This is a genomic window from Pseudomonas sp. zfem005, from assembly GCF_032621735.1.
GTDB lineage: Bacteria > Pseudomonadota > Gammaproteobacteria > Pseudomonadales > Pseudomonadaceae > Metapseudomonas > Metapseudomonas solani.
The window spans coordinates 222,592-274,358 of record NZ_JAVYJE010000010.1 but is presented as its reverse complement, the minus strand read 5'-3'; the positions used below and the strand labels follow the sequence as shown (position 1 = coordinate 274,358).

The following is a 51,767-nucleotide window of genomic DNA, read 5'->3' as shown; positions in this document are numbered from 1 at the left end:
GGAGCACGGCGAAGGGCCCGAGGTGTTCGAGTGGTTCCGCGTCGGCGTGGCCGCGAACAACGCCCGCAATGACGGCCCGCAGATCCTCACCCCAGAAACGACAAAAGGCCCGGGGCCTGCATAGCAGATCCCCGGGCCTAGACCGCCTATCAACTCGCACACACCACACTCCGCAAATACTGTACATATAAACAGTATTTCGGAGTGACCACCATGCCACGCTACTACCTATCCATCCATGCCCTCATTTCCGTCAGCGGCCGACAGTACGACCAGGTATTCAAGCCCAACACCATCCAGGACCTGGCCACCATCGCACTAGAGCTGCTGGTGGACGAGCTAGGGACAGAAGGCGCACGCCAACATTTGCGCACCGAGTTCGCCAAGTATCGGCGCGATTACCGGGGCGTCCAACGAGACAACAGACCGGCAAAGCTCGACCAGAAGCCGCTACCGAGCGGCGCCTCCGAGACCTGGGGCAGGATGCCACCGGGCAACTGATCAAGGCGCCTGCACCTTCTGCCGCTCGATGCAGCCCATCACCTGTAGGGCGCACGAACTCAACGCCGCATCAGTGGCGTCCAGCGCCTGCCGCCACTGGTCATTGACCAGCACCGCCGGCCGCGCCGGCAGCACGCACGGCACCAGGGAGCACGCCATTCGGGGCGTGCCAGGCAGCGGGGTCTGTGGTCTCGGGTCGTTCATACAACCGGCCAAGAGCCCCAGGGACAGGGCCAGCCAGGTACGCGGCAATCTCGCGGTCATTTCGTTTCAGCTCCTCAAATGCCGCCGACTGGACGGACGTGTTGCGGTTTACGGTCTGGCCGAGCTGCTGCAGCCGGCGCTCAATCTCTGCCAACTGGTCGAGCGTCGCCTGCTGGCGGACGAGCTGCTGGGAAAGCCGCTCCACGCTCGCCATCGCCTCCAGCAGCTGACGCTCGGCCGCATCGGCCCGGGCCTCCTGCAGGTCGATGCGAGGCGCGATCACCCACCAGGCCAAGCCGGCGCCGGCAGCGACCAGCGCCACCAGCACGAACACCCGCAGAGGCGCGGGCACAACGTCGAATAGGGACATGGCCACCTCCTAGACGCCGAGCACGAGGCGGGCCCGCTGCCAGATCTGCAGGCGATCCTGTGCGCCGTTCTGGCCACCGTTGATGCGCTGGGTTATTTGGGTGAACTGGCCACGATCAGCCAGGCCGTTCAGCTCACGTACCCACCAGAACCAGGCAGCCGACTGAGCCGCGTGCTCGGGCAACTCCAGCAGCTGGGGCTCAGCGACCAGGCGCTGGTCGTTGAACAGTGCCGCGCTGACCTTGGCGTAGTTGGCCTTCCCGGTGATCTGCAGGAGGCCACGCCCCATGTAAAGGCGCCCGTCGCCATCCCGCTCCAGGGTGTTGCCAAGATCCGGCCGCACGTCGTAGCGCGACTGCGCATCGGTCGGGCCCCAGATCTCTTTGACGTACCGCAGATGGCCCGACTCGTGGCCGATCTGAGCCAGGAACGCCGCCAGCCTTTTCGGGGTGTTGATCTGCCAACGCTCGGCGGCAGCGTTGATATGTGGAACGAAAACGCCGGCTTGGCGGCCGGCGTTGGGGAGTATCTGCAGCAGTTGCGGCTCAGTGAGCGTCATGCATTTCTCCAGGAAAAAGAAATGCCCGCACGAGGCGGGCAACGGTTAGGAGCTTTAAGCCATCATTGCGATGGCTGACTTATGGACCTAGGATCCAGTAGCTGAAACAGGTTGGCATTGCAAAAGGAGTCCAACGGATGGATTGGCTGATCACCTATTCCCTAGCCGGGGAGAGGCGATACACGCGCATTGCTACCCGCGCCTTACCGAACCTGAAGGCCGTCGCCTTCACGGTCTACACGCTCGAATTCCCCGACCAACCAAAGCCGTCCCGCTCATCTGCTGCGGTGGAGGACTGGTTGAAAGGCTGCGGAATAGAAATCCTCGATGTGAGCCCCCTTCAAAGAAAAGGTTCATCCCAGACCTAGGCGATGCTCTTGTAAGGGTTCACTTCGAAGGTGATGCCCTTCCACTGCCGCGACAGGTCGCCGCTGTAGTCCTCGGTCCAGTCGCTGGGCTCACCCTTGAAGCCCAACTGCACGACCAGGGCGCGGCTGTCGTTCCACTGGCGGACCCAATACAGCCCGTAGTAACGGCGCCCTGTGGCCTTGCGGGTGGCCAGCAGGAACCGCCAGCCACCCTGGCCAGGCTTGTCCTTGACGACCTCCTGCCCCCAGTAGCGGTAGTCGCACTCCGTCACCGGGCAGCCGAATAGCCGCGTAAACCGCGCGTTGTTCGCCGGGTTGCGGATCGCCAGCCACCAGAACATCGACAACCAGTGATAGGCGCCAAGGCCGAACGGCGCGTTGACGTGCCACCAGCCGCGCTTGTCGCCGGCGGCGCCGTCGCGGTCGTTGCTCCACAGCCAGGCCCAGCCCGGCAGGGTGATCAGCAGCCAGTCGCCCACGGCCTCGGTGAAAGGGCGGGGCGGGCCTTGCGTGACGCGTAGCGGCAGCGCGAACGGCACGACGATCAGCCCGACCAGGATCAGCAGGACACGCAGAAACAGCAGGCCGACCAGCTGAAGGCCGGCCACCAGTACATGGGCAATCATGGGTTGATTCCTCGACTCAGAAAAAAGAAAGCCCCGCGATGTGCGGGGCCTGGCGGGACGCGCATGCGGCCTAGATGCCAGGCCAGGGGTTCTCCGCTTGGATTTCGGCGTAACGGGCCAGGCCCTGGGCCTTCGCAGCCTCGGCCGCCTCGGTGTTGCCCAGCAGCGTTTCGCGCTGCGCCTCGGAGAAGTAGCGGTCACTGCCGATCAGCGGATCGGCATAGGCACGCAGGCGGTCCGCCTCGATCTCTGCGCGGGTCACCGGGACCGGCCCCCAGTTGTCGCCGAGCCAGGGCTGCCGCGCATCGTCAGGCGCGGACGGAACCACGGTGGCGCCCTCGGGCACCTCGGAGAAACCGCCCAGGTAGCGGCCGGAAGCGTCAATGCAATAGTTCATGCCCAAGCCCTCAGGACCACTTCAAAGTTAGTGTTGCTGGCGTCGATGTAGCCGCCATCGGAAGCAATGATCGGAATAGCGGTGTTGTAACCGAACTGGACCAGCAGGTTGGTGGCGTTGGCCGACACCATCGCGCCCCGGGTCGTGTTGGCGGCGTTGCTGTCCATGAAACCGGCGTCCATCTTGATTTCATCGCCTATCGCGATGTTGCTGATTGCCGCCTTGCAGCGCACCACGGCTTCAAAGAGGGACGGCTTCGCGCCCAGCCCATGGGCGACAGTCAGGCGGCCCGCGTTGGTGATCGCCAGACCGGTCGATTCGAAGTCGGGTTTCTGACGGAAGCGACCGCGCGTGTAGCCCACCACCTCCACCACGTTGGCGGCCGTGGCAATCAGCCAACAGGAATCGCCAGCCGCCGCGACGATATCCGCGCCGGTGCTCGTGATGATGGCGGCGCCGTTGACCAGGCGCGCGGCACCATTGAACCGGGCGAGGTAGCAGCGGCCTTTCAGCACCGTAAAGCCGGTGATCGTGCCGCTACCGGCCAGCAGGATATGCCGGGTATCGGGCGCATCGGTCGTCAGGTTGATCGCCGCCGATGACGAGAAGTTGACCTGCACCGTATCCAGCGGCGCCAGGGTCGGCGAGAACGCCAGCACCTCGACCACATCAGCGGCCGTCGCCCGGATGATGCAGGTATCGCCATTGGCGGCGTTGATGCTGTAGCCGGTGTTTGTGCTGATGTTCGCGCCTACGGTCAGGCGAATTGAGCCGTCGAAGCGCACGAAGTAGCAGCGCCCCACCGCGACCGTAAATTTCGTGATCGCCGTAGAGCCGGTCAGGTTGATATGGCGAGAGTCGCCGGCCGCCGTGGTCAGGTTGACCGTCGCGGCCGAGGCCACGTCGACGCGGGTCGTGTTGAGCGGGTCTTTGGTGTTCTGCCCGACCAGGCGCACGATGGCGGCGGACAGCTGATTGAACTTGGTTTCGTCAGGCGCGAGGCCTGACGCAATGATGGTGTTCAGTATCTCATCGGTGATGGCGTTGCCCCACGCCGCCGACATCAGCGACCCCGGGGTGCCGGTGGCGGTGTTCTCATCGACAAAACGGCCAGCCACCAGGCCAGCCCCCGGGACAGTCTTGGGGTAATCCATCTATGGCGCCTCTTCATAAACGATGTGTTCAACGGTGTGTGCAGGCGCTGCGCGCCGCACGAGACATTCCAGCGACTCCGCTGGGTTGCGGCCGAAGCGCTCGCCGAAATAGGCGGCGCCGAAGCGCCGGCCCTGGGTCAGCCGCTGGCCGGTGTAGAGCGTCCACATGAATTGCGACGCCCAGGTGCCGAAGTGGTCGCGGCCGAAGCGCGCCCGGCCGAAGCGCGGCGCCTTGTGCTCGACGATCTTGGCATTGGGGAAACCCTGGCTCGCCGCCAGCTGCAGGTAATAGGCCGGCGTTTGCCCGCCCAGGCCGGTGCGGCGCTGGTGAACCGCCTTCTTGCGCTCTTCAGCGGTCGGCTCAGCGCTGATACAGGCGTCAGGGAGGCCCGTGACGCGCTCCCAGTCTGGAAGCAACTCATGCTCGCCCAGGGGCGCGCCTTCGCTCAGCAGGTCGCCGGAGCGCTGATCCGCCGTCGCCATCGCCGGGGCCAGGCCCTGCAGCACCTCGTCAAGCTCGGGGTGCAGCGCGGCATCCCAAGCCGGCCCGGGCGGCAGCATCGCGCGCAACTGGGCGTAGTAGTCGGCCGGCGTTCTTACAGCCATTGCACACCCCCATACACCAGCAGTTGGTTACCCGCCGGCGTCACGTTGGCCACCGGCTCCACGATCTCGTGGTCACGCTCACCGGCGGCGCCGCTGATTGCCTCGCTGATGTGTGTCCGCAGCAACGTGGTACCCAGGGCGCCGTCACGCAGGTGCAACGCCTTCAGCTCCGCTTCAACAGCGGCGCGAACGGCCGGCGTGTCGGGCGTTACCCGAAGCCTGTACTGAACAGCCACCGGCGCAGGCGCTAAAACATGCAGCTCCGCAGTGATGGGGCGCTGCGCCTCGATGTAGGCTTTGATCACCGCAAGCGCGGCCTCATCCGGGAACGGCGAGGGGTCGCCGTCACGCATCACGAACACCCCCACGGTGCCGGGGCCGACCCAGTGCCGGCGCACCCAGACCCGCGTCACCCCGGGCACTTCCAGGGCCCAGGTCTGGTAGTCGTCGGTGTTGCCGCCATGGGGCAACGCCCGATAGGACCGCAGCACCCGGGCACGCAGCGCTTCGATGGTCTCTTCCGCGACGCCACCCTGCAGGCCGTTACCCGTCACGGTGAAGACCCCCTGCACGCCCAGGACGGGCGAGACCAGCGTCAGCTCCGTGCCGGCGGGGGTGTTGCCCAAAATGCCCGGGTCAACCGCCGCCAACTGCACGGCGCCGGTGGCCCCCAGCAGGACGACCGGCGAGACCACCCGGAAGCGCACCCCATCCTTGCGCTGCAGCAACGTGCCGGCATCCACGCCGGCGCCGGCGGCGCCGATGAAGCTGGCAGGGCCCAAGGCCGCCACGGCCGGCAACCGGCCCGGGATGGGCCGTAGATCCGCATGGCGTAGCAGCATGTCCTCATCGCAGGTGTCGGGCAGGATCTGGTCAGCCACCCAGCCGAGGTAGCCATAGAGGCCGTACAGGCCGCCAGCGTGGACGCGGGACAGTACCTGGCCGTCCGAATGGCGCAGGCCATCGGCGCCGGCCAGGTCGTTTTGCGCGGTGCCGATCAGCTCGGCCAAGGTCGGTTTATTGAACGGCATTGATCACCTGCCAAAGGTTGTCGAAGGCGACGGGCACGCGGGCACCGTCAGGGGTGAACAGCTCGACCAGCACGTCGAAGCGGTCGACACGGCGTGACCCGGTGACCACCGCGCGGCCGACGTGGCCGTCGTCGATAAGCCACTGCAGCGCCTCGCGCACGTAGTCCAGCGCGGTGCGCTCGGTATCGGCCGTCAGGGTCCGCCGGCGCAACAGGTACAGGCGCGAGCCGATTCGGTCGTCGGTGACGGTGGGGAAGCTGTCGCCCCACCAGCCGTAGCGCTCGCCATCGTCGAGCGGATCGTCAGGGCCGGCGCGGCGCCAGGTCAGCACGCTGATGACGGCGGCGCGCTCCAGGCCGGTCTTGAGGTCGTCCAGCTGCAGCAGCATGTCAGCCTCCCACCGGCGCCGAGGTCTGACCCGGGCCAGGCTGGACGCTGCCGTGTATGTGCTGCATCTGGCTGATACCGCCAGCGACCTGATCGCCCGTTGACTCAATGCGGCCCGTGGTGCGGATCACCGGCGTGGTGAACTCCACCGCCTCGCTTGCCGTGACGCGTAACGTCATCGTCTCGACCTCGATCACGCGGCCGCGCTTGAAGTGGAGCCGGTCGCCCTCGTCCGTGTAGAGCGCCACCTCCCCCGATTCCAGCCCCTGCAGACGAAACCGCCGGTCGGCCAGGCAGACCACCACCCCATGCGAACGGTCGCCATTGATGAAGGCCACCAGGCCCTCCGCCCCGGGCTGTGGGTTGGATGTGAAGCCGTAGGCTTCGAAATGCTCGAGACCGTCTTTCACCTCGTCAGCCATCAGGCGCATCTGCAGGCTCTGCAGCTTGCGCGAGGCGTTGACCAGGGCGAGGGTTCCTCGTGCCAGAAAGCCCAACTTGCTCATTGCTTCTTCTCCCAATCAGCGGGCAGCAGGTATTCGAAGGCGTCGCCCTTCTTCGCCTTGCGGCGCTTGTGGGGGTCGTTCGGTTCGGGGCTGTAGGCGTCTTGCGGCGCCACGGTGAGGGTGGCCACCGTGCCGCCGTCGTTCAGGCTGTATTCCACTTCGCCGATCAACATGTCGCGGTCCAGGCCGGCGACGGGATCGACCACACGAACAATCATGTTCGGCCGCCAGAGCGCGCCGTTGGACTGCCGCCACCCGCACACCTTGTAGGTGAACGTCATGGCCTTGCCCATGCGGTTGCCGCGCTCCCACTCGACCCGGGCTTTCGCCAGCTCGGGCGTCATCTGGCCGCTCTGCTGGATCAACAGCACCCGCTGCCGGTCCATGCGCGGATCGGTCACCTTTGCCGAAACCTCGGCCGCGTCCGCCCCAAACGTGTCGTCGGTGCCCGAGCGCTGGCCAATACAGCGGTACTCCGAGTACACCCCGGAGAAGTCCAGGCCGGCGCTGCCGCTCAACACGTTCTCCCCCACCTGCAGGCTGTCCACCGCACGCCCGCCGCTACCCGGCTCGACGACCACCAGGCGGCCCAGCTCGTCGTCCGTGGACAGCAGGCGCGAGAGGGTCAGCAGGCGGTCGATGCTCTCGAAAACCTTTTCGCCCGGCTCGATGGTGTGGTCGGACAGCTCGGCGGTTTCCGCCACCTCGCTGACGACCTTCACCCCGTAGGGGCTGGCCAGGGCGGTGACGATCCGCTGCACGCTCTGATTGCTCCATTGCCCGGGCTTGTTCGTCGCCGAGCAGTCCACGAGGTCAGCTGTCAGCGAGCGCCCCGTCACGCCGCGCGATATCTGCCGCGCGTCGTAGCGAATCGGCGTGGCGTCCACGCACCCAGTCAGCACCTTGTCGCGACCAATCCACACCTCGGCCCGCGAGCCGTGGCGGATGGGCCAGGGGTCGCCGGTGTTGTCCCAGCGCCACGTCACGTCAAGGCTGAAATCACGGGCCTGGCGCTCTATGCCGGCGGTGATGCGGACAGATGTCCAGCCGCCATAGTTCAGGCCGTTGACGCTCAGCGTCACAGCATTGGGGTTTTCCATGGGGTGTTACTCCTGAGCGACCTGCAGGGCCGCCGGGGGCAGAAAGCCGGGGTGTCGGATGCGGTTGCGGCTGACGATTTCCGGGGTTCGTGACGCGTCACCGAAATGGCGATACGCGAGCACCAGGGCGGGCACCTCGGCCGCCGGCGTCACCGTCACCAGCTGGACGCTGCCAGCAGCAACGGCCGTAAGGTGGCGGTGCTGCAGGCGGCGCACGTCCTCAAGCCGCCGGAAGTGCTCGGGGGGCGCCGTCAGCGAGGCCGACCACAGCGCATCCCCCAGGGCATCCCGCACGCTCACCACGTCGTCAGCCGCCGGCGGCGCGTCTCGCGTAACGGGGTCGGCCAGCTGCTGCTCCAGGGACGGCGCCACCGGCAACGCCGGCGAGACCGGCACCGGGATAGCCGCCGCCTCGCGGGCGGCCTGTACCAGCACCGCGTCCCGCAACAGCTCTTGCGTCGCCTGGGTCGCAGCGGCCGTACCAGCACCGCCGGCCACACTGGTCCTCGACAGACCGCTGACAGACGAGGCCCGGCTGCTCAGGCGTCGCAGTGACGATCCATAGCCCAGGAAGCTCGGCAGCAGGCCGCTTAGAGTGCTGCCGACCAGCTCCGACAGACTCGTCGGGGCGGACAGCAGCATGTCCGCCAGTCCGTCGAGATTGCCCACGGCCTTGACCAGGGTTGGCAGCTCGATGCCGACCATGCCGAACGCTTGCGCCACGCCGTCGCGCAGAGCACTGCTCTGCAGCCGGGCGCCGTCGAGTAGCCCCATGCTGTCATTGAAGCGGCCAAGCGCCGCCTCTAGCAGGCTGTCGGATGCTGCATCCAGCTGCCGCGCCGTGTTCGGCACTCCAGAGGGGAAGCCACCCCGCTCCGCACCAACCTCCACAAACTGCAGGTCGAAGCGGACCAGAGCGCCTTCCTTGCGGTCATGCGAGAAACCGCACTCGCCGGCGGTGACCGTCATCTTTCCCATCCATGGGTGCACCAGTTCGCCAGGGCCTGGCTTTTCCAGGGCGGCCAACAGCGCGTCGCGCCGCTCGAAGCAGTCGGCGCCGATCACAAAGGCCGTGATCTTGATCGGCCCGATTGCCTTACCCAGGTCTTCCACGTCCGGCAGATCCCGTTGCACGAACTCGTGCACCTGGGTACGGCGGCCGGCCGGGTTCTGCGCGCCGTCCACAAAGAACGGCACCCCGCGAAAGCTCGCGGGCTGCAACTGTTCACGCCATGTCGCCATGGGCTCAACCTCCAGATAGCGAGCGGTAGCCCACCTGCGGCGTGACCAACAGCCCGGGCTGATTGGTCTGCGGTTTCTCGACGCGGGTGCCGGGCGGGGCGTTCTCCAGGCGGACCACGAGGGAGCCTTGCAAGTTGGCGCCCTGCAGGGCCTGGGACTGAGCGGCGAGCGAGGTTGACCCCACTCCACCCATCGGCAGCGGCTGGGAACCGGCGGAGCCCTGCAGGCCGCTGGCGGACTCTTCGCCATCGGCGCCGACCGCCCATTTCGCGGCCGCAAAGATGGGCTCGACGTAAGGGCGCACGCGCTCCCACAAGGCGGCCATCCAAGCCACGATGGGCTCCCAGTTCTCAATAATCATGCCCAGCGGCGAGAAGGAGAAAGCCAGCTTCATCCAGTCCCACAGCGTCGCAGCCGGACCCTTCACGCGGTCCCACAGCTCCGCCAGCCAGCCCACAATGGGCTCCCAGTTATTGACGATCAGGCCCAAGGGCGACCATGACCACGCAAACTTGATCCACTCCCAAAAGACCTTGGCGGGGCCCTCTATGCGTTTCCACAGCGCCTCAACCCATGGGCCTATGGTCGACCAGTTGGCGATCAAGAAGCCCGCTGCCAGCGCGATTCCGCGCACGATCAAACCAATGGGGCTCATGCTGGTAACGGCGTTCATGATCCCCATGGCCACAGAGGCGGCCATGACGGACAGGCGCAGCACGCCGAAGCCCACGGCTGCGCCGAGAATGCCCTTGATCAACCAGGGATTCGCCGCGGCCAACTTGGACACGTCCGTGATCAGCGGGCCAATGGTGGCCATGAAGTCATTGAACGGCGGCAGCAAGGCGGCCCCGACGCTGATACCGAGCCGCGTAACGCGGTTCTGCAGCAGCTGCAAGTTGTTCTCGGTCGTGGCCGCCCGCGCGTCGTACTCGGCCTGCATCGACCCGGCGTACTTGGTCGAGTCCGCCACCTTGGCGAAGTTGCCACGCAACTGCTCCAGGTTCGTGAGCATCGGGGCGATAGCGCCAATACTTTCCTGGCCGAACAACTGCGACAGCGCGGCGGATTGTTTGTCCTTGTCCACCTTGCTAAGGGCCGTCAACACGCGGTCGATGGTCCCGGCCGCGTCCGTCTGCATCCCCTTCGCCAGCTCGGCGGCATCCAGGCGCAGGGCCTTGAACACCTGCGATTGCGCCTTGGTAGCCGACTTGCCCTTGGTTAGGGCAAGCATGAAGTTCTTCAGGCCCGTGGCAGCGACATCATCGGCGATGCCGATGCCAGCCAAGGTTGCGCCCATCGCAGCGATCTGCGCCGAGGTAACGCCTGCTACTTCACCAAGCGGGCCGATGGCGGAGACGATCCCGGATATCTGCCGGGCGTTCGCCGGTCCGGTGTTGCCCAGATAGTTGATCTGGTCCGCCAGCTGGACAACGCCCTGCTGCGTGAGGCGGAAGGCAGTGCGCCACTTCGCCATCTGACCGCCCGCCTGATCGGCAGTCTGATCGAACGCGACCCCCATCTTTACCGCGTCTTCGGCAAACTGGTTCAGCTCGGCCCGGGCGATACCGGACTGGCCACCGGCGGCGACGATCTGCGCGATGCCGTCCGCCGCCATGGGCAGACGTTCGGAGAGATCGAGCACGTCGTCATTCATCTGCGCGAACTGCGCCGGCGTGTCGAAGTTCACCACCTTCTTGACGTCGGCCATGGCCGACTCGAACTTCATGGCGGCCTGCGCGCCCATGACGAACGGCGTCGCGAGCGCACCGCCCTGCAGCACGTCGGAGAACCCGATGCTGCCCAGGCCCGACGAGTTGAGTTGCTTGCGGAACTGTGCGGCGTTCTTACGGACGCCGCTCAGCACCGGAGACAACTTATCGACGCCCGTGATAAGCGCCTTCAGCTGGAACTTATCCGCCATCGTGAGCCTCCCGCGCTTCCTTCAGCTGCCGCTGTGCGTGCTGCCAGGACTCCAGCAGCACATCCAGCGTTCGCCCCATCATGATTTCGGGGTCTACTCGCCAGTATCGAGCGAGGTCATAGACGGCTCGGTCGAGGTCTCCGCCGTCGAACTCACGAAAAAACCCACCACTTCCCAGCACAGGCGGTTGAGGTCGGGCAGATCCAGTTGGTCAACCGAACTCAGCGGGATCGATGCGCACTTGACCAGGTAGCTACTGCACATCGTCACATCCGGGCGGGGCATACCGTCTCGCCCCATGGTGTAAGGAAGGCCGAGAGCGCGAACCTCGTGCGCCGTCGGGCGCCGCAGGTCCAGACTCAACAGCTTGTCGCCGTGGGCATTGATGGGGACGGACAGGGGGAAATTGATTTTCTTGCTCATTGCCAGGTTCCTTTGACGCCGTTCAGCTCCATGCTGACTTTCGCGTCTTCGCTGTTGAGGTTCATGTCACCCACGACGTACGCGCCTTCCAGCACGTACACGGAGCCGTCCTTGAATTCGGCCGTGCCGGTCATGTCCATGGCGCGGGCGATCTTCTGCCAGTCCACGCCCGGGGTTTTCACCGCGTCGAATTTCATGAAGGGGGCTATGTCTTCTTCCTTCGCATAGCCCGGCACGATGGTTTCGCGCTTGGTGTCACTCATCGGCACTTCAACACCGCCGGTGAGTTCGATCTGCTCGCCGTCCAACTTCAGGTAGACGGTGCCAGCGACTTTCTTGCCCATTTCTGTCTCCCAAGAAAAAGCCCGCCAGGTGGCGGGCTTGGGGGTTCACGGCTTACGCCGCTTCGGGGTACTGCAGGCGGAACTGATACAGCAGCGCGAAGACGCGCAGCTGATTCACCAGGTCCGGCGGATACAGCACGTTGAGCCGGTTCGGGCTGCTGCTGTCACGCTCAACGACCAGGTGCTGACTGAACGCCTCGGCGTTCTCCACAAGCCCGTTGCGCTCCAACTCGCCGTAGCCGGCAATCAGCTCGGCGCGGATCGTGTTCGGGGTGACGATGGCCTGGCCCGGGGCGAAGCGCGTGCCGTCGTTGGCCAGCTTGTGGCGTCCGAACTTGCTGGAGATCCGCGAGCGGATGAAGCGCAGCACGTATGCCGACTGGTGCAGCGGCTCGCTGTCCATGTAGGAGTTGTCCGCCTGCCCGTAGGCATTCACCCGGTAGGTGGTGATTGCCCGCTCAATGCGCTGCGCGCCCCCTTCATAGACCAGGGTCGCTATACCGTTCTCCAGCAAGCTCTGTCGCTCTCCCAGGTCGAAGCGGGCCGACTCGGGCGCCGCGTCCATGCCGATCAGGATGCCGGTCTGAGTCGGGCGCGCCGGGTCGGCGCCGATGAACACTGCCGTTCGCGCCAGGTGCGCCGATGCCACCGCCCAGGCCGGGGCCTGCACGGGCGACTCGAACCCACTGATCGTCATGAACGGATCGTTTCGCGAACTGCCCAGCGCCACCAGAGTCCCCAGGGTGCCACGCTTCGCGGTGTAGACCCGCCCGTAGAGCTGCTTCGACCAGGACCAGCGGCCGGCGGTGGTGCCCATGAACTCCGCCCAGGCATCCAGCGTGGTGGCATCGGTCCAGGGCTGCCCAATGAACTCGAAAGGCGCATCGCCGATGGCGGCCAGCACCTCGGCCGGCTCAGGCGCCCCCGCACCGCCCGCCATCGCCGTAACGGCGACGGTCAGGCCCGCCGGCGTGATCTCGCCCTGCAGGGAACCCAGCAGGTTGAGGGTGAGCTGAACATCGTTGCCCAGCACCCCCTTGAACTTCGCCGTCAGGGTAACCACCCCAGCGACGGCAGCGGCCTTGACCGGAACCGAGCCGGCAGCGTTGATCGCGGCAGCCAGCGCCTCAGCAGCAGCTGCAGCGCTTGCGGCACGGGGCACGATGGCCTGTACCCGCTGCCCGGCCACATACAGGTAGAGCAAGCCGGCCGCCGAAGCGGTGCCCGTGATGGTCACGGTAGCCGTCGCGGCGGTGCCCGTGGTCAAACGCAGGGGCAGGCACCAGACAGCGCCGAACGGGTCGTTGCGGCGGAAGGTCTCGTGCATGTTCGCCAGCATGGAACCCGCGCCGCCGATGGCCACCGCCTCGGAGGTGCGCGAGACCAGCGTCAGCTTACCGATGGCCTCGTGCGAGGCGTCATCGTTCACCTGCGCGATCAGCAAGCGGCGCATCACTTCGGTGGCCGTGTTGGCCGCCGAGTTGTCGAGTTCGGCATAGAACAGCGGCACCCGCAGATCGCTGGGGATGCTGTTGAAGGGAACAGTCATCACTCGCCTCCAGTTTCAGAGCCCGGCTTGCCGGCCTTGGGTTTGCCTTCGATCACGTCGCCATCACTCAGACGGCGCACCCAGTAGGGACCGTGGTCCACCTCCTCGCCCTTGGCAGGCAGGTAGGCCCCGCCCTTCGCCGGATTGGGCACGACGCGATCAGGCACCGGCGTCACGTAGATTCGCTTCACGTTGGCTATTCCTCTCTCACTTTGAATTCCACGCGACCATCAGGGCCGCGCGGGGATAGGTTGGGATCGACCATCGGGTCGATGTAGTCGACATCGATGTCGATGCCGTCGAGCGGGGGCAGGCCATCCTCGACCCACTCCTGATAGGTTTCCGCCGGCGCTTGGGGGCCGTTGCGCCCCAGCTGCAGGCCGGTGAAGAAGCGGAACCGGTAAACGGCCTTTGCCCGGTCGAGTAGCAGCAGATCCCGGCCGGCGTATTGGATGGGGTCGTAGTCTTCGCCCGGTTCCCACCCCACTAGCGCCCGGGTCAGCTCGCGCCGCACCAGATCGAGCTGGTCACCAACCGCCAGCCCCTTCTCATCACCCACGCGCTGCTCCATCACGACGCAGACGTGAAAGTCCTCGGTGATGTCCTGGCGAACTGTCGTGGCGCTCTGACTGGGCTCTGCGTCCTCGTCGCCGAGCACCACATAGGCGGCAGGACACTGCAACTTCGCGCTGCTCTCGATAGCCTCCCAGTCGATGCCACCGGTGACCCGGCGAGCGAACAGGGGGCAACGCTCGCGCAGATGCTTCACCACTGGCGATACGATCATCTATCCCTCGCTACAGCCCCGTACGGCGGGGCCACTCAGTTGAACATGGCCCGCGCGAACGCCTTGCGCAGGATGGACTGCACCGTGTCGGCGCTGTCCTCCAGGGCATCGGTCATGTAGTTGTCACGCGGCGAGATCCGCCAATCAGCCGACCGGCGCGCCGCAATCGCCGCCAGTCGATCACCACGCGCTCGCCGATTGCTGCGACCACGGCCCTTGCCCGGGGCCAAGGCCCCGACACGGCTACCACGACGGACCCCGTAGTGCAGATACGCCGGGTAAAACGCCGACATGGCGGCCGTCTTCACCGGGGCCACCCGGACCATGAAGCCCGACCGGGACAGCTTGATCTGGATCGAGTCAACCAACCGACCCGACCGGCTCACGGGGTAACCGTTGCGGCCGCCAGCCAGGGCAATAGCCATCTGCGCCTTGCCAGCGACGACGCGACCCGCCTTGCGAAAGCCCGCGCGCACCTGGCGCTTGTTGAACACGTCGCGCTCGAACGAATCGAACCCGTCGATGTGCAGATAGGCCCCGATCACGGGGCGGGGGGTGTCCATAGCTCTTCTACCTCCAGCACCAGGAACCGATGCGCCGTCCCCAGCGGGGCGGAGCGGCGGACCCGGTACACGGTCTGACGACCACGCAACCGCGTCACGATCTCGAAATCACTGGTGATTCCGGGGCGATAGCGGAGCGTGATCCTGTGGGTGATGGCCTCGCCGGTCTGAACGCTGGCGGAGTAGATCGCCGCACCCACCGGCTCCACCTTGGCCCAGACCGTGACCTGCCTCGGGAAGGTTGACGACAGATCGGCGTCGATGTCGGCGGGCAGATCCTCGCGCTGACGGATAAGGACACGGCGGCTGAGTTCGCCCGCTCCGGGCTCACGCATAGCCATGTCAGAACCTCGGCGGGACTTTGATGCCCGCAATCATGCCGACCAGGTGGGGCAGCTCGTGGAGCACCTGCCCCGGCACCAACGTTTCACGGTTCAGGTAGGCCGTTGCGGCGTGCATCAGCAACCACAGCCGCACCGAGGGGTGGGCGGCGAGATCCGTCTGCGCGCGATAGCGGATGACCAACCGGCCAGCAGGCCGACCACCCGGGAAGTGCAGGTAGCTCTCGTGCCGCCCCACCTGCAGGCGGGTCGATACTTCCAGCGTCTGCAGATCTCCCGAATCCTCGACGCGGCTGATCGACAGCACGTCTCGGGCCTGGCCTGTATCCAACGGATGACCGGAGGGATAGGTCTCCGGCCATTCGTCTTCATAGACCGCCGGCGCAATCGCCGCCCCCGTCAGCTCCTCGGCCAGGGCGATCACCGCAGGGATGACCACATGCTCTATGTGGCCGTCCTGCAGGTCGTCGGCGTCGATGCGCGCCTGTTCCGCCACCTCATCCACCGTAATGACCGTACCGGCCTCATACTCGATGCGGCGGCCCATGGTCAGGGCTTCGCGTCGTCGGGTTCGTCGTCACCAGGCGGAGGCGGCGGGGTTTCCTCCTCGTCGCCATCCTCGGGTTCTTCCTCGTCCTCCCCTTCCGGGTCCGAGGGCGGGGGAGCCTCAGGTAGCGCCGGAGCCGTCAGCGGCGCCTCTGGAGTTGCCGGCGCAGTTTCAGCAGCGGCGCCCTTGTTGGATTTACCACCACCACGACCCTTGCCACTCGGTGGCTTGGCGGCCCCAGACGGGGCGGAAGACGACGCGGCCGCAGCCTTGGCCGTCATCTTCAACACACCGGCTTGCTCCAGGGTCTCGGCGGCCGAGAGCGGCAGCAGGGTCTCGTCACCACTGAAGAACACACCCCACGCCTTTTTGAATCGCACACTTACCTTGTCCATCTCATCACCTTCCAGTTGTAAGCCCCACCCAGCCGGGCGGGGCGGGTGGAGTTACATGCCGTCGCCCCAAGTGACCTTGGTCGCGACCACGATCAGCTCGACGTGGCGCGGGCCAAAGTCGTGCTTTGCGATCACACGAACCACGGTCTGATCGCGCTGGAAGGCGCTGACGACGTTGCCGCCCGCGTCTTTGTAGGTAGCTTCCTTGCTGAAATCGAGAACCAGGTCCATGTCCTCGCCGATCATCATGTCGGCGAAGTCTACAAAGTAGATCTCGGATTCGTTGCCACCCGCGCCGAGCGTGGTCGGGATCTGGGTCGACAGGCCTACGCGGTAGCCCTTGAGGAACCCGGCATCGATCTCGGGATAGGCCTTGTTACCGTTGCCATCACGCAGCGACTGCAGCCAGCGCAGGGTGCGCGGAGCCATCAGCCAGCCACAGCCGGCCATATCGCCGTTGGCGGATTCGACGCGGAGCATCATGCCGCCCAAGAACAGATCGATCTGCGCCAAGGTCGGGGCGGCCGGAGCCACCAGGACGTTGCCCGGCAACGCCCAATAGCGCGCCCCCTTCGGCAGCTTGCCGGCACCGCCATCCGAGCGGATGAAATGCAGGTCCTCGGACAGGCCCATGCTGGCGAACACGTCATTGGCGACCAACTGATCTACACGCGGGTTGACCCCTGCGTTGCGGATCAGGTCATTGGCAATCGGCACCAGGGCGGCCGCCTTCTTGCCGGACAGCTGGGTATCGCCGAACGTCATGCCGGTGACCGCAATATCCTCCTCAGTGCCGATGTAGGTCACCAGCGTATTGCCAGTGATACGGGGCATGGTCAGATTGCCGTTGTTCAGCGGAAGGCTGCGGGTGCCCATCTTGCGCACGATGGACTTTGGCCGCAGGGACTCGATCACCTCACTGGAGAAGTTCTCGGGGACCAACACGCCGCCCGCCCCAGGCGTCACGGTCGAAAGAGCCAGCTGCACGCCCTGATCGAAACCGCCTTGCTTGGCCAGCTCAGCGGCGTACAGCTGATTGCCTTGGGCTTGAGCCAGCAGGCGAACCATCTGCGCCATACCGGCGCCGGCCGCAGGCTTGCCGTAGGGGCCTTCAACACGGCCAGCCGGGGGCGAGGCGATGCCGGCCGCGCTCTCATTCACCGGCACCGCAGCAGCGGCTGCAGCGCGCTCGGCGATCTCGGCGCGCGAGATCTTGTCGCTGATCCCGGTGATTTTGGCTTCCAGCTCGGTGAACTGGGTCAGTTGCTCGGCCGAGAGGTTGCCGCCGTCGGCCTCGATCTTGGCCAGCGCCTGCAGCGTGGTGTTCAGCTCGGCGCGTTCGCTACGCAATTTGAGTACAAGGGACATCGTTGCCTCCTGGGCATAAAAAAACCCGCACAAGGCGGGTTCGGGTGACTGCCGCGAACGCGGTCAGATCATGGATTGGATGTTCATGGCAGCAGCGCGGACGCTGACGCGATTGCTCTGCCGGGCGGCGCGGGATTGGGCGACCAGTCGTGACAGGTCATCGACCGCCGCCTGGGGGCTCTGCATACGATCCGCGAGGCCCGCCGCGATGGCCGCCTGCCCCCGGTACAAACCGGCCTCCGTGGCCCGCACCTGCTCGGGCGCGAGGCCGCGATACTCGGCCACGGCGTTGACGAACAGCTCATAGCTTTCCTGCACCAGGTCCTGCAGCACCTTCATGGACTGCTCCGTCAGGGGTTCGTGAGGGCTCAGGTCGTTCTTGTGGGCGCCGGCATAGACCGTGGTCACCTTCATCCCGGCGGCCTCCTCCGCCTTGGAGCGGTCCATGTGGCTGGCCACGACCCCGATGGAGCCAACGCCAGAGGTCTGACTGACAACCAGCTCGCTGCAGGCGCTGCCCAACAGGTAGCCGCCGCTGTAGGCCATGAAGTTGACCAGGCCCGTTATGGGCTTGACCTTGCTCATGGCGCGGATGTCGGCGGCCATCTCGAACGCACCAACAGCCGCACCGCCCGGACTGTCGATGTCCAGCACGATGCGCTCGACCATGGGGTCGTCAACCGCCTGGCGGAGCGCCGTGCGGAGACCTTCATAGCTGGTCATCGTCTCGCAGACGCTCAGGTGACTGGCACGGCTGACGAGGATGCCGTGCACCCCCACCACCTCGACGCCGGTGCGGGCGATGGTGGCGCGGCGCTGTTCCTGCGCACGCGCCTCGCGCGACACGTAGTCGTCATCGTCGTCCCACATCCCCACCGCGCCCGAGGGCGGGCCAATGTTGATGATGTTCAGGTGCATGGCCTGATTAGCCCAGCGCACCCCCAGGTCCAGCATATCGGGGGCGACTAGCAGCGGCTGATTGAACAGCAGGCTAGAGGCCCTGAGGTGTCGTTTCATTGCTGCAGAATCCTCGCGATCTCGGCCTGCTGCAGCTCCAGCTGCGCACGCACGTTCGGGTTGTTCAGATCGGGCATACCCTTGCCGGCGTCCACCATGTTCAGCGGTTGCAGGTAGGTATCACCGGCGATCACAGGCGGCATGTTCTCAAGGCGGCGAATGTCGTTGACCGACAGCCAGCCCCATTGGCGGCCAATGGCGTATGCCTCATAACGCGACTTCTGATCGCCCCGGAGCAGGCCGGACAGGTTGAATTCGATGAAGTAGTCGCGGCGGTCCTGCGGCAGCAGGAAGTCACGCATCATCGCTTGCTCGTGGCGCTTGGCCCACGGCAGCAGGCCGAACACCACGAACTGAATTAGCAACTGCTCGATGCTGTTGTAGTTCGCTTTCTCCAGGTCGTTGACCATGGGCAACGGCACCTTGTAGATCCGCGCCACGTCGGTCCCCGTCAACTTCAACAGGGCGACGATCTCTGCATCCGCGTGACTCATGGTCACCGGCTTGAACGTCATCCCCTCCTGAAGCAACGCCACCTTGCGGACGTTCTCGACCCCCGAGAACTTGTCCCCCCACTGGGAGGTTATCCGGTCGATGGTGGCCTGATCCTTGATCGCCGGCGCCTCGTGCGGCCGCTCGATCACGCCCGCCACCGAAACGCCGTTGGCAAACGACTTACCGGTGTAGCGCAGAATCGTCTGCGCCATGCCCACGGACTCGGCGTGCAGCTCGATGGGCGACATGCCGGTGTAGTAGTTGAGCGAGTGCCAGCGGACATGGTGAATATGGCGGGCCGGTAGCGGCTCCGACGTACCGACCCGGTAATAGGGCAGCAGGTCGGCCCCCTTCAGCACCTGCACCTTGTCGTTATGCAGGGGCCACAGCGCGGCGATGTTGCCGTCGCCGCGCCGTTCCACCAGGTTGAAGCCGTTCCCGCGCAAGCCTGCCGCAAGCTGCAAACCTTCCATGCGCTCATACGGCGTTTGGAAACCGTTAGGCTGGTAGCGCAGCACGTCGTAAGCCGGGTGGCTGGTGGCGGTCTCCCGCTGCCCGTTGGCGCCGCGCTTGTACAGCTCCAGGGGCAACTGCCCCAGGGTCTCGGCGTACAGCGTGACGCAGTTCTGCAGGATGGGAACGCCCAGCGCCGTCTCGGGCGTTACCACGGCGCCGGCGCTGTTGCGCCCGCCACCGAGCAGGCCGCGCCAGAAGCCGCTGTCGGCGTTCACCAGGTCGCCTTGCCCGCTGCCGAGGAGTGAGGAGAAGAACATGTCAGCCTCCCTTCGGCAGCTTGGCCACCGCTCTGTCGGCCAACCAGGCCCAGGCCATCAGGCCCACTCCCGCCACCAGATAGGCGGCCGGTACGCTCCATTGAGCGACGCCGGTCAGCAGCAAGGCGAAGCCCAGCAAGCCGGCCAGCCACGAGGCAATGACCATCGCGAGTCTCATATACCGACCCCTTGTTCGTCGTAGATTGATTTGCCCCCGACTGGCGGGGCGTTGCCGCTGATACCGGTGGCCATGATCGAGGCGATAATGCCGTCGACCCGGCCAATAGCCTTGGCCTTGTCGACCTTGCGATTGCCTGCCGGGTCCGACGTGGTGACCGCGTTGCCCGCGTTCCACGTCAGCACCGGGTTGCCGTCATGCCGCAGCGTTTCGACTGCGGTTTCCTCATTCGGCAACAGTTCGTAGTCGTCCGGGTCCAGCTCGATCACGTCATCGTCGGCGGGCAATCGGCCAAGCAGGCGGCGCTCGAACTCGTCGACCGCCGGCCCCATGTCCTTGTAGCCCTGGCCGAAGGGCACCAGCTCGGGCAGCTCGATGTCGTGTTCGATCATCAGCTGCTTTAGGTCTTCGATCCGCCAGCGGTCGTAGGCGATGCGGCGCACGTCGAAGTAGTCGCAGATCGTCCGCATACGGCGCAGCACGTGCAGCTTGCTGATTGCCCGGCCTGGCGTGGTTTCTAGATACCCGTCCTTGATCCAGACGTCATATGGCACCTGATCGCGCTTCTGCCGGACGGGCAGTTCCGCATCGGGAATCCAGAAGTACGGCAGGAGCCTCCAATGTGGGTCTTGAGCGGTGGGATAGAACAGGATCGAGAACGATGTCAGGTCCGTGGTGCTCGACAGGTCCAGCCCCGCAACCGCCGGGCGCTCACGCAATGCACGAATCCGCACGCGCTCAAGCGCTTCTGCCCAGACCTGCCAGCTGATCCAGGGCGAATCCGCCTGCGTCCATTCACAGAAGTTGAGCCGCCGCACAGTGGACTCTTTTGACGGCATGCCCCGCGCCTCCTCCACCTGCTCGCGCAGGTACTTCCGCCCCGGGATACCATCGGTCATCCCATCGGGGATGTGGTCGAGCGAGGGATTCACCTTCGGCCAGCAAGCCTCCCCCTTGAACGGGTCGTCGCCCTCGTCCAGCGAGCAGATGAAGGCGAAGATAGTGTCGCTGTCCTGATCGCCCCGGCAGATCCTGATACCGAGGTCGTGGTACTGCCCGCAGACGCTCTTTTTGTCCGATCCGCTGTTCGTGATCATCACGATCATCGCCCGGCGACGGTTCTTGGTGCCGGCGCGCATCATGTTCACAGCGCTGGCCGACTTATGCTCGTGCAGTTCGTCGATCAGCGCGATGTGCGGGCGCGGGCCCGATTGCCCATCGTCGGAGCTGATCGTGCGGAAGAAACCGTTGGTGTGCGGATAGAACAGGTTCCAGACCTTCTCATCCCGGCCCGACTGCACCAGGCGGAGCTTTAGGTGATCAGACATGTTGACCATGCTCACCGCGTCGCGGAACAGGATCTGCGCCTGATCCTTCTTGGTCGCGGCCGCGTAGATCTCGGCGCGCTGCTCCCCGTCCGAGACCAGCCCGTAGAGACCGATCCCCGCCACGAGGGGGGACTTGCCAGAGCCCTTACCGGTCTCGATGTAGGCGACACGGAACCGACGGGCCCCGTCGTCCATGTACCAGCCGAACAAGCTGCCCACGACGAACGCCTGCCACGGCGCCAACAGGAATGGCAGTTCCTCGAACTCGCCTCCGTTGAGGCGCAACACGTCCTTGAAAAAACCGATAGCTCGGTCGGCGGCGGCCTGATCCCAGACCAGGCCACGCAATGCACCGGTCTCCAGATCGCGCAGGTGACGCGCGGCGGCGTTGCGCACATCCGGGCCGGCAATGATCTCCCCGGCCAGCACAGCGCGGGCGTAGGCCCATACGCGGCACTCAGTCGAAGTATTTGGCGGCGGCGTCACGTTGTTCATGGGGGAACAGCTCTCCCTGTGGCGCAAGGGCCTTCATTGCCCGGCGTGCCACGGGCGAGAAACCGAACAGCGCGCCGGCCTTGTTGGCGCGGCTCTCGGCATCATTCGCGAGCTGCCGCCAGATGCTGAGTTGCTTGGCGCCAGACGCGAAGGTCTGAACGTCGCCCTGGCCGTCCGCCAGGTCGTTCAGCTCGGCGATCTTGCGGCGGAAGCGCTTCCAGTCGGCGACCGCCTCGCAGTAGGTGGCCAGGGCCATCTGATCCAGGGTGGAGATCCACCCCAAGAGCAGCAGGGCCTCGACAACGCGGTCCCACTCCTCGCAGGCCGCCGCGCTCAGGCAGTCAGGCCGTGGCGGCGCAGCAGTGGGCACCGCAGGCTGAAGTTCGGCCGCGAGCGCCGCCTGGGATTTCTTGCTCGGGTTGCCGCGCAGCATGTGCACGGTGGCCGGCAGAGCAGACCGGCCGGAGTTTCCGTTTCCAGCCATCAGTTGAACCTCAGGATTCATGGGGCTTTCAGACCCCCCACCCCCCATTTTTCCCGGCGTTGCGTAGAGAGATGGGCGTCCGGTCAAGAAGGGCCGGGGAAGGAGGTTTTCACCCCCCCTACCCCGGCCCAGGGCCCACGCACCAGGTCGGCGCGTCAGGCGTTGCGGTTCCAGTGGTGTCGCGGGTCCGTCGGGCGGCCCGCCGTGTCGCAGCCCAGCACGCGGCCCGACTTCTCAAGCCGCTGCTTGGTCGAGTCATGGCAGGGCTTGCACAGCGGCTGCCAGTTGGCCCGGTCCCAGAACAACTTCCAGGACTGGGCGATCTGGTCAGGGTCGCCGCTCTGCTTTGCCGCACCGAGGCGCGGTGCGACCTTGTGGTCGACGACCGTTGCCACGGCTCGCCACCCACGCTCTGCGCAGAACGCGCAGAGAGGGTGGCGGCGCAGGAAGTCATCCCGCGCCAACTGCCAGCGATAGCCGTACCCGCGAGCTGCCGAACTCAGCGGCTTAGCTCTCACCTTTCACCGCCCCGCGAACCTCGCGGATCAGCTCCAGCAGGGTGCGGCCCTTGCTGGCTTCGGTGTAGGCGAACCAGGCTCGCACCGACACCCAGGCCGGCAAGCCGCACACGAACACCACCGCGCCCAGCCCGATCAGCCCGATGTCGTCATTGATCCAATGGCCGATCTCCAGCCAGCGGATCACGAACGCACCGCCGCCGAGGCTGGCGACCACCGTGCTGATCATCGCCACCACGAACTCACGCCCGCTTCGGGGCAGGGTCATGGACATAACCACGATGGCGACCAGCACCGTCGAGAGGATGCCGAGCACCCCCAGCTTGTACAGGGCCAGGCCGCCAACAGCCGTGGAAGCCGGCTCCGTCATGATGATTTTCCTCATGGGTCTGCCCTCGTCGGGCCAAAAGAAAACCCCGCCGGAGCGGGGTGTGTGGGTCGGCGCCGCATCGCAGCGCCAGAAACGACAAACCCGGCACGGTGGCCGGGTTTGGTGTGGAGTAGCGCTGTGCGCACCACTCCGAAGATGTGTGATTTATACCCCTCCAATCCGGTGGCAGCAACGGCGTTTGGCTGCCACCACACCATCAGCGGAAACGCACCAGTAAAAAGCGGCGATATAGCACCACCGGCTACGGCGCCGCAGGCCATCGGACCTACCGGCCCACACCTGAAGCAGCAGGAGAGACGCAGCAACCCCAACAGCATCAACGCTTCGCCCTACCGTCCCACTTTGATAATCATTTTCCATGTGTAAGGAGAGATTGAAATACGCTGCGCGTGATGCGCGCGCGTGCTCCTGCCTACGCACCTCATGGGCGGGCGGCGTGAAAAGGAGGGGAGGTAGGACGGCGCCAGATTCGGCGCGGGATGCGGGCGTCCCACTAGTGAATACGCCAGCGGGACCAAGGAGGGCGCGGGCCGAAATCAAGCTGCGCGCTCCAGAAGCATACCTGCAATTGCCACGTGAGCGGAGTGCAGACGCTCATAGAACTGGGTTCGACCACAACCGCAAGCCGACCACTTCTCGAACTCATGCTTGCGCCGAGCGACGTAGTGTTCGTGCACAACCTGCCGCAGCGGGAAGTCCAGATGCTTGTTCACTATCAGCTCAATGTCCGCGCTCCAGGGCAGCAGCATCCGCGACCGGCTACCAGATCCACGGATCATCTCGCCCCCACAGTCCATCAGCCGGCCAAGCACGCTGCCAGATCCAGTAGCCACACCATCAGGCCCATGCATATCCCTGGCCCACAGCTTCAGCATCTCATCCATTTCAGCGATCAAAATGCGCTCTCCCGTGCCAGGTTCATGGCCTGCTGCCCACGCTTCCAGTCATTCGGCCGCAAGTATTCGTAGCCACGATGGCCACCGGGGCCAGTGCCCTTGCGGCGGCGCGGCCACTTCAAGCGGTGCATGATCTTGCCGACCCGCATCTGCTCGGGCTTGCCCCAGTGGCTAGGGTCGATGTTCAGGGCCTTCTCCAGGATGTGCGCGCCGGTCACGGCCTCGCCAATGAACTGCTTGGCCAGGTACTCGATAATCGGTTCCTCCCACATGTCGGCTTGGTAACGCTGGTCCTGCTCGGCCGAGAACAGGTCGGCCTCGTCCCGCTCCACCCACCAGCGGTCGCCGGCACGGAATGCCGCCATGGCCTCGGCCCACAGCTGGTCGCGGTTCGCCCGCAGCCCTTCAAGGTCGACCTTGGTGCAGGTCACCGGCCAATAGCGCCGGTTGCCGGTGTCGTCCTTCAGGTACTCGTCTTGGTTCGTGGTGCCGACGAACACACACTGCCGGGGCACGTCCAGCACGCGGCGGCCGTAGCTCTCGCGGTAGGTGTCCACCGAGGCGCTGAAGAACTGTTTAGCCCGGGTGCTCTCTGCCTTGTTGAAGGCATCCAGCTCCCCAAGCTCGATCACCCACTTACCCCGGATCGCTTGATAGCCGTCCTTGTCGCCCAGGTTGAACGGGGTATCCATGAACCATTCCCCGCCCAGCACAGCCATCGAGGTCGACTTGCCCGCGCCCTGCAGCCCTTCGAGGATCAGCACCGAGTCCGCCTTGCAACCCGGCGAGAACACCCGCGCCACGGCGGACAGCATCCAGCGCTTCCCCACCTTGCGGGTGTAGTCGCCGTCGGCAACGCCGAGGTGATTCTGCAGCCACTGCTCCAGCCGTGGCGTGCCGTCCCACGCCAGGCCGTCCAGGTACTCGCGAACCGGGTGATAGGCGTTGTCATGCGCCACGGCGTTGACTGCCTCTAGCACCGTGGTCGACTTAACGCACAGGCCCCACACATCCGCCAGCCACAGGCAGACCCGCACGTCGTCAAGGTCCGTCCAGTCGCCGGCCTGGCCGCCATAGGGCGGGGTCTTCAGCTTGCGGATCTTGGAGCTGAAGCTGTCATAGGCAATGACGCCCTTCCAGCGGCGGTCATTTCCCAGGATCAGCGCCACGTTGAACGGGTGCGCGATCATCCCGCCCTTGGCGCCATACATCAGCTGTTCCTTCCAGGGCTCGTCTGCTGGCTGCTTCACCGCTGCCAGCACCTGGCGGCGCACCGCCTCCAAGCCATCATGGCAATGCAGGTCGTTGAAGTCGGTCCAGCCGTCGGCGCGGTCGTTGTCGAACACCGGCAGAACCACCTGGCCGCCGGTCACAGTGGCCGCGTTCTCGGCCTTGATGCGCCCCGTGTTGTAGGGCTGCCCGTTGACCATGGTTTTCCAGTCGTCGTCAGCGCAGAACAGCAGCTGCCGGCCCGGGTAGCGGTCACGGAGCGCCTTGCCCACTGGCAGCAGGTTACCTGCGTCAAAGCAGACCACAGTCGGCAGGTTGGTCGCCATGTGCAGGCTGGCGCCGGTCGCGTAGCCCTCGCACACCAGCACCACGTCGCCCGGCTCCGGGTCCTGGCCGATGATGTGTGCCGCACCCTCCTTCTCCAGGCCGTAAGGCCAATACGACTTGTTGCGGCCGGTGTCCTCCTGAACGGCCGGATAGAGCACCTGCAGGCCGTTGATCTGCCCATCCTTCACACGCCGCATCGGCACCAGGGCTGCCCCGGTCTTCTTGGAGTAGCGCAGGCCGAAGCCGATGACGCGTTTCTGATCCAGGTACAACGAAGCCCCCTTGTCCGGGAGCTTCTTCCACATCGCGGCAGCCCGGCGCGCGGCTGTGCGGTGCTTGCGGGCCTCGGCATCAGCGGCCTTGCGCTGGCCCTCCTCGGCCCGCTTCTTCATCACCTCGCGGTCTTCGGGCGACAGCCGGCCGCCCTTGGGCTTGATCCGCTGCCACCGACCTTTTTCGCCTTGCCGCCAGTCGCCGTAGGCGCCGCAGTAGATGGTTCTGTGATCGCTGGTCAGGTGCTCATAGATCACGTACCAGCCGGTCTTCTCCGGGGCCTTGTCGTTCTCGGCCTCACACCGCACCCGCTTCCCCACCAGCAGCGGGGTCTCGGGGCGCAGGCCGTAGTCCTGCAGCTGCTTCAGCACATCGTCCAGCAGGTCGAAATCAGCCATACAGCGCCACCTTCCTCTGGTCGTTGATCACCTGGCATCCGATGCAGAGCGTGCAGCCCTGCCCCTTCAAGGCTTCGCGGCGAGCCGCCGGAATCGGCTCTTCACAATCCGCGCACAGCTCCAGACACTCGCGCACAGGGCGCGCCTTCAGGTTGTGCAGCAGAGCATCCATGTAGATCTCGTTCTGCGCGTCTGCGCGATCCGCGTTATCGGCCATCTGCGTCGCCCTCCATGTGCTTCTTGCGCACAGCGGCGCCCAGCTGGAACACGGCCTGCACCAGGCGCTCGGCCAGCAGCTCCCACTCGGCCAGCTCGTCGGCATCGAGCACGTCATCATCCAGGCTCTTGCTGAGGTGCTGAGTCAGTTCGCCCTCCTTGGTCAGCATCTCGCTAATGCCGGCCAGCAAGGCCTTAGGCGAGCTGGTCTCGCGCAGGTCGGAGATATCAATGCCGACAAAGCCGATGGGGTGAAGGATGGCATCCACGATCCGGCGATCCCGCGTCAGGTCCAGGATCAATTCCAGGTCACGGATGCTCGGCGTGTGGGTCGTGTTGGTGAGGCTCAACTTGTGGTTGAGAGTGGTAGGGCTGCCGCCGTCAACAGCGGCGATGGCGGTAGCACCGCCGGGGTAATCATGTGCGGCGTGGTTTAACGCCTGCGGGATGGTCAGGATGGTGCGCTGCGCGCGCTCCTGCCCGCTGAGTCGCTTCTTGGATAGCAGGTTCAGAACGACGCGCTGCGCCAACTCCTCCCCTTTGAGTCGCTTATTGGTCATGGCATTTCCAACGAAAGACTGCCAGTGACCACGCGGCAACTGATTGGTACAGTGGCGCCGTGGTCACTTGCAAGGTGGTCACTGGTAGATGGCAACTCTGTGGTAGGACTAGCCATCTGCCCCCAGGCGAGGCACGTGCTCCGCACGCACCACGCCGAAACAGCCTGCCGGCTCGTGGTGGAGTAGGCAGGCAACCCCCAGGCTTCCGAGCCCGGGACCCGAGGGGGAGCTTGTGGTGAGCGCCCTACGGGGGAAAACGAGGCGCCTTAGGGCGCCTTTTTTCTAGGCGGCAGCTTGGGTTTGCTGCGGCGCCGGGAAAAGATCGGGCTGGTCAGGCCGCAGCTCGTGCGCACGCACCAGGCCATTGCAAGCCCGAACAACCGCGGGAACTCGCTCTACCGGAACACCGCGACGCTTCCATTGGGAGATCGCCATAGGCGAAATCCCAAGGGCCTGAGCTAGGGCCCGACCACCACCTACGGCGCTGATGGCCTTTTCAAGGGCTGTCTGTTTCATAAACATCTCACTATGGGTCGGCTGACGTAGTGCACATTATGTTTATTTAATCAGAATGTCTACCCCAGTAAACTCCGTGTTTATGAATGAATCCGGATCACGCCTCCGCGCCATCCTCAAGGAGCGGAACCTCACTCCCAAGGCTTTCGCCGACCTCATGAAGGTGGAGCCTCAACACGTCAACAACTGGTTTCATCGGGGAGTACCTGCCCAGCGAGCGTTCGATATCGCCGATGCGCTGCTCGTTAATCCGCGCTGGTTGCTTGTAGGCATGCCCGACGATCCGGAGGAGGAGGCGCGAACCGCCTCAAACCCCTCGACAATGCTTGAGCAGCTGCACCCGTGGGATGACAGCACCCCCTTAGACGAGGATGAAGTCGAAGTGCCTCTCTACAAGGAAGTGGAAATATCCGGCGGACAGGGCCGCACCGCAGTCCTTCCCGTTGAAGGGCGCAAGCTCAGGTTCTCCTATGCCACGCTCAGAGCCGCCGGGGTGGATCCAAGCAGCGCCTTCTGCGCCCCGCTGAACGGCAATAGCATGGAACCCCTCATCATGGATGGGGCCACTATCGGTGTTGACCGAGGCACCACAAACATTGTGGACGGGGAGATCTACGCCCTGGAGCACGATGGAATGCTTCGCGCCAAGTATGTTTACCGCCTGCCAGGCGGGGGGCTCCGCCTCAAAAGCTTCAACTCGGCGGAGCACCCGGACGAGACCTACACCCACGAGGAAGTGCAGGCGAATGGCATCGTCATTCTTGGCTGGGTCTTTTGGTGGTCCACACTTCGCCGCCGATCAAAGCCAGGACTCATACGCAGCCAATAAACAACTTGTGTTGACCGAACAATAAACCCAATGTTTAATTGCCTCGTCTTCCTACCACAGAGACGAGGCAAACCATGCGTACCACCACCGCAACCCTGCATGCCTTGCCGGCATGCGACGAGTTCCGCCGCCAGGAGCTGCGCCGTGCAGCTAAAGACACTGGCATCCGCTACATCCCCGCCAAATTCTTCGTGATCAAGGCAGCGCCCTCCAAGCCCTTTGGAGGTGACGCAGCATGAAACCCACCACCGAAGAACTAACACTGCAGATCTTGGCGACCTGCATGCTGATCAATGCTCAGAACGTCTACCTGGCCACATTCAACTACGCGTGCATCGACAACCTTTGGGTCACGGTTGAGCCGCTTCATGGCCTGGACGAGGACGAAGACGCGCACCGCTACTCAGCGGTTCTGAACGACGCCGGCGCCCCGGACTTCGACTACTCCCCCGCCGAAGGGATGGGCACCCTGACAGGGATGCTCAGCCAGCTGCAGGACTACCTGCAGAAGGAGGCGACCCCATGCGCCGCCTGACCCTCAGCAGCACCTCCGCGATGCTCCTGCAGCAGCAGCTCCGCCTGAATGGCAGCTTCACCCATCGCCTGCAGGCGCACGGTCGAGACTCCGCCTATGCCGTGCTCGATATCAGCCAGGACGGCGATCAGGTCATCGTCCGGGCCCGCGCTGCCGGCACCACCAGCACGCTGAGCCTTGACCGACAGTACACGCGAAATGCCGCCCTGCTCGGCCGCTATCTGGAAGCCGCAGTGAACGGCTGCGCCCTGGCCGGCCTGCCCGACCAGCTGGAGGCCGAGCTGCAGAGCCGCACCGAGGCCGTGCTGCAGCTGGCCACCCGGCGCCGCACTGGAAGCTACTCGCTGGATCTGGACGGGCTGAAGGTGGAGCTCTGCCTGAAGCCCACGCCACACGGCACACGGGCCGTCCTGGCCGCCGCTGGCAGCGTCGCCGAGTTCACCCTGCCCGAAGACCGCAGCTGCGCCTACGCGCGCCTGAGTCAGCGCCTGCAGGATCTGGTCGGCAGCTTCCATGCAGCCCAAGCGGCATAGGGGGCAGACATGAGCACTTACACCCTGCAGGAAGCCGCCAAGGCCCTCGGTCTCACCCGACCCAAGCTGATTGCCGCCATGCGCGAGCGCGACCTGATCGACACCAGGAACCTGCCCCGCCACGGGTCGCGCGACTCGCTCTACCTGGTCACCCGAGAGGGGAGCTGGTTCCACGAGACCCACGGCATGCAATACACCCGGTCCACTCGCGTGACTCAGGCCGGCCTGCGGTGGCTTGAGCAGAAGCTGGGGCTTGAGCGAGCACTGCCCGAACAGAAGCCGGACCCGCGCGATGTTGCATGACCAGACGCCCCGCCCCCGCCAGTACGCCCAGCAGATCCTCGCTTTGGAAACCAAAGAGGAGCGCCGGGCGGCGCTGGCACAAGTACCTGCACACCTTCGCGAGATGGTGCGCACTCAAGTCGAAATCGCCTGGGAGCAAAAGAATGGACCGCGCCCTGATTAAAGCCCTGCTCACCGAGCTGCTGCAGCTGCCTGAACAGCGCTGTACCCAGCAGAAGATCCTATCCACCCTGACACTGGCCGCGAGCGCCGCCGGCGTCTCCCTCACCGCCGCCGCCCCGTTGCAGATCGAGCACCTGCAGCTTGCGGCCGCCCTCGAACGCCTCGCCCAGGACCTGGGAGACCACTACCAGGGCCGCGCAATGCTTCGCCTAGGGGCAGGCGTTGAGGGCGTCGAGCTGGGCGCCGTGATCGAGCCCCGCGACAGCAGCGCCAAGCTGCCCCGGTTCGTCGCATTCGGCTCCACGGCCCGGGAGGCGCTGGGAGGAATCAACCGCGAGATCCGCGCAAGCATCGCCACCACCAGCAAGCCCAAAGCAACGCGCACCCCGGGGCGAATCAGCCTCAAGCGCCTTGCCGACCAGACGGCTAAGGCGGTGGCATGAGCCAGCAAGCACAGCGCGAACTGCGCCTGCCACCGGCGCCACGCCAGCAGACCGTCGAGATGCTCTATCGGACCTTCGGCGACGTGCTGGCACCCGTGGAGCAGGTGCGGGCCCGCTACTTCCGCAACCTCAACGACGACAACTTCACGCGCGCCCTCAACGCCGGCCGCCTGCCCTTGCCGGTCACGATTCTGGACACCAGCGCCAAGGCACCCAAGTTCGTCGACATCCGCCACCTCGCCGTCTTCATCGACTCCCGAGCGGAGGACGCCGACAACGCCCTGGCCGATGGCCCGAGCACCCAACCAATCGAGTAAGCAGCACCAACTGCCGGCCACTGCACCACCAGCGAGCCGGCCCTACCACGAAAGGAGCAACACATGACCACCTTGCAAATCCTGTCCGGCATCGCCTGCACCGTCGCGATTGCCCTGACCTTCTACGCCGGCTATCGCGCCGGCCTCAATGACGGCCAGGTCTCCGGCCGCATCGAAGCCCACGAAGAGCTGGTGCCGATGCACCAGGCCGAGGTCGAGCGCCTGCAACGCGCGAACACCGCCCAACACTTGGTGAGCGAGACCGACCGCGACGCCATCGTGGCAGCGGTAAACATGATGCGCCTGAGTGTGGACACCTTCGCCGGACTACGGGCCAACGACAAGGCCAACGGGGCCCGATGGATCGCGGGTCAGCTGGAGAAGATCGCAACCCGCACCCTCGGCCATCATCCCGACACCGACCGCGTGGACTACCTCGAACGGATGCACACCGGGAACGACTACGAAGACGTTGCGGTGTACATCCCCGTAGGGCCGGACTACGACGGAGCGAACTCCCTGCGCGACATCATCGACCACTCCCGGAGCCTGCAGCAGGCCGAGGAGGTGCGCGATGCGGCGTAACTTCCCCCTGCTGCGCCTAGACCCCGAGGCCGCCGGCCGCCTGCAGCACAACCACGACCGCGCCGTGAAGAAGGCCACCGAGGCCGAGCGCTTCAGCGCCGCCCAGCAGGCCCGCATCCGCCGCGACCTCGGCACCGAAGCCCTTTGGGCCATGCAACGCGAGATCCGCCAGCAGCTGCTACTCGAAGACCTGGTGAAGGAGCGTGCGGCATGAAGCTCTCCAACAACATGCTCAACAACATCAATGGCCTGATGACCGGCGGCGGCTGCCCTACGTCAGACCACCTCGGCGAATGCGCCGTCATCTTTGAAGGCAGCCCCGGCCGCTACCAGGCGATGCTGTACATCTTTGACGGCGCCTTCAACAACTCCACGCAAGTCGCCGATTGGTTCCACGACCTCGGCGCCGTGGACGTCAGCGTAAGCCAAACCCTCCATAGCGACGTCAACGGCGACCGCAACGGAAAGACCGTAGACGGCGGGCAGGAGTGGACTGTGGGGTTCACGCTCAAGGGCGAGAACCCCCATGCCGACGAGCCAGAGAAATACGCCGAAGTGCTGCTGCCCTTCCTCAAGCTGATGGAGACCGAGCTGCACGCCAATGCAGGGAAAGGCGACCGGCCCGGCTGGCTGGCAATGGACCGGAAGACCGCGCTGCTGGAGATTTTCTACCACCTCAGCAAGCTGCAGAAGGCACTGAAGGTCGGCAACAACGACGGCATCCGCGAGCATGCAGCCGACACGGCGAACATGTGCATGATGCTGGTCGATATCTGCGGCCTGCTGACTGCCAGCGACCCGACCGCAGCCGAACAGCAGCAGGCTGGCGAAGCGATCCTGCCGGAGGAGCGCACGGTGAACATTCCCGGGTGCGACCAGCACGAGGGGCTGTATTCCCTGCGAGTGACGATGCCATGGGTTTGCATGCACTGCGGTAAGCCTCGCGGCGAGCCGTACGACAACATCTCCTACGACGGCAGCCGCCGCCTCAAAGTGCACCGCTGGAACAACCCCTGCGGGCATCTGGAGACGTACGCCGAGGTTCGGGCCACCTTAACCGGCTTGCCCCTAGGGCGCCCCTCCGAGGCAGAGGAGGCCCAGCCATGACCCTCGCCGCCCACCGCACCCAAGCCCCGACCGCGCGAAAGCGCGGCGGCCCTGCTCAGGATCTCCAGATGAACGCCAGCGCCCACGGCCGCCATCCGCTGCCCGAGGGTGGCGAGATAAACAGCCTCTGCCGCGCAGCGGCAGGCATCATTCCCTCCCTTCCCGCAGGCAGCGGGGCCCACGTATACCCCACGAAAGGCGTGCGCGGGGGCGCAGAAGATGTGCACCGCTCCGCTACTCCCCCAACCCCAGCCGCGCAGCCTGTTAAGGGGTATACGCACCCGTTACTCATACTGCCGACGTATCCACGAGTGACGAGAACCGTACTCGACTATCGCCTTCTGCAGCGCTCCGATATCCAGCTGCGCGCGCTCATGCCACATCTGAGCCTGGGGAACACTCAACTTCTGCGCAGTGCCCACTTTGCTTTTCAGGTTGGACAGTATGAGACGAATAGAGCGCCGAAGATCCGACCAAGCCGTCGCGGCATCCAGCTCAGCGATTCGACCGTAGTCGATGCTCTCCATGTCCAGTTGCACCGTCTCGAAGATGTCGATGTTGTGCTGCAGACGAGCCTCCGAGAAAGGCAGGGCCTCAAGGTCTCGGTAGTAGCCCTCGATACTGCCAGTCGCATATCCAGCAAATGCGAAGGGCTTTGTTCATGTAGTCATAGTCATCCTGCAGGCGTTCGTTCTTCTTCGTCCTCGCCTCCAGACGAGAAACCATGAACACGCCGATAATCGCGCCAATGCCGCCAAACGCCTGAACCCAGCCCGACGTATCAGGCGGGAGCCATCCATGCTTGACCCAATAGGCCGTCGAGCCGACCAGGAGCCACACCGCAGCTGCACCGAACATCAACCACCACAGGCCCAACAGGGTCCGCTCCCTCCACTCGCTCGCCTTCATCGCTCAGCCCTCCCGCTGACTCAGCCGAGATTGCCTGCTACCGCTCCGCTCGTCCACGGGGGTGCGGCATGACCACTCACAACATCGTCAGCGTCTCCGGCGGCAAGGACTCCACCGCCACCCTGCTGGTGGCCATAGCCCTGGAGGCCGAGAACCTGCAGGCCGTCTTCGCCGACACCGGCAACGAGCACGAGCAGACCTATGAATACCTCGACTACCTGGAGCGAGTGACCCACACGCCGATCCGCCGAGTGAAGGCCGACTTCACCCGGCAGATCGCCGGCAAGCGCCGTTTCGTCGAAACGAAGTGGCGCGAACAAGGGGTGCCCGAGGAGATCGTGCTGGCCGCGATGGAGGTGCTGCAGCCGACAGGTAACCCTTTCCTCGACCTCTGTGTCTGGAAGGGCCGATTCCCCAGCCGACGCGCTCAGTTCTGCACCGAGGAGTTGAAGCGCAACCCCATGCTCGAACAGGTGACCATCCCCCTCATGGGGCAAGGCAACATGATTCTGAGCTGGCAGGGCGTGCGGGCTGGCGAGTCGCTCGCCAGGCGCTACCTGCCCGAGTGCGACGAGGTAGGCGGCGGGCTATTCAACTACCGCCCGATCCTCAAGTGGGATGTGCCGGCCGTCTTCGAGGCACACCGCTACATGGGCGTGAAGCCGAACCCGTTGTACTCCCAGGGGATGGGCCGGGTGGGCTGCATGCCCTGCATCAACTGCAGGAAGGACGAACTGCGCGAGATCGCCCTGCGCTTCCCCGAGGTAATCGACCGCGTGGAGCGCTGGGAAGCTGTCACTAGGCAGGCCAGCAAGCAAGGAGCAGCGACCTTCTTCGCCGGCGCCAATGCGAAGCACCCCAGCGGCTCGATAGCCGATCTCAGCGCCGCCGAGATCGTCAGCATCGCCAACATCCGGCAAGCCGTAGAGTGGTCGAAGACCACTCGGGGCGGTGTGCACTACGACCTTCTGGTCGGCCTGGCCGACGCCTCGGCGTGCTCCAGTGCTTATGGCCTGTGTGACAGCGAATGGGAGCCAGCTTGGCTCCAGGGAGAAGTAGCGTGACCATTCAGCAAATCGACACCCTGATCAAGCTGCCGGAAGTGTGCCGCCAAGCCGGATTCGGTAAGTCTGCCATCTACGAAATGATCAGCACTGGCCTTTTCCCTGAGCCAATCAAACTCGGGTGTGCGTCGCGCTGGTCCCAGCTAGAGGTACAGGACTGGATCGCCCGGCAGAAAAGGGCTCGCAGGGTAGCCTGACTCCACAACAGCATGGTGCGGAGTGAGGTGCCAAGGACTATCACTCCACATCATCTGAGGTCACGGGAATTGCATTTCCTTAATCAAATTTGTTGCGAATACGGATTAAAAACTCTAGAATCCTAGTTGTAGCCACGTTGTAGCTACATTACGTAAAGAGGTGATATCATGGCAGCAGCACTTAAAACCACTGACGTGCGCGCACGCATCGAAGAGGATTTGAAGGATAGCGCCGCCCAGGTACTCGAAGCCTGTGGTCTCACCGTTAGCGACGCAATTCGGATTTTCCTTAGGCAGGTCGTTGTGACCCAAGGCCTCCCCTTCGAGGTGCGCACTCCCTCTGAGAGCAGCCGCCGCGCCCTTGCTCAAGCCAGAGAGATTCGCCGTCAGTTCGATACGATGGACGAGATGATGGGGGAGCTGGATGGCGAAGCAGGAGAAGAAGGAGAAGCGGGCAGACCTGCCACGGCACGTCGCGTACACGCGTGAATTCCAGAAAGCCTGGGAGCGCTATAAGCGCGCGGGCCGCCATGACATGCACGAAGCGAGAGATGTCATGGCAACCCTTTTCAAGGGCGAAGCACTCGGGGCTGAATACCTTGACCATGAGCTGGTAGGCGAATGGGACGGATCAAGGGAGTGCCACATTCGCGGGGACTTCCTACTCATCTACCAAGACGACGGAACGAACCTCATCTTTGTCGCCTTGGGAACCCACGCTGAGCTTTTCGGCTGATCGACTTCTAGCGAGCGCCCCTCGTGGGCGCCTCAATCTAAACGAGTTTATGGCCCTTTTGTTTTTTGGATCAACTTAATTAGCTGGTCCATCCCATCAAAAGTCGAAGGTATATCTCCAGCGTCTGCAACAATTCCGCTAAAAATCAAGTTCTCGAACTTGGACAAAACCTCTTTATCCGCAGCCTTCATCTTCACAGCATATTCAGCATAAGACTGAACAAACTGGCAGAGAGTTCTTCTCAAGTCGATCTGAACCAACTGGCCTCGCACCGATTTCAGGTTATGCAGAACAACCCGGTAGAAGTATATCAGCAGCAATTCTACTGCTGCCACCGACAGCCAGAATGGAAGATTGATAACGAAGCTGTCCTTTAGATAGTCACCACTGGATATAGACGCATAGATCTTCCATACCGCCGGGGATAGCATTGCCACTGCGAGGAAGAACAACATGCAGACACCCCGAACCACTTCCCAACGTTTAGTTTCTGCCAACTTATTGAAGCCATCGTAGAGGCCGACAAAATTAAAAGCATCTCGATAGTTTTGTAGAACTTTTTTGAGTTCCGCCACCTCACCCTGAAGGCCATTAACAGTCTCTATTCGACTATCAAGCTCACTTTTCATAAGCTCGTGGCTCTTGGGGATCCCAGCAACATAGTCATTAAACTGTTCAACAGACTTTATACTTGGTGAATTCTTCAGAGACTTTAATATTTGAACTGGCATCACCAATTCAGCGTATCTGATTACTGAGCGTGAGGGCGGACTGAAAAACGAGAGTTCAGCCTCTGACGCAAACCTAATCTGCGACAATGCCACCGTGACAAGCTCATCGTCATCAGGGAAACAAAAATCGATCTCCACCATGAACCTATACAATATCACCAAGAGCGACTGATAATTGTCGCCAGTTCTAGCGAAATTTTTAAGATGCTCCAACAACCGAAGACCACTGTGCTCAGCATTGAAGCCGCAAAAATGATCAATCGCCTCAGCCTTATTTAGCAAAACAGTCAAGGAAGTTAAGAAGAAAGACTCAAATTGATATTTATCCTTCCCTGCCTTTCGAACCACATCCATTGCTTCTTTTATTATCGTACTAACTGTCTCATCCTGAAACTTCAGCATCATCCACCCCATAGTCACTGCAGAATCCAGTCAGCCCATGCCTGCATCATCACACGCCGCTCGTCCAAATAGGCGGCATGATTATAAGAGGCCCTAGTTTTATCCTTGTCCTTCCTTGCCATCTGAATATCGATCACTTGAGTCCGAAAGCACTTCATTTCCTCAAGATGTGTATTCGCCGTCGCTCTAAAGTCGTGACAGTGCCACCCCTTCAGCCCCATATACTCCATTGCACGATTAAGAGTCGTTGGACTGAGCGGTTGAGTCGGACTCTTCAGACCTGGGAAAAGCAAATCGCCAGGTGTGATCTCCCGCAACTCCCTTAGCAGCGCCAACGCCTGGGAAGGCAGCGGCACAAGGTGAATGCGGCGTTTCTTCATCCGCGCCGCCGGCACCGTCCAAAGCGCGTTATCTAAATCGAACTCAGGCCAACGTGCCGCCCGTAACTCTACAGTTCGAGTAAATAGCAAAGGCAGCAACTGTAGCGCGATGACTGTAACTCGAAACCCTTTGTACCGCTTCACGGCATCCATGTAGATCCCGAGCTGCTCGCGCGACATGGGACGGCTGTGATTGATTTCGCCGCGCTCAACCGCGCCACGCACGGCAGCGGCAGGATCTGCGTCTGCCCGCAGCGTCACCACCCCGAAGCAGAAGACTGCAGATATCCACTGCCGCACCTGCAGCGCGTAGACTGACGCCCCACGCTCATCCATACGACGCATCACATCGAGGACGTGAGCGGCAGTAATCTCTCGCATCGGCAACCGGCCGATGTAGGAGTAGACGTTGCTTTCAAAAGCTCGGCTGATCTGATCCCGATACCTTTCTGTCCGCTTGCTCAGACGCTGCTGTATCCACTCATCTGCCACAGCTTTGAAGGTGTTTCTGTTCTCTGCGAGCTGCAGGGCTTTTTCAGTCTGGCGGACATGGGATGGATGACGGCCAGCCTTCACATGAACGCGCGCCATATCTCGCTCAGCGCGCGCATCTGCAAGCGAGACTTCAGGATAGGAGCCGATGGCAAATAGGTTCTCTTTGCCCGCCAGGCGATACCGGTAGCGCCAGAGCTTGGACCCGTTTGGGCGCACCTCTAGAACCAGCCCTCCCCCATCGGTCATCTTGATAGGGGCATCTCCAGGCTTGGCCTGGCGGATCTTCACGTCAGTTAGAGGCATGCGGGTATCGGAGCGATTTACGGATGATACCCGCAACGATACCCGCAATTTTTCAGGATGTCAGCGCAACAGGGCGGACAGATGCGGAAAGCGTGCCCCGCTAAAAACGGGGCTTACAGAGCATATTAGGGAAGACGGTGGACAACTGCGGAAGCCAATCATGCTGATCGATCATCAGCAACATGGAGCGATCCTCAGGCGTCGGTCTTGGCGGTCTGTTCGGCGAGAGCCACGGCACGGAACATGGCGCGGCGCTTGTTCAGCGTCTCCTCCCATTCCAGTGCCGGGACCGAGTCGGCGACGATTCCCGCGCCTGCCTGCACGTGCAGTTGGCCGTCCTTGATGACCGCCGTGCGAATCGCGATGGCGGTGTCCATATTGCCGTTCCAGGCCAGGTAGCCCACGGCGCCGCCGTAGACGCCACGCTTGACCGGTTCGAGCTGGTCGATGATCTCCATCGCGCGGATCTTCGGCGCCCCGGAGAGGGTGCCGGCCGGCAGGATGGCGCGCAGCGCGTCCATCGCCGAGACGCCGTCCTTCAGCTGCCCGGTGACGTTGGAGACGATGTGCATCACGTTGGAGTAGCGCTCGATCACCATCTTCTCGGTGACCTTCACCGAGCCGGTGGACGAGACGCGGCCGACATCGTTGCGGCCCAGGTCGATGAGCATCAGGTGCTCGGCGAGTTCCTTGGCGTCGGAGAGCAGGTCCTCCTCCAGCGCCAGGTCGGCTTCCTCGGTGGCGCCACGCGGGCGGGTGCCGGCGATGGGGCGCACGGTGACCAGGCCATCCTCGACCCGCACCAGCACCTCCGGCGAGCTGCCCACCACATGGAAGTCGCCGAAGTTGAAGAAGTACATGTAAGGCGTCGGGTTGAAGCAGCGCAGCGCCCGGTACAGGTCGATGGGCGCAGCCTTGAAATCGATGGTCATGCGCTGGGAGATCACCACCTGCATGCAGTCGCCGGCGAGGATGAACTCCTTGATCTCGCGTACCGCCTGCTCGTACTCCTCACGGGTGGAGCTGGAGCGGTAGGGCAGGTCTTCGGAGAACTGCAGCGCCGGGTCCACGCCCAGGCGCGGGGTGATCGGCAGGCGCAGCTTCTGGCGCAGCTCGGCGAGGGCCGCCTGGCCCTGCTCGAAGGCGTCGGGGGCGCTCGGGTCGACCAGCACGATGGCGTGCAGCTTGCCGGCCAGGTTGTCGAACACCACCACGGCGTCCGAAACCATCAGCAGGATGTCCGGGGTGCCCAGCGGATCGGGGTTCGGGCAGTTGGCCAGGCGCTTCTCGACGTAGCGCACGCAGTCGTAGCCGAAGTAACCCACCAGCCCGCCATTGAAGCGCGGCAGCCCGGCGATGGGCGCCACCTTGTAGCGATCCTTGAAGCTTTCGACGAAGCCCAGCGGGTCTTCGCTCTCCTGGCTTTCCACGACCTGGCCGTCGACGCTCACGCTGACCTGGTGGCCATGGGCACGCAGGACGGTGCGGCTTTCCAGCCCGATGATCGAGTAGCGGCCCCACTTCTCGCCGCCCTGTACCGATTCGAGCAGGTAGGAGAAGGGCGTGTCGGCCAGCTTCAGGTAGAGGGAAAGGGGGGTGTCGAAATCCGCCAGGGTTTCGAACGCGAGCGGGATGCGGTTGTAGCCTTCAGCGGCCAAACGCAGGAATTCATCGCGGGTCATGATCAGCCTCGTGGGCGAGGAGCCCGGAGGCTCCTGGAGAAAAAACGTCGGTGTGCGAACGCGCCGGAGTATCCGGCCAGAATCAAATCAGGCGCGCCAGCGCCAACGGGCCGCGGCCTTGATGATCTTCATTCCGGCTCGTTCGAGCCAACGCTTGCAGGGAACCAGCACGTTTCTATCTCTGTGAGGCAGATGATCTGGGGAGTCGGGCGACATTAGCGCAGCGCCGTTTGCCGCGCAACCGCCAGGCAGCAGCTCACGCAGGTCGTCCACCACCAGGGCCGGCTCCTCTTCGCTGATGGGCCGTCCGTGGTTGTAGCCGTAGCTCAAGGCCACGCACTGCACGCCGGCCGCCTTGGCTGCCAGCACGTCGTTGCGCGAGTCACCGATGAACAGCGATTCGGTGCGGCTGGTGCCGGTCATGTGCATCACATGGAGCAGCGCCGCCGGGTCGGGCTTCTGCTGGGGCAGGGTGTCGCCGGCGATGATCAACGGGAAGTAACGACCAAGCTTCATCTCGTCCAGCAAGGGGGCGACGAAGCGCTCCGGCTTGTTGGTGATCAGCGCCAGCTCGACGCCTTTCTTCTTCAGCCACTTGAGAGTCTCGGCGACGCCCGGGTAGACCACCGTCAGCGAATGGCTGTCGGCGTAGGCCTCCATGAAGATCTCCAGCGCCTTCTCGGCGTCCTCGTCATGCACGGCGGCATGGTCGAGGCCACCGGCCAGGGCGCGGCGCACCAGCACCCGGGTACCGTTGCCGACCCATTCGCGCACCTGCTCGATACCCGCGGCCGGGCGGCCCAGGGTGACGAGCATGCGGTCGATGGCGGCAGCGAGGTCGGGCACCGAATCCACCAGGGTGCCATCCAGGTCGAACATCACCAGGCGCGGCAGGCGCCCGTCGAACAGCCGCTGCAGGGCGCTCATCAGGCCTGGGCCAGCTCGGCGCGCATGGCGGCGATGACTTCGGCGTAGTCCGGCGTGTTGAAGATGGCCGAGCCGGCGACGAAGGTGTCAGCGCCCGCGGCGGCGATCTCGCGGATGTTCTTCACGTTGACACCACCGTCGATCTCCAGGCGGATATCGCGGCCGGAGGCGTCGATCAGCGCACGCGCCTCACGCAGCTTGTCGAGGGTCCCGGGGATGAACTTCTGCCCGCCGAAGCCGGGGTTCACGCTCATCAGCAGGATCATGTCGACCTTGTCCATCACGTACTTCAGTGCGTCCAGGCCCGCTGCCGGGTTGAACACCAGGCCGGCCTTGCAGCCGCCGTCGCGGATCAGTTGCAGGGAACGGTCGACGTGCAGGGAGGCTTCCGGGTGGAAGGTGATGTAGGTGGCACCGGCCTCGATGAAGTCGCCGATGATGCGATCCACCGGCGAGACCATCAGGTGCACGTCGATGGGCGCGGTGACGCCGTACTTGCGCAGTGCCGAGCAGACCATCGGGCCGATGGTCAGGTTGGGCACGTAGTGGTTGTCCATCACGTCGAAGTGGACGATATCGGCGCCAGCGGCGAGCACGTTGTCGACTTCCTCGCCCAGGCGGGCGAAATCGGCGGAAAGGATCGACGGTGCGATGGCGAAGGGTTGCATGACAGACCTCGGAGCAGAATCACGGTGGCGCGGATTGTAGCCTGAGTCCGCCTCCATGGCTTTGTCATACATCAGCGATGCCCCACCACACTGCAAACGGGGAGCCTGAGCTCCCCGTTTCCGACCTGTCGCGCCGTTACTCGGGCATCGACGTACGCAGTTTTTCGCTGCGGCCGCGCAGCCACTCCAGCACCAGCAACAGCACCACGGAGAAGCCGATCAGCAGGGTCGCCGCCGCCGCGATGGTGGGGCTGAGGTTCTCGCGGATGCCGCTGAACATCTGCCTCGGCAGGGTCGCCTGCTCGGGGCCGGCGAGGAACAGGGTCACCACCACTTCGTCGAAGGAGGTGGCGAAGGCGAACAGCGCCCCCGAGATCACCCCCGGCGCGATCAGCGGCAGGGTCACGCGGAAGAACGCGGTCAGCGGCGGCGCACCCAGGCTGGCGGCGGCGCGCACCAGGTTGTGGTTGAAGCCCTGCAGGGTGGCCGACACGGTGATGATGACGAAGGGCACACCGAGCACCGCGTGCACCAGGATCAGCGACAGGTAGCTGTTGCCCAGCCCCAGCGGGGCGAAGAACAGGTAGCTGGCGACACCGATGATCACCACCGGCACCACCATCGGCGAGATCAATAGGCTCATCACCAGCGCCTTGCCGCGGAACTCGCCCCGGGTCAGGCCAATGGACGCCAGAGTGCCGAAGACCATCGCCAGCAAGGTCGCCGCCGGGGCGACGATGATGCTGTTGGTCAGTGCGCGCATCCACTCGGCCGAGCCGAAGAAGTCCGCGTACCAGCGCAGGGAGAAGCCCTGCAGCGGATAGACCAGGAAGGTGCCCGAGTTGAACGACAGCGGGATGATCACCAGCACCGGCAGGATCAGGAACAGCAGCACCAGGCCGCAGAGAATGCGCAGGGTGTAGAACCACAGGCGCTCGACCGGAGACATGTAGGGACTCAGCATTTCTTCTCTCCTCAACCCAGGCGCAGGCGGCCGGCGCCCACCAGCCAGCTGTAGACGACGTAGAGCACCATGGTGGCGAGCAGTAGCATGCCGCCCAGGGCCGTGGCCATGCCCCAGTTGATGGTGGTGTTGGTGAAGAAGGCGACGAAGTAGCTGACCATCTGGTCGTTCGGGCTGCCCAGCAGCGCCGGGGTGATGTAGTAGCCGATGGACAGGATGAACACCAGCAGGCAGCCCGCGCCGACACCCGCCACTGTCTGCGGGAAATACACCCGCCAGAAGCTGGCGAAGGGGTGGCAGCCGAGGGAGATCGCCGCACGCATGTAGGTGGGCGAGATGCCCTTCATCACGCTGTAGATCGGCAGGATCATGAACGGCAGCATGATGTGCACCATCGCCACGTAGACGCCGGTGCGGTTGAACACCAGTTGCAGCGGCTGGTCGATCAGCCCGAGCTTGAGCAGCGCCCCGTTGATCAGGCCGCCGGACTGCAGCAGCACGATCCAGGCCGCCACGCGTACCAGGATCGAGGTCCAGAACGGCAGCAGCACCAAGATCATCAGCAGGTTGCTCTTGCGCGTCGGCAGGTTGGCCAGCAGGTAGGCCAGCGGATAGGCCAGCGCCAGGCAGATGAGGGTGATCACCGCGCCCATCCAGAAGGTGCGGGTGAAGATGTCCAGGTAGATGGCCTGGTCGGGCGTCGCCGGGGCGACCTCGCCGAGGTCGTCGATGCGATGGTCGACGGCCGCCAGCAGGTAATAGGGGGTCAGGCTCGATGCGTTGCGGCGGATCGCCTGCCAGTAGGCCGGATCGCCCCAGCGCTCGTCGAGGCCTTCCATCGCGTCCTTGTAGGAAGCGGGGGTTTCCTTGAACGGCAGTGCGCGAGCGGTCTTGGCCATCAGGCTGCGATAGCCGGCCAGCTCCATGTTCAGGCGCTTGGAAAGATCGCCGACGGTCTGGTTCTTGCGCGCAGCAGCCAGGTCTTCGGCCAGGGCCTTGTAGGCCGGCTCATCGGGCAGCGCCTTGCCGTCCCAGGCGGAGATCGCCTCGACGGTACGCGGCAGCGCGCCGACCACCTCGGGGTTGCTCACGCTCTTGTAGAGCAGAGTGCCGATGGGGACCAGGAAGGTCAGCAGGAGGAACAGCAGCAGCGGCAGGATCAGGGCCTGGGACTTCAGGCGGTTGACCCGCTCGGCACGCGCGAGGCGTTGCTTGAGGGTCGGGCCGGCGACGAGGGTGGCCATGGCGAACTCCGGTGGATCTCTGGGTACTCCCCTCCCCCGCGAGGAGGAGGGGATGTGCTGGGTGGCCGGTTACTTGGCGGCCCAGGAGTTGAAGCGCTGCTCCAGCTGCTCGCCGTAGTCGGCCCAGAAGGTCACGTTCATGGCGACCTGGTCCTTGATGTTCTCAGGCGTGGTCGGCATGTCCTTGAGCAGGCCCTTGTCCAGCAGCGGTACCGCCTGCTTATTGGCCGGACCGTAGGCGATGTTCTCGGAGTAGATCTTCTGCTGCTCGGGCTTGACCGAGAAGGCGATGAACTTCAGCGCGGCGTCCTGATCCTTGGCACCCTTCGGGATGGCCCAGGCGTCGAAGTCGTAGATGCCGCCGGTCCATACCACCTTGAGGTTGCTCTCCTTCTGCACGGCAGCGATGCGGCCGTTGTAGGCGGAGCTCATGACCACGTCGCCGGAGGCGAGGAACTGCGGCGGCTGGGCGCCGGCTTCCCACCACTGGATGCTCGGCTTGATCTGGTCGAGCTTCTTGAAGGCGCGGTCCTGGCCTTCCTTGGTGGCGAGCACGGTGTAGACGTCCTTGGGCGCGACGCCGTCGGCCATCAGGGCGAACTCCAGTGTGTACTTGGCGCCCTTGCGCAGGCCGCGCTTGCCCGGGAATTTGCCGGTGTCCCAGAAGTCGGCCCAACTGGTGGGGGCGCTCTTCAGCTTGTCGGCGTTGTAGGCGAGCACGGTGGACCAGACGAAGAAGCCCACGCCGCAGGGTTGGACGGCGCCGGGAACGAAGTCCTCGGCCTTGCCGAACTGCGCCGGGTCCAGCTCCTCGAACAGGCCCTCGTCACAGCCACGAGCCAGCTCGGGGGATTCGACTTCTACCAGGTTCCAGGAAACGCTGCCGGTATCGACCATGGCTTTCACCTTGGCCATCTCGCCGTTGTACTCGCCGGCGATGATCTTGTTGCTGGTGGACGCCTGGAAGGGTTCGTAGAACGCCTTCACCTGGGCATTCTTGTTCGCGCCGCCGAATGAAACGACGGTCAGGTCGGCTGCCATGGCCTGTGCGGCGCATGCCAGCCCCAACGCAAGGGCAGTGAGCTTCAAGGATTTGGACATTGTTGTTTTCTCCATAGTGCTGGGTGGGTAATGCCGGGGTGCCGCCGCGTCGTCAGTCCGCTATCAGCGGGTCCAGTGCGCGCACGTGCTCCACTTGCCAACCGAGGGACACCACGTCGCCTACCGCCAATGCGGGGTCGAGCTCGGCAATGGGTTGCTTGACGAAGAAGTCGGGCTTGCCACACACCTCCATGCGGATGCGCACGTGGTCGCCCAGGTAGACGAACTCCTCGACACGGCCGGAGAAACGGTTCGCGCAGTGTTCGCTGCCACCGTTCAGGCGTATCCGTTCGGGGCGGATCGACAGGGTCACCGGCTCGCCCGGCTGGCCGACGTTGACCGCCAGCGCCTCGACCTTCTCGCCACGGGCCAGGCTGACCACGCAGCGCTCGCCATCACGGCTGACCAGCTGGCCGTTGAGGCGGTTGTTCTCACCGATGAAGTTGGCCACGAAGGTGTTGCTGGGGGCTTCGTAGAGCTCGCGGGGCGGGGCGATCTGCTGGATCTCGCCCTGGTGGAACACCGCCACGCGGTCGGACATGGTCAGCGCCTCGCCCTGGTCGTGGGTCACGTACACCACCGTCACGCCCAGGCGCTGGTGGATGTGCTTGATCTCCATCTGCATGTGCTCGCGCAGCTGTTTGTCGAGCGCGCCCAGCGGCTCGTCCATCAGCACCAGCTGCGGCTCGAACACCAGGGCGCGGGCCAGGGCCACGCGCTGCTGCTGGCCGCCGGAGAGCTGGGCCGGGTAGCGGTTGCGGAAGGCATCGAGCTGGACCATGGACAGCGCGCGCTTCACGCGCTCGCTGATGTCGGTCTTGTTCATGCCGCGCACGGTGAGCGGGAAGGCCAGGTTCTCGGCCACCGTCATGTGCGGGAACAGCGCGTAGTTCTGGAACACCATGCCGATGTCGCGCTTGTGCGGCGGCACGTTGTTGATCGAGCGCCCGGCCAGGAGGATCTCGCCATTGGTCGGGGTCTCGAACCCGGCGAGCATCATCAGGCTGGTGGTCTTGCCGGAGCCGGAGGGGCCCAGCAGGGTCAGGAACTCGCCTTTGCGAATATCCAGGTTGAGGTCTTTGACGATGAGCGACTCGCCGTCGTAGCTCTTTTGCACGCCACGGAAGCTGACCAGTACATCGTTCGCCGGAATGGAGGCCATCACCGCACCTTTGTGATTTTTGTTTATGCCGTCCCCAGAGACTAGAGAAGCCGGCAAGCCACGCAAATCGGGCGCTATGAGAGATTGCTATAAGGGTGGCGGAGGATCGCGTGTAGGGCGAGCCCTACAATTCCCAGCGGGTCGATCAGGTATTCAGACCAGCTTGTGCTCCACCGCGTACTTGACCAGATCGGCCACCGAATGGGCGCCGAGCTTCTGCATCAGGCGCGCCTTGTGGGTGCTCACGGTCTTGCCGCTGACCGCCAGGTGCTGGGCGATCTCGTTGACGCCCTCCCCCTTAACCAGGCGCTCGAACACCGAGAACTCGCGCTCGGACAACAGCGCGTGGGGCGGGCGCGAATCGGTCAGGCCCACTTCGAAGACCATGCGGTCGGCCAGCTCGGGGTCGATGTAGCGGCCACCGGACGCAACCTTGCGGATGGCGGTGAGCAGCAGCGCCGGGTCGCTGTCCTTGGTGGCGTAGCCGGCAGCGCCGATCTTCAGCGCGCGCGCCGCCATCTGCACCTCGTCGTGCATCGACAGCACCAGCACCGCCGGCGGGTTGGTCAGGGCACGGATGCGCGGAATGGCCTCCAGGCCGTTGACGCCGGGCATGGAGATATCCAGCAGCACCACCTCGCAGGGCGTCTGCCGCAGGGTGTCGAGCAACTGCTCGCCATTGCCCGCCTCACCCACCACGCACAGGTCCTTGGCCAGGCCGATCAACTGCTTGATGCCCTCGCGGACGATGGTGTGGTCTTCGGCCACCAGTACTCGGATCACCTGCTCTTCTCCTTGTCCAAAGCGATGCGCACCACCAGCGTGGCGCCTTCTCCCGGCTGGCTGTCGATCGACAGGTCGCCGCCCAGCATCAACACCCGCTCGCGCATGCCGACGAGGCCGAAGGATACGCCCGGTCGGCAGGCAGCGGGGTCGAAGCCCGCACCATCGTCGCTGACGATCAGTTGCAGGCCACCGTCTTCCAGCTCCAGCGCCACTTCCACGCTATGGGCCTGGGCGTGGCGCATGACGTTGGTCAGTGCCTCCTGGAGGATACGGAACAGGCCGATGGCCTTGGCGTCCGACAGCTGCGGCAGCACCTCCGGCACCCGCACCAGGCAGGGGATGCCGGTGCGCGCCTCGAAGCGCCGTGCCTGCCACTCGATGGCCGAACCGATGCCGGCGTCGAGGATGGGCGGGCGCAAGGCCGTGGCCACATCGCGCACCAGTTGGAAGAGCTGGGCGATGAGGCGCTTCATGCTGTTCAGGCGCTCGCCCAGGCCGGGGTCCAGCTCGCCATAGGCCAGCTCGCACATGGAGGTTTCCAGCTTGAGCACGGTGAGCACCTGGCCCAGCTCGTCGTGCACTTCGCGGGCGATGCGCGCCTTCTCCTCCTCTCGCACGCTTTCCAGGTGCGCCGACAGGTCCCGCAGTTGGGCACGGGATGCGGCCAGTTCGAGTTCGATCTGCTTGTTGGCGGTGATATCCCAGACCACGCCGTCCCAGGTGGCGCGACCGTCCTCGAAAAGACGCGCACTGGCCTTGATGTCGGCCCAGCGCTGCTGGCCTTCGCGGGTGAGGACACGCCCCTGCCAGTGCCAGTCGCGGTCAGCCGCCAGCGCCGCCATCTGGCTGGCCCAGTAGCCGTCGACATCGTCCGGGTGCACCAGGCCACGGATGCCACGCCCGGTGTCCAGCAACTCACCGGCGCTATAGCCCACCAGGGCCTCGCTGCCGGCGCCGATGAAGGCGAATTCGGCGTCCTCGCCGGCACGCAGGCGCTCCAGGCGGAACACCAGGCCCGGCACGTTGGAGGCGATGCCCTTGAGGCGCGCCTCGCTCTCCTCCATGGCGGCATGGGCACGGCGACGCTCGGTGACGTCGGTGAGGAACACCACCAGGTACTCGGAGGTGCCGAAGCGCAGGAAGCTCAGGGAAACGTCCGCCGGCATCTCGCTGCCATCGGCGCGCAGACAGGCGGTCTCGAAGGTCTGCGCACTTTCATCGTGATTGCGCGCGCGGCGCCAGAGGTTGAGCCAGCGGTCCATGTCCAGCTGCGGCTGGATATGCGCCAGGGGGCGATCGGTGAGGCCGCCGGCCTCGTAGCCGAGCATCTGCTCCACGGCACGGTTGGCATAGCGCACATGGCTGTCCCAGTTGACCCAAAGGATGCCGACGGTGCTGTTGTCGATGGAGAACTGAGTCAGGCGCAGCGCCTCCTCCGCCGTCTCGCGCAGCTGGATGGCATGCCGCGCTTCCAGCAAACGCTTCTCCAGGATGCGCTGCTGGCGGCGCAGCCAGTAGATGATCGCCGCCGCGCTGAGGAACAGCAGGCCGAGCAGCAGGCTGAGGTTCTGCCAGAAACCGGGCGACTCGCCCATGCGCGGGTACTTGGGCTGCAGCCAGCGCTCGTGCAACTGGTCCAGGTCCTTGGGCGGAATGGTGCGCAGGGCGGCGTCCACCGCCGTGGAGAGCTGCGGCCAGTCGCGCCGGGTCGCCACTCGCAGCAACTGGGGAAAACCGATGTCGCCCACCACCGCAAGGCCGGAGAACTCCTGCTCGCGAGACAGCCGGCTGAGCTGCGCCTCGTCTATCACTGCGAACTTCACCTGCTGCTCCAGCACCGCACGCAGGGCCTGGCGCTCACTGCCCACGCCCTGCACGGCGACATTGGAGTAGGTGGCGCGCAGGTAGTCCGCCACCGCGCTGGGTGCACGCACCGCCACGGGCTCATCACCGCCGAGCTTCTCGATATCCACGGCGCCGCCGTTACCGCGCTCCCCCACCACCAGCTGCGGCACGCGCATATAGGGGTCGGAGAACAGCCACAGGCGCAGGCCGGCAGGGGTTTGGCTGAGGCCGGGCGCGAGGTCGATCTGCCCGGTGCGCAGGGCATTCTCCAACTCGGCGTTATCGGCGAAGGTGCGCCAGACCAGGCGCACGCCGAGCGCGGCGGCGACCCAGTCGAGCAGCTCCACGTTGACGCCGGAGAGCTGCTGCAGACGGCGGTCCAGCTGTGCATAAGGCGCCTGCAGCACCACACCGGCACGCAACTGCTCGTGCTGATCCAGCCACTCGCGCAGCGGCGGCTCCAGTACGACTGGCGTGGATGCGGGGGCAGCACCCAGGGAAGCCGCCAGGCAGCAGGTGAGAAGGAAAAGACACAACGAACGAATCACAGGAAACTCCGCACAGCCAGGCTGCCCGAGAACGAAGCCGACGTACCTTACTCCAGCATTCCTGCCGAGGCGAAGGTGCGCCTGACAAATACCGGCCTAGCCATTAGGCTGCGTGCCTATGGCCACTCCGTGGAATCCTCTGATGCTCCGAGCCCCTCGCCCGACACTCGCCGCCCTTTGCCTCGCGCTGCTACTGCCGACGATCGCCCACGGCGAAGACCCGCCGACCGAAAAGAAGGACGAGAACGCAGCCACGGAAGCGCCAGTGGAGCGCGCGCCCCTGGAAGAACGCAGCCAGGAAGACGCCAGCGCCCTGGAGCGCCAGTTGCCCCAGAAGGAACAGCAGCAGCTGAAGGCCGGCGACGATGCCTTCCTGGCCCTGTGGAAGCCAGCCAATGTGGCCGAGCCCAATGGCGTGGTGATCCTGCTGCCCGGTGATGGCGAAAGCGCCGACTGGCCTCGGGCGATCGCGCCGCTGCGCAACAAGCTGCCGGATGTCGGCTGGCACAGCCTCAGCCTCACCCTGCCCGATCCCAAGGGTAACGAGCCGCCGCCGCGCCCGGTGGAACAGGCCGAACCACCCGCCGATGGCGATGCGAAAACCGAGAAGGCCGACCCGGCCACTCCACCGCCCACGCCTGAGCAGGCGGGCAGCGCCGAGCCCTCCACCGACCCGGCGCAGCCAGTTCTCAGCGCCGAGGAAGAGCGCAAGGCCCAGGCCACGCGGATCGCCGCGCGCATCCAGGCGGCCATTGCCTTCGCCAACCAGCAGGGCCCGAAGACCATCGTCCTGCTCGGCCACGGCAGCGGTGCCTATTGGGCCGTGCAGGCCTTGAGCGACGCGCCGTCCGCCGGCATCGACAACCTGGTGCTGGTGGATGCCGAGGTGCCGCCCGGCTACAGCCCGGCCCTGGAGGACTCGGCGCCCAAGCTCAAGCAATCCATCGGTGATTTCTTCTACAAGGACCGGCCACTGGACAGCGCAGCCGCCCTCAAGCGCCTGCAGGCGAGCAAGCGCGACAAGCACCCGGCCTATGTGCAGGTGGGCCTGAAGACGTTGCCGGACCGGAACGCCGACCAGGAGCAACTGTTCCGGCGGGTGCGCGGCTGGCTCGAATCGCACCTGCAGGCACCGGGGAAAAAGGCACCTGCGGCCGCACCGGCGCCCATCATCCCGCAGTCGCCGGGTATCTAGCGGAAGCCGTGGCGCTCGCGGATCAGGCTGTAGGCGTTGTGCAACTCACGGGTTTTCTCGGTGGCCTCACGCACACGCTGCGGGCTGGCCCCGGCGCCGGCCAGCTTGTCCGGGTGGTTGCGGCTGATCAAGCGCCGGTAGGCGCGCTTGATCGCCGCCGGTTCACTGTTGGCGTTCACCCCCAGTAGCGCCAGCGCATCCTGGTAGGCACTGCCACGACGTACAGGCGCACCGCCGGGCACATCGAAGCCGGCGCACAGGGCTTCCACCTGCTCCGCCGGCCAGTCCAGCCACTTGCCCCAGAGCAGGATCAGTTCCCGCTCGCGTTTGCCCACCCGGCCATCGGCCGCCGCCATCTGCCAGCAGCTGCGCAACAGCGTCTCGCCTTCAGCACGCTGGTAGCGCAAGCCACGAAGAGGCAGGTACAGGTCGACCGACTCGGACTTGCCCCGGGTAAACGCAGCAATGGCGCGGCGCTGCCCGGCCTCGTCCAGCCCAAGGCGGCGCATCTCGGAACGGGCCTGCTGGATGTGCAGGTCCACGACCCGCCCCTCGCTCTTGGCCAAGCGGCCGAGCAGTACGAAAAGCAGGTCCTCCTGCTCCACAGCCATGCCACGCCGCAAGCGCGCCCGCAGGCTGGCCCAGGAATCCAGCTTCAGCCGGCGATCCACCACCTGGCCAAGCAGGCCACCCAGCAATGCACCGGGAATGCTGGCGATGAACATGCCGACGATGGCGCCGAGCAACGTGACGGGCCAGAACATCTCAGCGCTCCGCCTCGATCAGGCGCTCGACTTCCGCCAGGCGCTCGTGGGTGCCGACATCCACCCAGCGGCCGGTGAAATGCTCGCCACTGACGCGTCCGTCGCCCATGGCCTGGCGCAGTAACGGCGCCAGCTTGAAGGCTCCGGCACTGCTCCCTTCGAAAAGCGCGGGGTGCAACACGGCGATGCCGCTGTAGGTCAGGCCTGGCTGGCCGGGCACACCGTCACGGACCACGCCCTGGTCGAGGATGAAATCGCCACCCGGGTGGTGAGCGGGGTTATCCACCAGCACCAGATGAGCGAGCCCTTGCAACGGAAAATCCTTCAGGGCGGCGAAATCGTAGTCGGTCCAGATATCACCGTTGACCACCAGGAAAGGCTCGTCCCCCAGCAGCGGCAGCGCGCGGTGAATGCCGCCACCGGTTTCCAGGGGTTCGCCTTCCGGCGAGTAGCGGATGGAAACGCCGAAACGCTCGCCGCTACCCAGGTGATCCTCGATCTGCTGGCCGAGCCAGGCGTGGTTGATCACCAGTTCGCGGAAGCCGGCCGCCGCCAACGCGCGGATGTGGAACTCGATCAACGGCGTGCCGGCGGCACGCACCAGCGGCTTGGGGGTGTGCAGCGTCAACGGGCGCATACGCTCGCCCTTGCCCGCCGCGAGGATCATCGCCCTCATGGGGTCACCGCCTCGGCCTGCGGCAGGGAGTCGAACAGTGTCTTGAGATCGGCCAGCTCGGGGCGCCGCTCGATCACCGCCTCTATATAGGAGAAGAAGCGCGGAACATCACCCAGGTACTTGGGCTTGCCATCACGGTGGCAGATGCGCGCGAAGATGCCGATGACCTTGAGGTGACGCTGCACGCCCATCAGGTCGCTGGCACGGAGGAAGTCGTCCAGTTGCGGCTGTACTGGGATACCGGCCTCACGGGCGAGGTTCCAGTAGCGCTCCAGCCAGGCACGCACGCGTGCTTCGGGCCAGCTGAGGAAGGCGTCCTTGAACAGGCTGGTGACGTCGTAGGTGACCGGGCCGTAGACCGCATCCTGGAAATCCAGCACACCCGGGTTGGGTGTACTGAGCATCAGGTTCCGCGGCATGTAGTCGCGGTGCACCAGCACACGGGGCTGCTCGAGGGCGCTGGTGATCAGCAGGTCGCACACACGTTGCCAGGCAGCCAGGCGCTCGCCGGACAGCTCGATGCCCAGGTGGCGCTGCAGGTACCAGTCGGGGAACAGCTGCAGTTCGCGACGCAGCAGGGCATCGTCATAGGCCGGCATCGGCACCTCGAAGCTGCGCTTCTGCAGGGCAAGCAATGCCTGGAACGCATCCTCGAACAAGGCATCGGCGTTATCGGCGTCGATCACCTCGAGGTAGGTCTGGCGGCCCAGATCATCGAGCAAGAGGAAGCCCTGCTCCAGGTCCGCCGCAAGAATCCGCGGCACATGCACACCGGCTTCGGCGAGCATTTC

Annotated in this window: 69 protein-coding genes (2 of these 69 only partly in view); 18 read left to right on the top strand and 51 right to left on the bottom strand. The window is 64.7% G+C overall.

The window, feature by feature from the left end:
* Both RTW82_RS23110 and RTW82_RS23105 read left to right on the top strand, forming a co-directional pair.
* Positions 1 to 124, top strand: the end of a protein-coding gene (locus RTW82_RS23110; protein WP_316926617.1) for an SOS response-associated peptidase. The gene continues 557 nt to the left of window position 1, outside the view; 124 of the gene's 681 nt are visible here — the last part of the coding sequence; the start codon falls outside the window, past its left edge; it ends in the stop codon at positions 122 to 124.
* Positions 125 to 213: 89 nt separating this feature from the next.
* Positions 214 to 501 (top strand): hypothetical protein, encoded by a 288-nt coding sequence (locus RTW82_RS23105; protein WP_316926616.1) that lies wholly within the window; start codon positions 214 to 216, stop codon positions 499 to 501.
* Here the strand turns inward: RTW82_RS23105 and RTW82_RS32270 are convergent, their stop codons facing one another.
* From RTW82_RS32270 to RTW82_RS23095, 3 genes are read right to left on the bottom strand one after another with little or no spacing between them, the layout of a single operon-like run.
* On the bottom strand, positions 502 to 678 hold the full coding sequence (locus tag RTW82_RS32270) for a hypothetical protein (protein WP_410478838.1): 177 nt from the start codon (positions 676 to 678) through the stop codon (positions 502 to 504). It abuts the gene before it with no gap.
* The gene (locus RTW82_RS23100) at positions 602 to 1,075 is read right to left on the bottom strand and encodes a hypothetical protein (RefSeq protein ID WP_316926615.1); all 474 of its coding nucleotides are present in this window, start codon (positions 1,073 to 1,075) and stop codon (positions 602 to 604) included. The genes RTW82_RS32270 and RTW82_RS23100 overlap by 77 nt, the downstream gene beginning before the upstream one ends.
* Before the next feature lie 9 nt (positions 1,076 to 1,084).
* Complete coding sequence (locus RTW82_RS23095) at positions 1,085 to 1,633, bottom strand: glycoside hydrolase family 19 protein (RefSeq protein WP_316926614.1); 549 nt, start codon at positions 1,631 to 1,633, stop codon at positions 1,085 to 1,087.
* 137 nt (positions 1,634 to 1,770) lie between these two features.
* Here RTW82_RS23095 and RTW82_RS23090 point away from each other — a divergent pair, with 137 nt between their 5' ends.
* Positions 1,771 to 2,001: a RidA family protein gene (locus tag RTW82_RS23090; protein ID WP_316926613.1), complete on the top strand. Its 231-nt coding sequence runs from the start codon at positions 1,771 to 1,773 to the stop codon at positions 1,999 to 2,001.
* On the opposite strand, the gene RTW82_RS23085 is transcribed toward RTW82_RS23090, so the two are convergent.
* From RTW82_RS23085 to RTW82_RS32265, 32 genes are all read right to left on the bottom strand, one after another.
* Positions 1,998 to 2,627: a hypothetical protein gene (locus RTW82_RS23085; protein WP_316926612.1), complete on the bottom strand. Its 630-nt coding sequence runs from the start codon at positions 2,625 to 2,627 to the stop codon at positions 1,998 to 2,000. The genes RTW82_RS23090 and RTW82_RS23085 overlap by 4 nt on opposite strands.
* Positions 2,628 to 2,697: 70 nt before the next feature.
* Entirely contained in the window at positions 2,698 to 3,024 is a 327-nt protein-coding gene (locus RTW82_RS23080) for a hypothetical protein (RefSeq protein ID WP_316926611.1), read from the bottom strand.
* Positions 3,021 to 4,178, bottom strand: coding sequence for a hypothetical protein (locus tag RTW82_RS23075; RefSeq protein ID WP_316926610.1), 1,158 nt, complete (start codon positions 4,176 to 4,178; stop codon positions 3,021 to 3,023). Before RTW82_RS23075 ends, RTW82_RS23080 begins: the two co-directional genes overlap by 4 nt.
* Complete coding sequence (locus RTW82_RS23070; protein WP_316926609.1) at positions 4,179 to 4,784, bottom strand: YmfQ family protein; 606 nt, start codon at positions 4,782 to 4,784, stop codon at positions 4,179 to 4,181. It abuts the gene before it with no gap.
* Positions 4,775 to 5,815: a baseplate J/gp47 family protein gene (locus RTW82_RS23065; protein WP_316926608.1), complete on the bottom strand. Its 1,041-nt coding sequence runs from the start codon at positions 5,813 to 5,815 to the stop codon at positions 4,775 to 4,777. Before RTW82_RS23065 ends, RTW82_RS23070 begins: the two co-directional genes overlap by 10 nt.
* Entirely contained in the window at positions 5,802 to 6,200 is a 399-nt protein-coding gene (locus RTW82_RS23060) for a phage GP46 family protein (RefSeq protein ID WP_410478836.1), read from the bottom strand. The genes RTW82_RS23065 and RTW82_RS23060 overlap by 14 nt, the downstream gene beginning before the upstream one ends.
* A gap of 4 nt (positions 6,201 to 6,204) precedes the next feature.
* Positions 6,205 to 6,708: a phage baseplate assembly protein V gene (locus RTW82_RS23055; protein ID WP_316926606.1), complete on the bottom strand. Its 504-nt coding sequence runs from the start codon at positions 6,706 to 6,708 to the stop codon at positions 6,205 to 6,207.
* On the bottom strand, positions 6,705 to 7,808 hold the full coding sequence (locus RTW82_RS23050) for a phage baseplate assembly protein (RefSeq protein ID WP_316926605.1): 1,104 nt from the start codon (positions 7,806 to 7,808) through the stop codon (positions 6,705 to 6,707). Before RTW82_RS23050 ends, RTW82_RS23055 begins: the two co-directional genes overlap by 4 nt.
* 6 nt (positions 7,809 to 7,814) lie before the next feature.
* The gene (locus RTW82_RS23045) at positions 7,815 to 9,050 is read right to left on the bottom strand and encodes a DNA circularization N-terminal domain-containing protein (protein ID WP_316926604.1); all 1,236 of its coding nucleotides are present in this window, start codon (positions 9,048 to 9,050) and stop codon (positions 7,815 to 7,817) included.
* Between the two features lie 4 nt (positions 9,051 to 9,054).
* A complete protein-coding gene (locus RTW82_RS23040) occupies positions 9,055 to 10,971 on the bottom strand; it encodes a phage tail tape measure protein (RefSeq protein ID WP_316926603.1) in 1,917 nt (638 codons plus the stop codon).
* Between the two features lie 93 nt (positions 10,972 to 11,064).
* Positions 11,065 to 11,394 (bottom strand): phage tail assembly protein, encoded by a 330-nt coding sequence (locus RTW82_RS23035; RefSeq protein ID WP_316926602.1) that lies wholly within the window; start codon positions 11,392 to 11,394, stop codon positions 11,065 to 11,067.
* Positions 11,391 to 11,738 carry a phage tail tube protein gene (locus RTW82_RS23030; RefSeq protein ID WP_316926601.1) on the bottom strand — a complete coding sequence of 116 codons (348 nt, stop codon included), beginning with the start codon at positions 11,736 to 11,738 and terminating at the stop codon, positions 11,391 to 11,393. The genes RTW82_RS23035 and RTW82_RS23030 overlap by 4 nt, the downstream gene beginning before the upstream one ends.
* Positions 11,739 to 11,790: 52 nt before the next feature.
* Entirely contained in the window at positions 11,791 to 13,287 is a 1,497-nt protein-coding gene (locus RTW82_RS23025) for a phage tail sheath subtilisin-like domain-containing protein (protein ID WP_316926600.1), read from the bottom strand.
* A complete protein-coding gene (locus RTW82_RS23020) occupies positions 13,287 to 13,478 on the bottom strand; it encodes a DUF2635 domain-containing protein (RefSeq protein ID WP_316926599.1) in 192 nt (63 codons plus the stop codon). Before RTW82_RS23020 ends, RTW82_RS23025 begins: the two co-directional genes overlap by 1 nt.
* A gap of 5 nt (positions 13,479 to 13,483) precedes the next feature.
* The gene (locus RTW82_RS23015; RefSeq protein ID WP_316926598.1) at positions 13,484 to 14,074 is read right to left on the bottom strand and encodes a hypothetical protein; all 591 of its coding nucleotides are present in this window, start codon (positions 14,072 to 14,074) and stop codon (positions 13,484 to 13,486) included.
* Positions 14,075 to 14,109: 35 nt separating this feature from the next.
* Complete coding sequence (locus RTW82_RS23010) at positions 14,110 to 14,637, bottom strand: hypothetical protein (protein ID WP_316926597.1); 528 nt, start codon at positions 14,635 to 14,637, stop codon at positions 14,110 to 14,112.
* Positions 14,616 to 14,978, bottom strand: coding sequence for a phage head closure protein (locus RTW82_RS23005; RefSeq protein ID WP_316926596.1), 363 nt, complete (start codon positions 14,976 to 14,978; stop codon positions 14,616 to 14,618). The genes RTW82_RS23010 and RTW82_RS23005 overlap by 22 nt, the downstream gene beginning before the upstream one ends.
* A 1-nt stretch (position 14,979) precedes the next feature.
* The gene (locus tag RTW82_RS23000) at positions 14,980 to 15,525 is read right to left on the bottom strand and encodes a hypothetical protein (protein WP_316926595.1); all 546 of its coding nucleotides are present in this window, start codon (positions 15,523 to 15,525) and stop codon (positions 14,980 to 14,982) included.
* Positions 15,526 to 15,527: 2 nt separating this feature from the next.
* Positions 15,528 to 15,920, bottom strand: coding sequence for a hypothetical protein (locus RTW82_RS22995; protein WP_316926594.1), 393 nt, complete (start codon positions 15,918 to 15,920; stop codon positions 15,528 to 15,530).
* Positions 15,921 to 15,971: 51 nt separating this feature from the next.
* Positions 15,972 to 17,288, bottom strand: coding sequence for a phage major capsid protein (locus RTW82_RS22990; protein WP_316926593.1), 1,317 nt, complete (start codon positions 17,286 to 17,288; stop codon positions 15,972 to 15,974).
* Positions 17,289 to 17,351: 63 nt separating this feature from the next.
* On the bottom strand, positions 17,352 to 18,305 hold the full coding sequence (locus tag RTW82_RS22985; RefSeq protein ID WP_316926592.1) for a S49 family peptidase: 954 nt from the start codon (positions 18,303 to 18,305) through the stop codon (positions 17,352 to 17,354).
* The gene (locus RTW82_RS22980; protein WP_316926591.1) at positions 18,302 to 19,573 is read right to left on the bottom strand and encodes a phage portal protein; all 1,272 of its coding nucleotides are present in this window, start codon (positions 19,571 to 19,573) and stop codon (positions 18,302 to 18,304) included. The genes RTW82_RS22985 and RTW82_RS22980 overlap by 4 nt, the downstream gene beginning before the upstream one ends.
* Position 19,574: 1 nt before the next feature.
* Positions 19,575 to 19,751 (bottom strand): hypothetical protein, encoded by a 177-nt coding sequence (locus RTW82_RS22975; protein ID WP_316926590.1) that lies wholly within the window; start codon positions 19,749 to 19,751, stop codon positions 19,575 to 19,577.
* The gene (locus tag RTW82_RS22970) at positions 19,748 to 21,574 is read right to left on the bottom strand and encodes a terminase large subunit (protein WP_316926589.1); all 1,827 of its coding nucleotides are present in this window, start codon (positions 21,572 to 21,574) and stop codon (positions 19,748 to 19,750) included. The genes RTW82_RS22975 and RTW82_RS22970 overlap by 4 nt, the downstream gene beginning before the upstream one ends.
* Positions 21,537 to 22,079, bottom strand: a complete 543-nt coding sequence (locus RTW82_RS22965; RefSeq protein WP_316926588.1) for a P27 family phage terminase small subunit — start codon at positions 22,077 to 22,079, stop codon at positions 21,537 to 21,539. The genes RTW82_RS22970 and RTW82_RS22965 overlap by 38 nt, the downstream gene beginning before the upstream one ends.
* 134 nt (positions 22,080 to 22,213) lie before the next feature.
* Positions 22,214 to 22,453 carry a hypothetical protein gene (locus RTW82_RS22960; protein WP_316926587.1) on the bottom strand — a complete coding sequence of 80 codons (240 nt, stop codon included), beginning with the start codon at positions 22,451 to 22,453 and terminating at the stop codon, positions 22,214 to 22,216.
* A gap of 112 nt (positions 22,454 to 22,565) precedes the next feature.
* A complete protein-coding gene (locus tag RTW82_RS22955; RefSeq protein WP_316926586.1) occupies positions 22,566 to 22,946 on the bottom strand; it encodes a hypothetical protein in 381 nt (126 codons plus the stop codon).
* Positions 22,947 to 23,503: 557 nt separating this feature from the next.
* Entirely contained in the window at positions 23,504 to 23,863 is a 360-nt protein-coding gene (locus RTW82_RS22950; protein WP_316926585.1) for a hypothetical protein, read from the bottom strand.
* A complete protein-coding gene (locus tag RTW82_RS22945; RefSeq protein WP_316926631.1) occupies positions 23,860 to 26,076 on the bottom strand; it encodes a VapE domain-containing protein in 2,217 nt (738 codons plus the stop codon). The genes RTW82_RS22950 and RTW82_RS22945 overlap by 4 nt, the downstream gene beginning before the upstream one ends.
* A 7-nt stretch (positions 26,077 to 26,083) precedes the next feature.
* On the bottom strand, positions 26,084 to 26,308 hold the full coding sequence (locus RTW82_RS22940; RefSeq protein ID WP_316926584.1) for a TraR/DksA C4-type zinc finger protein: 225 nt from the start codon (positions 26,306 to 26,308) through the stop codon (positions 26,084 to 26,086).
* On the bottom strand, positions 26,298 to 26,867 hold the full coding sequence (locus RTW82_RS22935; RefSeq protein ID WP_316926583.1) for a phage regulatory CII family protein: 570 nt from the start codon (positions 26,865 to 26,867) through the stop codon (positions 26,298 to 26,300). Before RTW82_RS22935 ends, RTW82_RS22940 begins: the two co-directional genes overlap by 11 nt.
* A 282-nt stretch (positions 26,868 to 27,149) precedes the next feature.
* Positions 27,150 to 27,383 (bottom strand): transcriptional regulator, encoded by a 234-nt coding sequence (locus tag RTW82_RS32265; RefSeq protein WP_410478835.1) that lies wholly within the window; start codon positions 27,381 to 27,383, stop codon positions 27,150 to 27,152.
* Positions 27,384 to 27,465: 82 nt separating this feature from the next.
* Here RTW82_RS32265 and RTW82_RS22930 point away from each other — a divergent pair, with 82 nt between their 5' ends.
* The 10 genes from RTW82_RS22930 to RTW82_RS22885 all read left to right on the top strand — a co-directional run bounded on the left by RTW82_RS22930 (position 27,466) and on the right by RTW82_RS22885 (position 32,197).
* Positions 27,466 to 28,212, top strand: coding sequence for a helix-turn-helix transcriptional regulator (locus RTW82_RS22930; protein ID WP_316926630.1), 747 nt, complete (start codon positions 27,466 to 27,468; stop codon positions 28,210 to 28,212).
* A gap of 74 nt (positions 28,213 to 28,286) precedes the next feature.
* A complete protein-coding gene (locus RTW82_RS22925) occupies positions 28,287 to 28,451 on the top strand; it encodes a hypothetical protein (protein WP_316926582.1) in 165 nt (54 codons plus the stop codon).
* Positions 28,448 to 28,747 carry a hypothetical protein gene (locus RTW82_RS22920; RefSeq protein ID WP_316926581.1) on the top strand — a complete coding sequence of 100 codons (300 nt, stop codon included), beginning with the start codon at positions 28,448 to 28,450 and terminating at the stop codon, positions 28,745 to 28,747. Before RTW82_RS22925 ends, RTW82_RS22920 begins: the two co-directional genes overlap by 4 nt.
* Positions 28,735 to 29,280, top strand: a complete 546-nt coding sequence (locus RTW82_RS22915) for a hypothetical protein (protein ID WP_316926580.1) — start codon at positions 28,735 to 28,737, stop codon at positions 29,278 to 29,280. The genes RTW82_RS22920 and RTW82_RS22915 overlap by 13 nt, the downstream gene beginning before the upstream one ends.
* Positions 29,281 to 29,289: 9 nt before the next feature.
* Positions 29,290 to 29,583 (top strand): phage antirepressor KilAC domain-containing protein, encoded by a 294-nt coding sequence (locus RTW82_RS22910; RefSeq protein ID WP_316926579.1) that lies wholly within the window; start codon positions 29,290 to 29,292, stop codon positions 29,581 to 29,583.
* Between the two features lie 143 nt (positions 29,584 to 29,726).
* Positions 29,727 to 30,188 carry a hypothetical protein gene (locus tag RTW82_RS22905; protein ID WP_316926578.1) on the top strand — a complete coding sequence of 154 codons (462 nt, stop codon included), beginning with the start codon at positions 29,727 to 29,729 and terminating at the stop codon, positions 30,186 to 30,188.
* A complete protein-coding gene (locus RTW82_RS22900; RefSeq protein WP_316926577.1) occupies positions 30,185 to 30,505 on the top strand; it encodes a pyocin activator PrtN family protein in 321 nt (106 codons plus the stop codon). The genes RTW82_RS22905 and RTW82_RS22900 overlap by 4 nt, the downstream gene beginning before the upstream one ends.
* Positions 30,506 to 30,568: 63 nt before the next feature.
* Positions 30,569 to 31,090, top strand: a complete 522-nt coding sequence (locus tag RTW82_RS22895; protein ID WP_316926576.1) for a hypothetical protein — start codon at positions 30,569 to 30,571, stop codon at positions 31,088 to 31,090.
* Complete coding sequence (locus RTW82_RS22890) at positions 31,080 to 31,304, top strand: hypothetical protein (RefSeq protein ID WP_316926575.1); 225 nt, start codon at positions 31,080 to 31,082, stop codon at positions 31,302 to 31,304. The genes RTW82_RS22895 and RTW82_RS22890 overlap by 11 nt, the downstream gene beginning before the upstream one ends.
* Positions 31,301 to 32,197, top strand: a complete 897-nt coding sequence (locus RTW82_RS22885; RefSeq protein ID WP_316926574.1) for a hypothetical protein — start codon at positions 31,301 to 31,303, stop codon at positions 32,195 to 32,197. The genes RTW82_RS22890 and RTW82_RS22885 overlap by 4 nt, the downstream gene beginning before the upstream one ends.
* A 284-nt stretch (positions 32,198 to 32,481) precedes the next feature.
* Here RTW82_RS22885 and RTW82_RS22880 read toward each other — a convergent pair whose 3' ends face one another.
* Both RTW82_RS22880 and RTW82_RS22875 read right to left on the bottom strand, forming a co-directional pair.
* Positions 32,482 to 32,724, bottom strand: coding sequence for a hypothetical protein (locus tag RTW82_RS22880; RefSeq protein ID WP_316926573.1), 243 nt, complete (start codon positions 32,722 to 32,724; stop codon positions 32,482 to 32,484).
* Positions 32,725 to 32,791: 67 nt separating this feature from the next.
* Positions 32,792 to 33,106 (bottom strand): hypothetical protein, encoded by a 315-nt coding sequence (locus RTW82_RS22875; RefSeq protein WP_316926572.1) that lies wholly within the window; start codon positions 33,104 to 33,106, stop codon positions 32,792 to 32,794.
* A 68-nt stretch (positions 33,107 to 33,174) separates the two neighbouring features.
* Here RTW82_RS22875 and RTW82_RS22870 point away from each other — a divergent pair, with 68 nt between their 5' ends.
* The 4 genes from RTW82_RS22870 to RTW82_RS22855 all read left to right on the top strand — a co-directional run bounded on the left by RTW82_RS22870 (position 33,175) and on the right by RTW82_RS22855 (position 35,103).
* A complete protein-coding gene (locus RTW82_RS22870; RefSeq protein ID WP_316926571.1) occupies positions 33,175 to 34,170 on the top strand; it encodes a phosphoadenosine phosphosulfate reductase family protein in 996 nt (331 codons plus the stop codon).
* A complete protein-coding gene (locus tag RTW82_RS22865; RefSeq protein ID WP_316926570.1) occupies positions 34,167 to 34,367 on the top strand; it encodes a helix-turn-helix transcriptional regulator in 201 nt (66 codons plus the stop codon). The genes RTW82_RS22870 and RTW82_RS22865 overlap by 4 nt, the downstream gene beginning before the upstream one ends.
* A gap of 168 nt (positions 34,368 to 34,535) precedes the next feature.
* Positions 34,536 to 34,856 (top strand): type II toxin-antitoxin system RelB/DinJ family antitoxin, encoded by a 321-nt coding sequence (locus tag RTW82_RS22860; protein ID WP_316926569.1) that lies wholly within the window; start codon positions 34,536 to 34,538, stop codon positions 34,854 to 34,856.
* The gene (locus tag RTW82_RS22855) at positions 34,792 to 35,103 is read left to right on the top strand and encodes a type II toxin-antitoxin system YafQ family toxin (protein WP_316926568.1); all 312 of its coding nucleotides are present in this window, start codon (positions 34,792 to 34,794) and stop codon (positions 35,101 to 35,103) included. The genes RTW82_RS22860 and RTW82_RS22855 overlap by 65 nt, the downstream gene beginning before the upstream one ends.
* A 47-nt stretch (positions 35,104 to 35,150) precedes the next feature.
* Here RTW82_RS22855 and RTW82_RS22850 read toward each other — a convergent pair whose 3' ends face one another.
* From RTW82_RS22850 to RTW82_RS22800, 11 genes are all read right to left on the bottom strand, one after another.
* On the bottom strand, positions 35,151 to 36,236 hold the full coding sequence (locus RTW82_RS22850) for a hypothetical protein (protein WP_316926567.1): 1,086 nt from the start codon (positions 36,234 to 36,236) through the stop codon (positions 35,151 to 35,153).
* Between the two features lie 14 nt (positions 36,237 to 36,250).
* Positions 36,251 to 37,414, bottom strand: a complete 1,164-nt coding sequence (locus RTW82_RS22845) for a tyrosine-type recombinase/integrase (RefSeq protein WP_316926566.1) — start codon at positions 37,412 to 37,414, stop codon at positions 36,251 to 36,253.
* 194 nt (positions 37,415 to 37,608) lie between these two features.
* Positions 37,609 to 39,096 (bottom strand): anthranilate synthase component I, encoded by a 1,488-nt coding sequence (trpE, locus tag RTW82_RS22840; protein ID WP_043246411.1) that lies wholly within the window; start codon positions 39,094 to 39,096, stop codon positions 37,609 to 37,611.
* 87 nt (positions 39,097 to 39,183) lie between these two features.
* Entirely contained in the window at positions 39,184 to 40,023 is an 840-nt protein-coding gene (locus RTW82_RS22835) for a phosphoglycolate phosphatase (RefSeq protein ID WP_316926565.1), read from the bottom strand.
* On the bottom strand, positions 40,023 to 40,691 hold the full coding sequence (rpe, locus tag RTW82_RS22830) for a ribulose-phosphate 3-epimerase (protein WP_021221607.1): 669 nt from the start codon (positions 40,689 to 40,691) through the stop codon (positions 40,023 to 40,025). The genes RTW82_RS22835 and rpe overlap by 1 nt, the downstream gene beginning before the upstream one ends.
* A 136-nt stretch (positions 40,692 to 40,827) precedes the next feature.
* Complete coding sequence (locus tag RTW82_RS22825) at positions 40,828 to 41,655, bottom strand: ABC transporter permease (RefSeq protein WP_021221606.1); 828 nt, start codon at positions 41,653 to 41,655, stop codon at positions 40,828 to 40,830.
* An 11-nt stretch (positions 41,656 to 41,666) separates the two neighbouring features.
* Entirely contained in the window at positions 41,667 to 42,899 is a 1,233-nt protein-coding gene (locus tag RTW82_RS22820) for an ABC transporter permease (protein ID WP_316926564.1), read from the bottom strand.
* 69 nt (positions 42,900 to 42,968) lie between these two features.
* Complete coding sequence (locus RTW82_RS22815) at positions 42,969 to 44,000, bottom strand: ABC transporter substrate-binding protein (RefSeq protein WP_021221604.1); 1,032 nt, start codon at positions 43,998 to 44,000, stop codon at positions 42,969 to 42,971.
* A gap of 52 nt (positions 44,001 to 44,052) precedes the next feature.
* Positions 44,053 to 45,162: an ABC transporter ATP-binding protein gene (locus tag RTW82_RS22810; RefSeq protein ID WP_271659823.1), complete on the bottom strand. Its 1,110-nt coding sequence runs from the start codon at positions 45,160 to 45,162 to the stop codon at positions 44,053 to 44,055.
* A 153-nt stretch (positions 45,163 to 45,315) separates the two neighbouring features.
* Positions 45,316 to 45,945 (bottom strand): response regulator transcription factor, encoded by a 630-nt coding sequence (locus tag RTW82_RS22805; RefSeq protein WP_021221602.1) that lies wholly within the window; start codon positions 45,943 to 45,945, stop codon positions 45,316 to 45,318.
* Positions 45,942 to 48,341: a PAS domain S-box protein gene (locus RTW82_RS22800; protein ID WP_316926563.1), complete on the bottom strand. Its 2,400-nt coding sequence runs from the start codon at positions 48,339 to 48,341 to the stop codon at positions 45,942 to 45,944. The genes RTW82_RS22805 and RTW82_RS22800 overlap by 4 nt, the downstream gene beginning before the upstream one ends.
* Positions 48,342 to 48,483: 142 nt before the next feature.
* On the opposite strand from RTW82_RS22800, the gene RTW82_RS22795 reads away from it, so the two are divergent.
* The gene (locus RTW82_RS22795; RefSeq protein ID WP_316926562.1) at positions 48,484 to 49,536 is read left to right on the top strand and encodes an alpha/beta hydrolase family protein; all 1,053 of its coding nucleotides are present in this window, start codon (positions 48,484 to 48,486) and stop codon (positions 49,534 to 49,536) included.
* Here RTW82_RS22795 and RTW82_RS22790 read toward each other — a convergent pair.
* The 3 genes in view from RTW82_RS22790 to RTW82_RS22780 are tightly spaced (at most 1 nt apart) and all read right to left on the bottom strand, a layout consistent with a single transcriptional unit that may run on beyond the window.
* On the bottom strand, positions 49,533 to 50,300 hold the full coding sequence (locus RTW82_RS22790) for a TerB family tellurite resistance protein (protein ID WP_316926561.1): 768 nt from the start codon (positions 50,298 to 50,300) through the stop codon (positions 49,533 to 49,535). The genes RTW82_RS22795 and RTW82_RS22790 overlap by 4 nt on opposite strands.
* Before the next feature lies 1 nt (position 50,301).
* Positions 50,302 to 50,976 (bottom strand): N-acetylmuramate alpha-1-phosphate uridylyltransferase MurU, encoded by a 675-nt coding sequence (gene murU, locus RTW82_RS22785; RefSeq protein ID WP_316926560.1) that lies wholly within the window; start codon positions 50,974 to 50,976, stop codon positions 50,302 to 50,304.
* A protein-coding gene (locus RTW82_RS22780) for an aminoglycoside phosphotransferase family protein (RefSeq protein WP_316926559.1) crosses the window boundary here: on the bottom strand, positions 50,973 to 51,767 show its 3' portion. Its footprint extends 231 nt past the window's final position; 795 of the gene's 1,026 nt are visible here — the last part of the coding sequence; its start codon lies beyond the right edge, outside the window; its stop codon occupies positions 50,973 to 50,975. Before RTW82_RS22780 ends, murU begins: the two co-directional genes overlap by 4 nt.

What these genes read in the sequence shown, in the direction of transcription:
- RTW82_RS23105 (WP_316926616.1), top strand. Translation starts at nt 214, where the DNA reads ATGCCACGCTACTACCTATCCATCCATGCCCTCATTTCCGTCAGCGGC.
- RTW82_RS23100 (WP_316926615.1), bottom strand. Translation starts at nt 1,075, where the DNA reads ATGTCCCTATTCGACGTTGTGCCCGCGCCTCTGCGGGTGTTCGTGCTG.
- RTW82_RS23095 (WP_316926614.1), bottom strand. Translation starts at nt 1,633, where the DNA reads ATGACGCTCACTGAGCCGCAACTGCTGCAGATACTCCCCAACGCCGGC.
- RTW82_RS23090 (WP_316926613.1), top strand. Translation starts at nt 1,771, where the DNA reads ATGGATTGGCTGATCACCTATTCCCTAGCCGGGGAGAGGCGATACACG.
- RTW82_RS23085 (WP_316926612.1), bottom strand. Translation starts at nt 2,627, where the DNA reads ATGATTGCCCATGTACTGGTGGCCGGCCTTCAGCTGGTCGGCCTGCTG.
- RTW82_RS23080 (WP_316926611.1), bottom strand. Translation starts at nt 3,024, where the DNA reads ATGAACTATTGCATTGACGCTTCCGGCCGCTACCTGGGCGGTTTCTCC.
- RTW82_RS23075 (WP_316926610.1), bottom strand. Translation starts at nt 4,178, where the DNA reads ATGGATTACCCCAAGACTGTCCCGGGGGCTGGCCTGGTGGCTGGCCGT.
- RTW82_RS23070 (WP_316926609.1), bottom strand. Translation starts at nt 4,784, where the DNA reads ATGGCTGTAAGAACGCCGGCCGACTACTACGCCCAGTTGCGCGCGATG.
- RTW82_RS23065 (WP_316926608.1), bottom strand. Translation starts at nt 5,815, where the DNA reads ATGCCGTTCAATAAACCGACCTTGGCCGAGCTGATCGGCACCGCGCAA.
- RTW82_RS23055 (WP_316926606.1), bottom strand. Translation starts at nt 6,708, where the DNA reads ATGAGCAAGTTGGGCTTTCTGGCACGAGGAACCCTCGCCCTGGTCAAC.
- RTW82_RS23050 (WP_316926605.1), bottom strand. Translation starts at nt 7,808, where the DNA reads ATGGAAAACCCCAATGCTGTGACGCTGAGCGTCAACGGCCTGAACTAT.
- RTW82_RS23045 (WP_316926604.1), bottom strand. Translation starts at nt 9,050, where the DNA reads ATGGCGACATGGCGTGAACAGTTGCAGCCCGCGAGCTTTCGCGGGGTG.
- RTW82_RS23040 (WP_316926603.1), bottom strand. Translation starts at nt 10,971, where the DNA reads ATGGCGGATAAGTTCCAGCTGAAGGCGCTTATCACGGGCGTCGATAAG.
- RTW82_RS23035 (WP_316926602.1), bottom strand. Translation starts at nt 11,394, where the DNA reads ATGAGCAAGAAAATCAATTTCCCCCTGTCCGTCCCCATCAATGCCCAC.
- RTW82_RS23030 (WP_316926601.1), bottom strand. Translation starts at nt 11,738, where the DNA reads ATGGGCAAGAAAGTCGCTGGCACCGTCTACCTGAAGTTGGACGGCGAG.
- RTW82_RS23025 (WP_316926600.1), bottom strand. Translation starts at nt 13,287, where the DNA reads ATGACTGTTCCCTTCAACAGCATCCCCAGCGATCTGCGGGTGCCGCTG.
- RTW82_RS23015 (WP_316926598.1), bottom strand. Translation starts at nt 14,074, where the DNA reads ATGATCGTATCGCCAGTGGTGAAGCATCTGCGCGAGCGTTGCCCCCTG.
- RTW82_RS23010 (WP_316926597.1), bottom strand. Translation starts at nt 14,637, where the DNA reads ATGGACACCCCCCGCCCCGTGATCGGGGCCTATCTGCACATCGACGGG.
- RTW82_RS23005 (WP_316926596.1), bottom strand. Translation starts at nt 14,978, where the DNA reads ATGGCTATGCGTGAGCCCGGAGCGGGCGAACTCAGCCGCCGTGTCCTT.
- RTW82_RS23000 (WP_316926595.1), bottom strand. Translation starts at nt 15,525, where the DNA reads ATGGGCCGCCGCATCGAGTATGAGGCCGGTACGGTCATTACGGTGGAT.
- RTW82_RS22995 (WP_316926594.1), bottom strand. Translation starts at nt 15,920, where the DNA reads ATGGACAAGGTAAGTGTGCGATTCAAAAAGGCGTGGGGTGTGTTCTTC.
- RTW82_RS22990 (WP_316926593.1), bottom strand. Translation starts at nt 17,288, where the DNA reads ATGTCCCTTGTACTCAAATTGCGTAGCGAACGCGCCGAGCTGAACACC.
- RTW82_RS22985 (WP_316926592.1), bottom strand. Translation starts at nt 18,305, where the DNA reads ATGAAACGACACCTCAGGGCCTCTAGCCTGCTGTTCAATCAGCCGCTG.
- RTW82_RS22980 (WP_316926591.1), bottom strand. Translation starts at nt 19,573, where the DNA reads ATGTTCTTCTCCTCACTCCTCGGCAGCGGGCAAGGCGACCTGGTGAAC.
- RTW82_RS22975 (WP_316926590.1), bottom strand. Translation starts at nt 19,751, where the DNA reads ATGAGACTCGCGATGGTCATTGCCTCGTGGCTGGCCGGCTTGCTGGGC.
- RTW82_RS22970 (WP_316926589.1), bottom strand. Translation starts at nt 21,574, where the DNA reads ATGAACAACGTGACGCCGCCGCCAAATACTTCGACTGAGTGCCGCGTA.
- RTW82_RS22965 (WP_316926588.1), bottom strand. Translation starts at nt 22,079, where the DNA reads ATGAATCCTGAGGTTCAACTGATGGCTGGAAACGGAAACTCCGGCCGG.
- RTW82_RS22955 (WP_316926586.1), bottom strand. Translation starts at nt 22,946, where the DNA reads ATGACGGAGCCGGCTTCCACGGCTGTTGGCGGCCTGGCCCTGTACAAG.
- RTW82_RS22940 (WP_316926584.1), bottom strand. Translation starts at nt 26,308, where the DNA reads ATGGCCGATAACGCGGATCGCGCAGACGCGCAGAACGAGATCTACATG.
- RTW82_RS22935 (WP_316926583.1), bottom strand. Translation starts at nt 26,867, where the DNA reads ATGACCAATAAGCGACTCAAAGGGGAGGAGTTGGCGCAGCGCGTCGTT.
- RTW82_RS32265 (WP_410478835.1), bottom strand. Translation starts at nt 27,383, where the DNA reads ATGAAACAGACAGCCCTTGAAAAGGCCATCAGCGCCGTAGGTGGTGGT.
- RTW82_RS22930 (WP_316926630.1), top strand. Translation starts at nt 27,466, where the DNA reads ATGAATGAATCCGGATCACGCCTCCGCGCCATCCTCAAGGAGCGGAAC.
- RTW82_RS22925 (WP_316926582.1), top strand. Translation starts at nt 28,287, where the DNA reads ATGCGTACCACCACCGCAACCCTGCATGCCTTGCCGGCATGCGACGAG.
- RTW82_RS22920 (WP_316926581.1), top strand. Translation starts at nt 28,448, where the DNA reads ATGAAACCCACCACCGAAGAACTAACACTGCAGATCTTGGCGACCTGC.
- RTW82_RS22915 (WP_316926580.1), top strand. Translation starts at nt 28,735, where the DNA reads ATGCGCCGCCTGACCCTCAGCAGCACCTCCGCGATGCTCCTGCAGCAG.
- RTW82_RS22910 (WP_316926579.1), top strand. Translation starts at nt 29,290, where the DNA reads ATGAGCACTTACACCCTGCAGGAAGCCGCCAAGGCCCTCGGTCTCACC.
- RTW82_RS22905 (WP_316926578.1), top strand. Translation starts at nt 29,727, where the DNA reads ATGGACCGCGCCCTGATTAAAGCCCTGCTCACCGAGCTGCTGCAGCTG.
- RTW82_RS22900 (WP_316926577.1), top strand. Translation starts at nt 30,185, where the DNA reads ATGAGCCAGCAAGCACAGCGCGAACTGCGCCTGCCACCGGCGCCACGC.
- RTW82_RS22895 (WP_316926576.1), top strand. Translation starts at nt 30,569, where the DNA reads ATGACCACCTTGCAAATCCTGTCCGGCATCGCCTGCACCGTCGCGATT.
- RTW82_RS22890 (WP_316926575.1), top strand. Translation starts at nt 31,080, where the DNA reads ATGCGGCGTAACTTCCCCCTGCTGCGCCTAGACCCCGAGGCCGCCGGC.
- RTW82_RS22885 (WP_316926574.1), top strand. Translation starts at nt 31,301, where the DNA reads ATGAAGCTCTCCAACAACATGCTCAACAACATCAATGGCCTGATGACC.
- RTW82_RS22880 (WP_316926573.1), bottom strand. Translation starts at nt 32,724, where the DNA reads ATGGAGAGCATCGACTACGGTCGAATCGCTGAGCTGGATGCCGCGACG.
- RTW82_RS22875 (WP_316926572.1), bottom strand. Translation starts at nt 33,106, where the DNA reads ATGAAGGCGAGCGAGTGGAGGGAGCGGACCCTGTTGGGCCTGTGGTGG.
- RTW82_RS22870 (WP_316926571.1), top strand. Translation starts at nt 33,175, where the DNA reads ATGACCACTCACAACATCGTCAGCGTCTCCGGCGGCAAGGACTCCACC.
- RTW82_RS22860 (WP_316926569.1), top strand. Translation starts at nt 34,536, where the DNA reads ATGGCAGCAGCACTTAAAACCACTGACGTGCGCGCACGCATCGAAGAG.
- RTW82_RS22855 (WP_316926568.1), top strand. Translation starts at nt 34,792, where the DNA reads ATGGCGAAGCAGGAGAAGAAGGAGAAGCGGGCAGACCTGCCACGGCAC.
- RTW82_RS22850 (WP_316926567.1), bottom strand. Translation starts at nt 36,236, where the DNA reads ATGCTGAAGTTTCAGGATGAGACAGTTAGTACGATAATAAAAGAAGCA.
- RTW82_RS22845 (WP_316926566.1), bottom strand. Translation starts at nt 37,414, where the DNA reads ATGCCTCTAACTGACGTGAAGATCCGCCAGGCCAAGCCTGGAGATGCC.
- trpE (WP_043246411.1), bottom strand. Translation starts at nt 39,096, where the DNA reads ATGACCCGCGATGAATTCCTGCGTTTGGCCGCTGAAGGCTACAACCGC.
- RTW82_RS22835 (WP_316926565.1), bottom strand. Translation starts at nt 40,023, where the DNA reads ATGAGCGCCCTGCAGCGGCTGTTCGACGGGCGCCTGCCGCGCCTGGTG.
- rpe (WP_021221607.1), bottom strand. Translation starts at nt 40,691, where the DNA reads ATGCAACCCTTCGCCATCGCACCGTCGATCCTTTCCGCCGATTTCGCC.
- RTW82_RS22825 (WP_021221606.1), bottom strand. Translation starts at nt 41,655, where the DNA reads ATGCTGAGTCCCTACATGTCTCCGGTCGAGCGCCTGTGGTTCTACACC.
- RTW82_RS22820 (WP_316926564.1), bottom strand. Translation starts at nt 42,899, where the DNA reads ATGGCCACCCTCGTCGCCGGCCCGACCCTCAAGCAACGCCTCGCGCGT.
- RTW82_RS22815 (WP_021221604.1), bottom strand. Translation starts at nt 44,000, where the DNA reads ATGTCCAAATCCTTGAAGCTCACTGCCCTTGCGTTGGGGCTGGCATGC.
- RTW82_RS22810 (WP_271659823.1), bottom strand. Translation starts at nt 45,162, where the DNA reads ATGGCCTCCATTCCGGCGAACGATGTACTGGTCAGCTTCCGTGGCGTG.
- RTW82_RS22795 (WP_316926562.1), top strand. Translation starts at nt 48,484, where the DNA reads ATGCTCCGAGCCCCTCGCCCGACACTCGCCGCCCTTTGCCTCGCGCTG.
- RTW82_RS22790 (WP_316926561.1), bottom strand. Translation starts at nt 50,300, where the DNA reads ATGTTCTGGCCCGTCACGTTGCTCGGCGCCATCGTCGGCATGTTCATC.
- murU (WP_316926560.1), bottom strand. Translation starts at nt 50,976, where the DNA reads ATGAGGGCGATGATCCTCGCGGCGGGCAAGGGCGAGCGTATGCGCCCG.